The 57671-nt window shown below is 68.2% G+C and carries 47 protein-coding genes (2 of these 47 running past the window's edge); 20 read left to right on the top strand and 27 right to left on the bottom strand.

From position 1 onward, the window contains the following. The 6 genes from QM693_RS14545 to QM693_RS14520 all read right to left on the bottom strand — a co-directional run. On the bottom strand, positions 1-413 hold the start of the coding sequence (locus QM693_RS14545; protein WP_105413498.1) for an ABC transporter permease. 445 nt of this gene lie to the left of the window's left edge; the window shows 413 of its 858 coding nt (coding positions 1-413); it begins with the start codon at positions 411-413; its stop codon lies beyond the left edge, outside the window. A 6-nt stretch (positions 414-419) separates the two neighbouring features. Next, positions 420-1445, bottom strand: coding sequence for an ABC transporter permease (locus QM693_RS14540; RefSeq protein ID WP_283352685.1), 1026 nt, complete (start codon positions 1443-1445; stop codon positions 420-422). Then, positions 1442-2965 carry an ABC transporter substrate-binding protein gene (locus tag QM693_RS14535; RefSeq protein WP_283331202.1) on the bottom strand — a complete coding sequence of 508 codons (1524 nt, stop codon included), beginning with the start codon at positions 2963-2965 and terminating at the stop codon, positions 1442-1444. Before QM693_RS14535 ends, QM693_RS14540 begins: the two co-directional genes overlap by 4 nt. A 34-nt stretch (positions 2966-2999) precedes the next feature. Then, on the bottom strand, positions 3000-4391 hold the full coding sequence (locus tag QM693_RS14530) for an LLM class flavin-dependent oxidoreductase (RefSeq protein ID WP_283352684.1): 1392 nt from the start codon (positions 4389-4391) through the stop codon (positions 3000-3002). A gap of 150 nt (positions 4392-4541) precedes the next feature. Further along, positions 4542-5906, bottom strand: a complete 1365-nt coding sequence (locus QM693_RS14525; RefSeq protein ID WP_283352683.1) for an aminotransferase class I/II-fold pyridoxal phosphate-dependent enzyme — start codon at positions 5904-5906, stop codon at positions 4542-4544. Between the two features lie 53 nt (positions 5907-5959). After that, positions 5960-6658: an alpha/beta hydrolase gene (locus QM693_RS14520; protein WP_283352682.1), complete on the bottom strand. Its 699-nt coding sequence runs from the start codon at positions 6656-6658 to the stop codon at positions 5960-5962. 209 nt (positions 6659-6867) lie between these two features. On the opposite strand from QM693_RS14520, the gene QM693_RS14515 reads away from it, so the two are divergent. The 3 genes from QM693_RS14515 to QM693_RS14505 all read left to right on the top strand — a co-directional run bounded on the left by QM693_RS14515 (position 6868) and on the right by QM693_RS14505 (position 10797). Continuing rightward, positions 6868-8166, top strand: a complete 1299-nt coding sequence (locus tag QM693_RS14515; protein ID WP_283352681.1) for an O-acetylhomoserine aminocarboxypropyltransferase/cysteine synthase family protein — start codon at positions 6868-6870, stop codon at positions 8164-8166. Position 8167: 1 nt separating this feature from the next. Next, entirely contained in the window at positions 8168-9238 is a 1071-nt protein-coding gene (locus tag QM693_RS14510; protein WP_283352680.1) for an LLM class flavin-dependent oxidoreductase, read from the top strand. 176 nt (positions 9239-9414) lie between these two features. Further along, the gene (locus QM693_RS14505) at positions 9415-10797 is read left to right on the top strand and encodes a flavin monoamine oxidase family protein (RefSeq protein ID WP_283352679.1); all 1383 of its coding nucleotides are present in this window, start codon (positions 9415-9417) and stop codon (positions 10795-10797) included. On the opposite strand, the gene QM693_RS14500 is transcribed toward QM693_RS14505, so the two are convergent. Further along, the gene (locus QM693_RS14500) at positions 10791-11588 is read right to left on the bottom strand and encodes an SDR family NAD(P)-dependent oxidoreductase (RefSeq protein ID WP_283352678.1); all 798 of its coding nucleotides are present in this window, start codon (positions 11586-11588) and stop codon (positions 10791-10793) included. The two genes, QM693_RS14505 and QM693_RS14500, sit on opposite strands and share 7 nt — an antisense overlap. Positions 11589-11749: 161 nt before the next feature. Further along, the gene (locus QM693_RS14495) at positions 11750-13174 is read right to left on the bottom strand and encodes an aldehyde dehydrogenase family protein (RefSeq protein ID WP_283352677.1); all 1425 of its coding nucleotides are present in this window, start codon (positions 13172-13174) and stop codon (positions 11750-11752) included. 162 nt (positions 13175-13336) lie between these two features. On the opposite strand from QM693_RS14495, the gene QM693_RS14490 reads away from it, so the two are divergent. Beyond that, positions 13337-13915, top strand: coding sequence for a DUF4232 domain-containing protein (locus QM693_RS14490; protein WP_283352676.1), 579 nt, complete (start codon positions 13337-13339; stop codon positions 13913-13915). A 51-nt stretch (positions 13916-13966) separates the two neighbouring features. On the opposite strand, the gene QM693_RS14485 is transcribed toward QM693_RS14490, so the two are convergent. Continuing rightward, entirely contained in the window at positions 13967-14119 is a 153-nt protein-coding gene (locus QM693_RS14485) for a hypothetical protein (RefSeq protein WP_283352675.1), read from the bottom strand. 117 nt (positions 14120-14236) lie between these two features. Between QM693_RS14485 and QM693_RS14480 the strand changes: the two genes are divergently transcribed. Next, positions 14237-17509 carry an arabinosyltransferase domain-containing protein gene (locus tag QM693_RS14480; RefSeq protein WP_283352748.1) on the top strand — a complete coding sequence of 1091 codons (3273 nt, stop codon included), beginning with the start codon at positions 14237-14239 and terminating at the stop codon, positions 17507-17509. Between the two features lie 43 nt (positions 17510-17552). Here the strand turns inward: QM693_RS14480 and QM693_RS14475 are convergent, their stop codons facing one another. Together QM693_RS14475 and QM693_RS14470 are read right to left on the bottom strand one after the other, a co-directional pair. After that, positions 17553-18008: a tellurite resistance TerB family protein gene (locus QM693_RS14475; RefSeq protein WP_005254018.1), complete on the bottom strand. Its 456-nt coding sequence runs from the start codon at positions 18006-18008 to the stop codon at positions 17553-17555. A gap of 112 nt (positions 18009-18120) precedes the next feature. After that, positions 18121-18864, bottom strand: a complete 744-nt coding sequence (locus QM693_RS14470; RefSeq protein WP_283352674.1) for a DUF429 domain-containing protein — start codon at positions 18862-18864, stop codon at positions 18121-18123. Positions 18865-19009: 145 nt separating this feature from the next. On the opposite strand from QM693_RS14470, the gene QM693_RS14465 reads away from it, so the two are divergent. Beyond that, positions 19010-20422: a purine-cytosine permease family protein gene (locus QM693_RS14465; protein ID WP_283352673.1), complete on the top strand. Its 1413-nt coding sequence runs from the start codon at positions 19010-19012 to the stop codon at positions 20420-20422. Between the two features lie 167 nt (positions 20423-20589). Further along, positions 20590-20997, top strand: a complete 408-nt coding sequence (locus QM693_RS14460) for a VOC family protein (protein ID WP_283352672.1) — start codon at positions 20590-20592, stop codon at positions 20995-20997. Here QM693_RS14460 and QM693_RS14455 read toward each other — a convergent pair. Genes QM693_RS14455 through QM693_RS14435 form a run of 5 tightly spaced genes read right to left on the bottom strand, consistent with a single transcriptional unit; the run spans position 20994 to position 25300 of the window. Next, positions 20994-22148 carry a M20 family metallopeptidase gene (locus QM693_RS14455; RefSeq protein ID WP_283352671.1) on the bottom strand — a complete coding sequence of 385 codons (1155 nt, stop codon included), beginning with the start codon at positions 22146-22148 and terminating at the stop codon, positions 20994-20996. The two genes, QM693_RS14460 and QM693_RS14455, sit on opposite strands and share 4 nt — an antisense overlap. After that, positions 22145-22816 (bottom strand): DUF1028 domain-containing protein, encoded by a 672-nt coding sequence (locus tag QM693_RS14450; RefSeq protein WP_283352670.1) that lies wholly within the window; start codon positions 22814-22816, stop codon positions 22145-22147. The genes QM693_RS14455 and QM693_RS14450 overlap by 4 nt, the downstream gene beginning before the upstream one ends. Beyond that, the gene (locus QM693_RS14445) at positions 22813-23226 is read right to left on the bottom strand and encodes a RidA family protein (protein WP_283352669.1); all 414 of its coding nucleotides are present in this window, start codon (positions 23224-23226) and stop codon (positions 22813-22815) included. The genes QM693_RS14450 and QM693_RS14445 overlap by 4 nt, the downstream gene beginning before the upstream one ends. Continuing rightward, positions 23223-24683: a 4-hydroxyphenylacetate 3-hydroxylase family protein gene (locus tag QM693_RS14440; protein WP_283352668.1), complete on the bottom strand. Its 1461-nt coding sequence runs from the start codon at positions 24681-24683 to the stop codon at positions 23223-23225. The genes QM693_RS14445 and QM693_RS14440 overlap by 4 nt, the downstream gene beginning before the upstream one ends. Beyond that, positions 24680-25300 (bottom strand): flavin reductase family protein, encoded by a 621-nt coding sequence (locus QM693_RS14435; protein ID WP_280782072.1) that lies wholly within the window; start codon positions 25298-25300, stop codon positions 24680-24682. The genes QM693_RS14440 and QM693_RS14435 overlap by 4 nt, the downstream gene beginning before the upstream one ends. 193 nt (positions 25301-25493) lie before the next feature. Between QM693_RS14435 and QM693_RS14430 the strand changes: the two genes are divergently transcribed. After that, entirely contained in the window at positions 25494-26399 is a 906-nt protein-coding gene (locus QM693_RS14430; protein ID WP_283352667.1) for a dienelactone hydrolase family protein, read from the top strand. Here QM693_RS14430 and QM693_RS14425 read toward each other — a convergent pair. Continuing rightward, the gene (locus tag QM693_RS14425; protein WP_283352666.1) at positions 26357-27034 is read right to left on the bottom strand and encodes a hypothetical protein; all 678 of its coding nucleotides are present in this window, start codon (positions 27032-27034) and stop codon (positions 26357-26359) included. The two genes, QM693_RS14430 and QM693_RS14425, sit on opposite strands and share 43 nt — an antisense overlap. Before the next feature lie 119 nt (positions 27035-27153). On the opposite strand from QM693_RS14425, the gene QM693_RS14420 reads away from it, so the two are divergent. After that, positions 27154-28362, top strand: a complete 1209-nt coding sequence (locus tag QM693_RS14420; RefSeq protein WP_283331184.1) for an enhanced intracellular survival protein Eis — start codon at positions 27154-27156, stop codon at positions 28360-28362. Here the strand turns inward: QM693_RS14420 and QM693_RS14415 are convergent. Both QM693_RS14415 and QM693_RS14410 read right to left on the bottom strand, forming a co-directional pair. Beyond that, positions 28359-29285, bottom strand: coding sequence for a LysR family transcriptional regulator (locus QM693_RS14415; RefSeq protein ID WP_061044390.1), 927 nt, complete (start codon positions 29283-29285; stop codon positions 28359-28361). The genes QM693_RS14420 and QM693_RS14415 overlap by 4 nt on opposite strands. A gap of 86 nt (positions 29286-29371) precedes the next feature. After that, the gene (locus QM693_RS14410) at positions 29372-30913 is read right to left on the bottom strand and encodes an APC family permease (protein WP_061044389.1); all 1542 of its coding nucleotides are present in this window, start codon (positions 30911-30913) and stop codon (positions 29372-29374) included. A 230-nt stretch (positions 30914-31143) separates the two neighbouring features. Between QM693_RS14410 and QM693_RS14405 the strand changes: the two genes are divergently transcribed. The 10 genes from QM693_RS14405 to QM693_RS14360 all read left to right on the top strand — a co-directional run bounded on the left by QM693_RS14405 (position 31144) and on the right by QM693_RS14360 (position 47009). Further along, a complete protein-coding gene (locus tag QM693_RS14405; RefSeq protein WP_283352665.1) occupies positions 31144-33261 on the top strand; it encodes an oxidoreductase in 2118 nt (705 codons plus the stop codon). 8 nt (positions 33262-33269) lie between these two features. Beyond that, positions 33270-33635, top strand: a complete 366-nt coding sequence (locus QM693_RS14400) for a cupin domain-containing protein (RefSeq protein WP_283352664.1) — start codon at positions 33270-33272, stop codon at positions 33633-33635. A gap of 35 nt (positions 33636-33670) precedes the next feature. Then, positions 33671-35167, top strand: a complete 1497-nt coding sequence (locus QM693_RS14395) for an aldehyde dehydrogenase (RefSeq protein ID WP_283352663.1) — start codon at positions 33671-33673, stop codon at positions 35165-35167. A gap of 134 nt (positions 35168-35301) precedes the next feature. Beyond that, positions 35302-35865: a GNAT family N-acetyltransferase gene (locus QM693_RS14390; RefSeq protein WP_283331180.1), complete on the top strand. Its 564-nt coding sequence runs from the start codon at positions 35302-35304 to the stop codon at positions 35863-35865. 31 nt (positions 35866-35896) lie between these two features. Further along, positions 35897-36883: an isopenicillin N synthase family dioxygenase gene (locus QM693_RS14385; protein ID WP_283352662.1), complete on the top strand. Its 987-nt coding sequence runs from the start codon at positions 35897-35899 to the stop codon at positions 36881-36883. Positions 36884-37073: 190 nt separating this feature from the next. Continuing rightward, a complete protein-coding gene (locus QM693_RS14380; protein ID WP_280782081.1) occupies positions 37074-38453 on the top strand; it encodes a dicarboxylate/amino acid:cation symporter in 1380 nt (459 codons plus the stop codon). A 44-nt stretch (positions 38454-38497) separates the two neighbouring features. After that, positions 38498-38893 (top strand): nitroreductase/quinone reductase family protein, encoded by a 396-nt coding sequence (locus QM693_RS14375; protein ID WP_283352661.1) that lies wholly within the window; start codon positions 38498-38500, stop codon positions 38891-38893. Between the two features lie 376 nt (positions 38894-39269). Then, positions 39270-44762, top strand: coding sequence for a glutamate synthase-related protein (locus QM693_RS14370; protein WP_283352660.1), 5493 nt, complete (start codon positions 39270-39272; stop codon positions 44760-44762). Continuing rightward, the gene (locus tag QM693_RS14365) at positions 44759-46525 is read left to right on the top strand and encodes a sulfite reductase subunit alpha (RefSeq protein ID WP_283352659.1); all 1767 of its coding nucleotides are present in this window, start codon (positions 44759-44761) and stop codon (positions 46523-46525) included. Before QM693_RS14370 ends, QM693_RS14365 begins: the two co-directional genes overlap by 4 nt. A gap of 34 nt (positions 46526-46559) precedes the next feature. Then, positions 46560-47009 (top strand): flavodoxin domain-containing protein, encoded by a 450-nt coding sequence (locus QM693_RS14360; RefSeq protein ID WP_005252412.1) that lies wholly within the window; start codon positions 46560-46562, stop codon positions 47007-47009. A gap of 4 nt (positions 47010-47013) precedes the next feature. Here the strand turns inward: QM693_RS14360 and QM693_RS14355 are convergent, their stop codons facing one another. The 4 genes from QM693_RS14355 to QM693_RS14340 all read right to left on the bottom strand — a co-directional run bounded on the left by QM693_RS14355 (position 47014) and on the right by QM693_RS14340 (position 50596). Beyond that, entirely contained in the window at positions 47014-47877 is an 864-nt protein-coding gene (locus QM693_RS14355) for a PaaX family transcriptional regulator (protein ID WP_283352658.1), read from the bottom strand. Further along, positions 47861-49096 (bottom strand): kynureninase, encoded by a 1236-nt coding sequence (locus QM693_RS14350; RefSeq protein ID WP_283352657.1) that lies wholly within the window; start codon positions 49094-49096, stop codon positions 47861-47863. The genes QM693_RS14355 and QM693_RS14350 overlap by 17 nt, the downstream gene beginning before the upstream one ends. Beyond that, complete coding sequence (locus QM693_RS14345) at positions 49093-49947, bottom strand: tryptophan 2,3-dioxygenase (protein WP_280782087.1); 855 nt, start codon at positions 49945-49947, stop codon at positions 49093-49095. The genes QM693_RS14350 and QM693_RS14345 overlap by 4 nt, the downstream gene beginning before the upstream one ends. Before the next feature lie 133 nt (positions 49948-50080). Further along, the gene (locus QM693_RS14340) at positions 50081-50596 is read right to left on the bottom strand and encodes a hypothetical protein (RefSeq protein WP_283352656.1); all 516 of its coding nucleotides are present in this window, start codon (positions 50594-50596) and stop codon (positions 50081-50083) included. A gap of 305 nt (positions 50597-50901) precedes the next feature. Here QM693_RS14340 and QM693_RS14335 point away from each other — a divergent pair, with 305 nt between their 5' ends. Further along, complete coding sequence (locus QM693_RS14335) at positions 50902-51921, top strand: alpha/beta hydrolase family protein (protein WP_283352655.1); 1020 nt, start codon at positions 50902-50904, stop codon at positions 51919-51921. On the opposite strand, the gene QM693_RS14330 is transcribed toward QM693_RS14335, so the two are convergent. The 4 genes in view from QM693_RS14330 to QM693_RS14315 are tightly spaced (at most 57 nt apart) and all read right to left on the bottom strand, a layout consistent with a single transcriptional unit that may run on beyond the window. Further along, positions 51830-53452, bottom strand: coding sequence for a GMC family oxidoreductase (locus QM693_RS14330; RefSeq protein ID WP_283352654.1), 1623 nt, complete (start codon positions 53450-53452; stop codon positions 51830-51832). The genes QM693_RS14335 and QM693_RS14330 overlap by 92 nt on opposite strands. Next, a complete protein-coding gene (locus QM693_RS14325) occupies positions 53449-55017 on the bottom strand; it encodes an APC family permease (RefSeq protein ID WP_271212387.1) in 1569 nt (522 codons plus the stop codon). Before QM693_RS14325 ends, QM693_RS14330 begins: the two co-directional genes overlap by 4 nt. A gap of 57 nt (positions 55018-55074) precedes the next feature. Then, entirely contained in the window at positions 55075-56595 is a 1521-nt protein-coding gene (locus QM693_RS14320; RefSeq protein ID WP_283352653.1) for an aldehyde dehydrogenase family protein, read from the bottom strand. Further along, positions 56592-57671, bottom strand: partial view of a BCCT family transporter gene (locus tag QM693_RS14315; RefSeq protein ID WP_280782093.1) — the 3' portion only. Its footprint extends 573 nt past the window's final position; the window shows 1080 of its 1653 coding nt (coding positions 574-1653); the start codon falls outside the window, past its right edge; the stop codon is at positions 56592-56594. The genes QM693_RS14320 and QM693_RS14315 overlap by 4 nt, the downstream gene beginning before the upstream one ends.

Here is a 57671-nt window from a genome sequence, read left to right as displayed (position 1 = left end):
ATCGCCTGGGCGAGCCCGTTTCCGAGCAGCGCGGTCATCGCGACGGCGAACACGAGGAACGGCAGCGTGATGAGCGCATCCATCAACCGGAGGGTGAACCATTCCACGCCGCGCCCGAGGTACACCGACAGGAAGCCCGGGATCACGCCGAGGAGGAATCCGACGACGACGCATTGCAGTGCGGACAGCACCGACACGGTCGAACCCGCCAGCAGCCGGCTGAACACGTCCCGTCCGACGTTGTCCGTTCCGAGCCAGTGAGTTCCGCTCGGGCCCTGCAGGATTGCCGACGTGTCCTGCTCGAGCGGGTCGAACGGCGCGAGGGCGGGCCCGAAGACCGCGAGCACCACGATCAGCCCGAGAACGACCACCGCGGCGCGAGCGGAGTGATAGCGCAGGATTGCTGTGAGCATGGGATTTCAGTCTCTCCGCTTGGTTGCCGGCTGCAGCGCACTCTGCGCGATGTTGACGACGATGTTGCAGAACAGCACGAACACGATCGCCACGACAAGCGTTCCCTGGACGATGGGAACGTCTCCGCGCAGCGCGGAGTCGGCGGCGAGGCGACCGAAGCCGGGCATGGAGAACATGGTCTCCATCACGACGGCGCCGCCGATGAGCGTGGGGATCTTCATGCCCAGGATGGACAGCGCGGGCCCGCTGCCGTTACGCAGTGTGTGCACGAACAGGATCCGGGCCGGACTGATGCCCCGGACCACCGCGCCGGTGACGTAGTTCTGGTCCAGCTCCGCGACCAATCCGGTGCGGAGTTGTCGCGCGATGTCGGCGACGACGTCCATGCTCAACGCGATCGCGGGCATGATGATCAGCGACAGCCAGCGGCCGAAGTTCTCGTCCGGCGGGACGTACCCGGCCGACGGCAGCCAGTGCAACCCGACGCTGAGGACGAGGATCAGTCCGATCGAGATGACGAACGGCGGCAGCGTCGAGGCCACCGACGTGTAGGCGGTGATCAGCCGGTCGAGCAGGCTGCCCTTGTAGACGGCGGCGAGCACCCCGAGTCCGACGCCGAGGACGAGTCCGATGACCAGAGCCACACCGGCGATCGAGGCGCTGACGGCCAGCCGCTCGCCGATCAACTCGCTGACCGGGATCTTGCTGAACCACGAGACCCCGAGGTCACCGCTCAGCATGCTCGACATCCAGTCGACGTACTGCTGCCAGACCGGCTTGTCCAGCCCGAACTCGGCGTTGATGCGGGCGATCGTCTCCGGGGTCGCGGCGTCGCCGGCGATCCCGGCGGCCGGATTCAGCCCGCTGGCCGCCCCGAGCAGGAAGGTGATCAGGGTGGAGAACAGGAAGACCGGGACCACGATCAGCACGGTGCTCAGCACGACCCGCACCGCCGCGCCGAGCGCACCCGCCGGCATCGGGAGAGCGAATGTTCTCCCGGTGCCGGCGGTCTGGACGTCTGCGGTGGTCACGAGACCGTGACGCCTTCCCACCGCACCTGGGACGGCAGGATGTTCAGGTTCTTCAGGTCCGGGTTGGACACGATGATCCACGGATTGCTGAAGATGTAGTTCGTCGGCGACTGCTCGACCCCGACCTTGACGGCCTGCCACAGCCGCGGCTTGTACTCCGGGTCCTCGAGGGGCGTGCGGCGCACGGCGTCGAGCGCGGCAGTGAACTCCGGCGACGCGTGCGGGCCGCTGAGGTTCATGATGCCTTCCGGACCGTAGACGGCGAGCAGGTTCTGCACCGGTGATTCACGCCCGATGGTGCCGTCCGTCGCCAGCTGCGGGTTCTTCGCGATGTAGACCTCGCTCTGCCACGTCGACGATCCCGGCGGCACCACCTTGATCGTGGATTCGACGCCGATCTTCTTCAGCTGCGACTGCACCAGCTCTGCCCGGTTGGTGGCCGCCGACTGCGCGGTGATTTCGAGAGACAGCTGTCCGGGCCCAAAGCCCGCCTCGGTGAGCAGACGAGCTGCCTTGTCGGGGTCGTAGTTCCAGAGCTTCTCGATCTCGGGGTTGAAGGCGAGGTACCCGCTGGGGAACGGCTGGCTCGTCGTGCTGCCCAACCCGTTCGTGATGACGTCGACGAACGCCTGGCGGTCGAATGCGTAACGGAACGCCTCGACGACCTTCGGATTGTCGAACGGGGCCTTGTTGAGGTTGATGGAGACGTCGTTCGCGGCCAGCGACGGCTTCACGGTGACATCGAGACCGGCGGCCTCGGCTTCCTTGGACTGCAGGGCCGGTAGCGTCGCGAAGTCGATGGAACCGGACTGGACACCGGCGACGAGTGTGGCCGGGTCCGGGGCGACGCTGAGTTCGAAGTGGTCGATGTGGATGTTCTCGGCGTCCCAGTAGTTCGGGTTCTTCTCGAAGTACGCGTGGTCCTCGGCGACGAAGTCGGTGATTGTGAACGGACCGGCCCCGACCGGCCACACACTGAGCTTCTGCGGGTCGGCGGCCGCGGTCGGGCTGGCGATGGCCCCGGTACGCCCGGCGACCAGGTAGGGGATCTGGTAGTCGGCGTCGGCCAGGTGCAGCGTGACGTCGGTGGCGCTGTCGGCCGTGACCTCGGTGACGCCGGCGAGCTGATCGCGGAGGAAGGAATCGTCCTGGGTCTTGCCGCGATCGAAGAACGCCTTGACCGCCGGGGCGTCGAGGATGGTCCCGTCGGAGAAGGTGAGACCGTCACGCAGGGTGAAGGTCACGGCGGTGCCGTCGGCGTTGTACTTCCAGCTCTCGGCGAGTGACGGTTCGACGTTGCCCTCGGCGTCGAGCCGGGTCAGCGACGCGTACGCGAGGCTGATCGTGTTGATGTCGTTTCCGGTCCGGCTCGTCACCGGATCCCAGGAGGTGGGGAGGTTGAACGCCCACTTGACCTCGGCGCCGTCCGAGCTGCTGCCGCCGCCGCACGCGGTGGCAACGAGCCCGACGATCACTCCGAGTATTACGGCGCCGACGATCCGCCGGCTCTTCTTGCTCACTGGGTGCTCCTGACCATGCAAGGGGGGTGGTGATTCAGACGCTCGCGGACAGCGATGCGGTGGTGCCGGGCAGCGGGGCGGGGTCGACTCCCTCACGCCGCGCGCGGGTGTAGCGGTTCTCCGCGAAGGGCAGACCGAGGTTGCCGCGCAACGTGTTCTGCTCGTAGTCCTCCCGGACGACCCCGCGCTCGCGCAGGATCGGCAGCACCTCGTCGACGAAGCGCTGGAACTGTGCCGGGTGGCCGATGTGGATGTTGATGCCGTCGAGGGCGTGGCCGTCCAGCCAGCGTTGCAGTTCGTTCGCGACGGTCTCGGCGCTGCCCGTGAACGGCGACGTCTTCGGTGCGCTGAGCGCCTCGACGGTCTGCCGCAGTGTCAGCCCGCGGTCGGCGGCGAGGTCGGCGATCTTCTTCGCCTGCGTGTAGAAGCTGCGCTCGGCGTGCTGCAGTGCCTCGGCGGGGAACGGCGCGTCGAGGTCGTACTGCCGGAAGTCGTGCCAGCCGAACGGCCGGCCCAGTTCCCGGAGGGACTTTCCGAAGTCGTTGTCCGCCAGCTGGGTTGCACGTTCGATCTCGCGGGCGTCGGCGTCGGTGTCGCCCACGGTGACGCTGACTCCCGGCAGGATCACAATGTCCTCGGGAGCGCGCCCGTAGGCCGCGGCGCGGGTCTTGATGTCGGTGTAGAACGCCGCTCCCGCCTCGAAACTCGGCGCGTGCGTGAAGATCCCGTCGGCGATCCGCGCTCCGAGGTCGCGGCCCTGGTCGGAGTCGCCGGCCTGGAAGATCACCGGCTGCCCCTGCCGCGAGCGTTCGATGTTGAGCGGGCCCACCACCGAGAAGTGCTCGCCCCGGTGGTCGAGGGTGTGCAGCTTGTCCGGGTCGAGGAAGCGGCGGGCCTCCCGGTCGCGCGGAAACGCGTCGTCCTCGTAGGAGTCCCACAGCGCCTTGACGACCTCGACGTGTTCGAGGGCCCGGCCGTAGCGGGTGGCGTAGTCGTAATGCTCCTCGAGTCCGTAGTTTCCGGCGGTACCCGAGTCGCCACTGGTGACCACGTTCCAGCCGGCACGGCCGCGGCTGATCAGGTCGAGGGACGCGAACCGTCGCGCGAGGTTGAACGGCTGGTTGAACGATGTGGTCAGTGTGCCCACGAGCCCGATGTGTTCGGTGGCCACCGCGAGCGCCGACAGCAGCGTCAGCGGCTCGAGCCGGTTCAGGTAGTGCGGGGGCGAGTCGGGGGTGATGAATTGGCTGTCGACGATGAACACGAGATCGAACCGCGCCTGCTCGGCCAGCCGCGCGTACCGGATGTACCAGTCGATGTCGACGCTCGCGTCGGCGGGAATCTCCGGGTCCAGCCAGGTGTACGGGTGCCCGGGACCACCCGTGGGGGTGAGGACAGCTCCCAATTTCAGTTGCCGTCTCGTCATGTTCTCGCTCCTTCGTCGTTCGCCGTCAGGCACCTGCCTCGGCACGCCGCGTTGAAGTGTATGGAGCAAACAGACGCGTGCAGAGTATTAAATTCTCGATGTTTCAAAACATATTTCGTATGTCCCGCAGGGCTGTCGAACAAAGTCCGATCAGTCGAAGAACTCGCGCGACGACTCCGCGACGGCCACCGCGACGACGTCGGCGAGTTGCCCGATCAGGTCCGGGTCGTCAGGCAATTGGGTGGCCGACAGGCGTAGGAGTTGGCGTGCGGGCGCCTGCACGAACGAGCGGGAACCGGCCCCCACCGAGATGCCCTGCCGCGCCAACGCGACGAGGGCCGCGGTCTCGTCCGACACCGTCACCCACACGACCAGACTGTGCGGACCCGCGAAAGCCTCGATGCCACGGTCGATCAGCGCCCCCAGCAGCGACGTGCGTCTGGCGGCGTAGCGCTCGTGCGCCGCCGTGACCGCGTGCTCGGCGTCGGCGCTGCCGATCAGATGGGCGAGGGTGTTCTGCAGGATCCGGCTGTTCGAGCCGACTCCGTGGCTGCGCACCTTCATGGCCTTCTCGATCAGTTCGCGGGACCCGCCGAGAACGGAGGTCCGCACGTCGATCCCGTATGCCTTGCAGTAGCTGCGGATCCGGACGACACGCTGCGGCAGTACCGATCCCAGAGAGGGAGGCTGCTGCGGTTCGAGCGGTCCGATCGAGTCGTCCTCGACGACCCACACCGCCGGATGCCGCCGCAACACCTCGGCGAGTTCACTCGTGCGCCGCGCGCTGACCGCATGGTCGACGGCGAACGGCGCACCGGGCTGGAACACGAAAGCCACCGCGCCGGCGGTCAGGGCCGCGTCGAGAGCGTCCGGCCGGGGGCCGTCGCGGTCGGCGCCGACCCCGACCGCATCCAACCCCAGGTCGCGGAGGGTGTCGAGAACACCCGGGCCCAGGGGCTCGTCGACGGCCACCATCGAACCGGGTGGGGCCGCCGCCTCCACGGCCAGCAACAGCGCCTCGGTGCCACCGCCCGCCGTGGCCCAGGCCTCCGGTTCGAACGGCCAACCCGGCGCGACGGCATTCCGCAACCGCTCGGTCATCAATTCCCGGCCGAACACATTCAATGTCTCGGCGTCCAGACTGGACAACAAAGCGTCGGACAGGGACGGCTGCAGCGCCAGGTCCGGTGCATTCTGCGCCAGGTCGACGCCACGCCAGTCCGGTATGCCGCGCTCGGGCACGCTGTCGAGCGGCGGAAGAACGACGGTGCCGCCGCGGCGGCGGGTCTGCACGAATCCCTGTTCCTGCAGCCGGCCCCACGCGTTGACGATCGCACCGACACTGAGATCGGTCGATTTCGCGAGTGCGCGGACGGTCGGCAGTCGATCGCCGGGGCTGAGCTCACCCGACCTGATGAGGTCGGCGACGGCATCGGCCAGTTCCGCGGTGCGGCCGTCGATCTTGTCGAGCAACCACTCCGGAGCTATCGTCTCCGACTCCAGCACCGCTGACATCCACACCCCTTCGATCAACAACCACTACCGCCCCCGCGCCACGCGAGTCCGGGTCACTGCGCGAGTGCCCCGGCCGGTTCGCGGAGGATGATGTCGGGCGTCCCGGGCAGGCGGAGACGCTCGAGGAACTGCACGATCTCAGCGGCGACCGACCGGTGGGACACGTCGTTGAGGATGTCGTGCAGCCCCTCGTGAACGACGACGACCCGGGCGTCGGGCAACGCGGACGTGACGGCCAGGACGTCCGCTGCCGGGCTCAGTGCGTCGGCGCCTCCGTGCACGACGAGGACGGGAACCTGCACGTGGGTCAGCGAATCGACCGTGGCCACCGGCGTTTCCGCACCGAGCGTTCCCCGCTCGAGAGCGTCGGCCGACGACAGGACCCCCCGATGCACGGGACACGCGGAACGGATCTCGAGTTCGCCGTCCCACTCTCCGGTGAAGGCGTCGGCGCCCGCGACGAGAAGACCCGCGGCCACCACACCGGACACGGCCGGATGCGTCGCGGCCAGGTCGAGGGCGGTCAGGGCGCCGCTGTCCGACCCGACGAGGGTGACCGGAAGATCGGTCTCCGCATCGGCGATCACCCGAGCAGTCGCCGCGGGATCGTTCTCCACCACCGCGACACGGTAACCGTCGAAGGCGATCCGGCGGGCGAACCGGCGGTACACGTGAGCATGCTCACCGCGGCCGGCGACCACGATCACCGAGCCACGCACAGTCGCTTCGGGTTCCAGCCAGTCGATGTCCACTGATTACCTCATTCGGGGGGTTGTTCGCAGGATTGACTGCGTCACCCTGACCCACACGCGCGAGGTCGAACAAGACTAATGCTCGAGCAGAACAAAACGCGTGCCTTCTCGCCGCGCTTCGTGTTTTGTTCCGAACATATTCGTTTTGCTCTGCCATTCACCCGCTCTGCCATTCACCCAGAAGTATCGACGAAGGGACAGGCACACCGATGCCCGAGACCACAGGGTTCGCGACCCGGCAGGTCCGCACCGGCTATCAACCCGGAACGCCGCAGAACACCGCGATCCCCCCGATCTACCAATCGGTTGCCTACGATTTCGGCAGCTTCGAACAGGCACGGGACATCTTCTCCCTCCGCCGGAAGGGAAACCTGTACAGCCGCACCGGGAATCCCACGCAGGCCGTGTTCGAGCAGCGCCTCGCCGATCTCGACGACGGAGTCGCCGCCCTGGCCACGGGTTCCGGGCAGTCCGCTGTCGCGGTCGCCCTCCTCACGCTCGCCAAGTCCGGACAGCACATCGTCGCGGCGCGGCAGCTGTACGGGGGAACCGTCGATCTCCTCACCGACACCTTCGCGGACTTCGGGATCGAGGTCACGCTCGTCGATCAGGACGACCTCGACGCCTGGCGTGCGGCCGCGCGTCCGGAGACCCGGGCCTTCTTCGCCGAGACGATCGGCAACCCCGTCGCCTCCGTGCTCGACCTCCGGGCCGTGGCCGACATCGCGCACCAGGCGGGGGTCCCGCTGATCGTCGACAACACGATCGCCACCCCGTATCTGCTCCGCCCGAAGGACTTCGGAGCCGACATCACCGTGTACTCGGCCACCAAGTTCATCGGTGGGCACGGCAGTTCGCTGGGTGGTGTGATCGTGGACCTCGGCACGTTCGACTTCGGCGCGGAACCGCAGCGGTGGACCCAGTTCACCGAGCCCTATCCGCGCATCGGTGACCTCGTGCTGTGGGAGGAGTTCGGCCGCGAACGCAGCGCCTACCTGGTCTACGCGAAGACGAAGATCGTCCACGATCTCGGTCCCGCACTGTCCCCGTTCAATTCGTTCCAGCTGCTTCAGGGATTGGAGACGCTGGACCTGCGGCTGGAACGGCAAGTCGGTTCGGCGCTGGCGATCGCACAGTTCCTCGACGGTCATCCCGCGGTCGCGAAGGTCAACTACCCCGGACTGCCGGACAACCGGTGGCACGCTGCCGCCCAGCGGTATCTGCCGCGCGGCGCCGGCTCGGTCTTCTCGTTCGATCTCGCCGTCGACGACTCGAAGGTGGCGAAGTTCATCGACTCGCTGCAATTGTTCGCCATCGTCGCCAACATCGGCGACGCCCGTTCGCTGGTAGTACACCCCGCCACCACCACGCACAGCCATCTCGGCGACACACAACTCCGCGACGCCGGATTCGGCTACCGCACCGTCCGATTGTCGATCGGACTGGAAAACCTGGAAGACCTCGTCGACGATCTGCGTGCTTCGCTCGACGCCATCACGGAGGAATGACATGCACTTCGGCTACTGGACGCCCATCTACGGCGGCTTCCTGCGCAACCTCGGCGACGAAGGGATGCCCGCCACCTGGGACTACGTCAAGAAGCTCGCACAGCTCGCCGATCGTCTCGGATACCACACCACCCTCGTGCCCGAGCTCTATCTCAACGACCGCAAGGGCGTCGACGCGCCCAGCCTCGAGGCGTGGGCGCTGTCGTCGGCGATCCTCGCGGTCACCGAACAGCTCCGGGTGATGACGGCGGTGCGACCCGGATTCCACCTGCCGGCGGTCACCGCGAAGGAATCGGCGACCATCACCGACATCGCCGGAACAACCGAGGCCGGTGCGGCACGGTTCGCGCTCAACGTCGTGGCCGCGTGGTGGGAGGAGGAGGCCCGGCAGTACGGCGGCGCCTTCACCCGGCACGACGACCGGTACCGGCAGGCCACCGAATTCGTCGACGTTCTCCGTGGGCTCTGGGAGCACACCCCGTTCACCTACCAGGGCGAGCACTTCAGCGTGCGCGACTCGATCCTGTCGCCGAAGCCGGGCATCCATCCCCCGGTCTTCGCGGGCGGGGAGAGCGAGAGCGGCCGCGAATCGATCGCGACCTTCGCCGACTCGTACGTGCTGCACGGCGGCACCGTCGAGGAGGTGCGCACGAAGATCGCGGACATGAACGCACGGTCGCAGCGAATCCACCAGCGGGACATGGCTGAATTCGGCATGTCCACGTACATCATCGTGCGCGACACCGAAGCCGAGGCCCGCGCCGAACTCGAACGCATCACCACCATCGATCCGCACTCGCCCGGGTATGCGTCGTTCGAGGAGTTCGTGAAGAACTCCGAACTCGACGTCGAGCTGTCCAGGCGCGAGTACTCCGTCGGCACACGCGGACTGCGACCCGACCTCGTCGGCACACCGGAACAGGTCGCCGAGAAGATCCGCGCCTACCAGGACGCCGGTCTCACCCTGCTGCTCATCCAGTGCTCCCCCGCGCACGAGGAACTCGAGCGCATCGCCGAGCAGGTCTTCCCGCTCGTCCCCACCCGTGAGTACTTGTTAACCGCGGGCGGTTAACAAGTACTCACGGGTCGGGCCTTGACCGGACCACTCGCCGCGAGTAAGGATGAATATGTTCTGTGCGCGGCGATTTCATTCCCGGAGAGAGGAATTCACACCCCCAGGACCAATGGCGGCGCACCCGTTACATACGGCCGCACGAGGGCCGCGCGCGCAGCGCGAGGGGATGTGTCATGGCAGACATCGAGGTCGACTATTGCGTCGTAGGCGCCGGATTCGCCGGACTGACGGCGGCACTGCGCCTGAAGCAGGCCGGACAATCGGTCGCGCTCGTGGAGGCGCGTGACCGGATCGGCGGCCGAACGTTCACCGAGGTCCGCGAAGACGGTTCGTGGATCGATCGGGGCGGTGCGTGGATCGGGCCGGGACAGGACCGGATCTACGCCCTGATGGACGAATTCGGCGTCAAGAGTTACAAGCAGTACACCGACGGCGAGGCGATGATGGTCGTCGACGGCAAGCAGTACCGGTACAAGGGCACGATTCCCCTGACGATGAGTCCCTGGGCGACCGCGAATCTCGGGGCCGTGTTCGTCGAACTCGGCGAGATGTGCAAGACGATCCCGCTCGACGCGCCGTGGGAGGCGAAGAAGGCAGCGAAGTGGAACTCGATCAGCCTCGCCAAATGGCTCGGCGACAACACGCTGTCCACACCCGCCCACGACCTTCTCGAGACCGCCATCGCCGGCTGCTACACGTCCGCGGCGTCCGAGGTGTCGATGCTGTTCGTCCTGTACCAGATGGCATCCGGCGGCGGTCCGAGTTTCGTCCTCGGTGTGAAGGACGCCGCCGAGGACGCGCGGCCGGTCGGCGGAATGGGTGCCGTCTATCGTCCGATGGCAGCCGAGATCGGCGACGCGCTCCACCTGTCACAACCCGTCCGGGACATCGCGCAGGACGGCGACGGCGTGACCGTCCGCTCCGCGGATCTGGCCGTGCGGGCCCGGAGAGCGATCGTCGCGGTCCCCCTCGCGATCGCGAGCCAGATCGTCTACGAACCGCTGCTGCCGATGGATCGGTCCTTCCTGCACCAGCGAATGCCGAGCGGTGCGGTCATGAAGATCGCCGTCCTCTACGACGAACCCTTCTGGCGCGCCGCCGGACTGTCGGGGCAGTCGGCGGCACCCGACTCCCCCGCAACGGTCACCATCGACGCCAGTACCGACACGGGACGTCCCGGTGTTCTGTGCGTGATCGTCGAGGGACCGATCGCCCGCAAGCTGGGGACGCTGCCGGAAGCGGAGCGCAGAAAGGCGGTGCTCGGGGAGTTGACCGCGAGGTTCGGCGCCGAAGCGAAGTCCCCCGTCGACTACATCGAGCAGAACTGGAGCGTCGAGCGCTACTCCGGCGGCGGCATGCTCAGTCATGCGCCGACGGGAGTGCTCACCCAGTTCGGCCGCGCCCTCCGCAAGCCCTGCGGTCGCATTCACTGGGCAGGCACGGAGAGTTCGTCCGTGATGTGCGGATGGGTCGACGGGGCCATCCGGTCCGGGGAGCGCGCCGCCCGGGAAGTCACCGAACACGACGGCGTGCTGTCACCCGCCCGCGCTCAGTAGTAGACGGCGCCCGGAACACCACCGCCGACGGCCACCGCGTCGCCGGTGATCCCGACACTGCGCGGTGACGCCAGAAATGTGACGACGTCCGCGACCTCGCTCGCGTCGATCAGCCGGTGGATCGAGTTGGTGGCCAGCCGCGACTCCAACTCGGCGACCGGAACACCTTCGTCCTCGGACTGCTTGGCCAACCGGTCGACGAGTCGCTCCGTCCGTGTCAGTCCCGGATGCACCACCGTCACGTTGATTCCGTGCGGTCCGAGTTCGTCGGCGAGGTTCTTCGTCAGCGCCGACACACCGACGTTCCGCACGGTCTGCGCGATGGAATTGGCCTGGCGTGCACCGAGCCCGCTGATATTGATGATCCGTCCCCACCCCTGCTCCACGAGGTGCGGTGCCACCGCGCGGGCGGTCCGCAGATAGCCGAGCACCTTGATCTCGAGTTCAGCGCGCACCACGTCGTCGGTGGTGGACGCGAAGTCGCTCGGCTTGCCCGCACTCCACGGTGTGGCCGCGGCGTTCACGAGAATGTCGACGCCGCCGAGTTCGTCCACCGTCCGCTGCACGAGGGCGCGCACCGAACCGTCGTCGCCGGTGTCGGTGGGTACGCCGATCACCCGGCGCCCGGTCTCCTGCGACAGCGTCTTCGCCGCCAATTCCAGCGCCTCCACGCCCCTGGCCGCGAGCACCACGTCGACCCCCTCCGACGCGAGGCTGCGCGCGATCGCGAAACCGATTCCGCGGCTGCCGCCGGTGACGACGGCCCGCTTGCCGCCCAGACCGAGATCCATGTCGTTCTCCTCATCTTCACTGTCCACCCCTCGGTTCGAGGGTAGGACCGCGGCGGTCGGGAGTCACGGATTCGGTTCAGCGTGAGGCCAATTGCGCTCCGCACCCGTGCGCCTTTTTGGTAGCAGTGACTACCAAAAAGGCGCACGGGCGGCGAAGCCGCCTACCGCTGGATCGACTTGATCTCGAGGAACTCCTCGAAGCCGAGGACGCCGGCCTCGCGGCCGATGCCCGACTGCTTGTACCCGCCGAACGGGGCGTTGGTGTTGAACGCGCCGCCGTTCACCTCGACCTGGCCGGCGCGCAGCTGCCGCGCGACGCGGTCGGCCCGGTCCTGGTCACCGGACCACACGCCGGCGGCGAGGCCGTACTCCGTCGCGTTGGCGATCCGCACGGCGTCGTCCTCGTCCTGGTATCCGATGATCGACAGGACGGGGCCGAAGATCTCCTCCTTGGCGATGGTCATGTCCTCGGTGACACCGGAGAACACGGTGGGGCCGACGAAGTAGCCGGATTCCTGGCCGGTCTCCCGGCCGTCGAGTACGGCCTGTGCGCCTTCCGCGATGCCCTGTTCGATGTAGCCGCGCACCCGCTTCAGCTGGTTCGAGTTCACCAGCGGTCCCAGCACCGAGGTGGCGGCCGTCGGATCGCCGACCGAGTAGTTCTGCGCGACCTGCGCCGCGATGGCGGCGGCCTCGTCCACCTTGCCCGCCGGGACCAGCATCCGGGTCAGCGCCGAGCAGGTCTGACCGGAGTTGAGAAAACACTTGGCCACTCCGTCGGTGACAGCCTTCGTCAGGTCGGCGTCGTCGAGGATGACGTTGGCGGACTTGCCGCCGAGCTCGAGTGCCACCTTCTTCACCGTCTCGGCCGCGACCACCGCGACCCTCTTGCCCGCGCGGGTGGAGCCGGTGAACGAGACCATGTCCACCTCGGGATGGCCGGCGATCGCCTCGCCCACGACGGGCCCGAATCCGCTGACGAGGTTGAACACGCCTGCCGGCAGACCGATTTCGTCGAAGACGTCGGCGAGCGCGTACGTGGCGAGCGGCGCCACCTCGGTCGGCTTGAGCACCACGGTGCATCCCGCGGCCAGAGCACCGCCGACCTTGAGCACCACCTGGTGGAGCGGGAAGTTCCACGGGGTGATCGCCCCGACGACACCGATCGGCTCGCGCACGATCAGGGAGTTGCCCACCTCGTGGGCGTCGAAGTCGTAGGTGGCGGCCAGTTCGGCGAAGGCGGCGAGGTTCGCGAGCGGCATGCCGATCTGGATGGGCTTCGCGAATCCCAGCGGCATGCCCATGTCGCGGGACACCAGGGCAGTGAAGTCGTCGAGGCGCTCCTGGATCAGGGCGGCCGCCTTCCGGAGGTACTCGCCACGTTCCTTGCCGCTGAGCGCAGACCATGCGGGGAAGGCTGCTCGCGCGGCCTTCGCGGCGCGATCGACGTCGTCGGCGGTGCCCTCGGCGACCACCGCGATGACGTCTTCGGTGGCCGGATTCACCACGTCGATCCGGCCCGTCCCCTGCGAATCGACCCAGGATCCGTCGATGTAGATCTTGGTCCGGTCCAGAACTTCGCTCATCGGTCTGCCTCCAGTGAATGTGTCGCGGATCCCCTGCGCCCCGCAGCCTACGACCGGAATCGTCCGGCGAGGGGCGAATGCGATCTCCCCGAATCACATACCGGGATGCCACCGATCGCGGACCATCGACTACGGCAGCACATCAATAGGAGGAGCGATCAGATGCGCACGCAGTCACCGGCACGCGCCCTTCTCGGCGTACTCGGAATCGCCGCCGCGCTCACCGCCTCGGCCTGTGGCTCGACGGACGAGACGGGGACCGCCGAACCCTCGCGTGACATCACCGTCACGAGATCCGCACCGTCCGAGGCGACCGCACCGCACCCCGACCGCTGCCTGATCGGCGAACTACAGGTGACGCTCGGACAGGCGAGTGGGGCCGCCGGATCTCAGGAGATCCCGCTCGTCTTCACCAACACCGGCACCCGAAATTGCGTCCTCCACGGATACCCGGGGGTCTCGTACGTCGCGTCCGCGGACGGTCCGCAGGTGGGTGCCGCGGCCGATCGGGACGGCGGAACCGAGACTCCGGTGACGGTCGCTCCGGGCTCGCGGGCCACCGCAGCGGTGCGCGCCACGGTGGTGCAGAACTATCCGGCCGAGACCTGTGGCCCCACTCCGGTCGCGGGATTCCGGGTGTACCCACCCGACGACACCGGGTCGGTATTCCTCCCCTACCCCACCACCGGCTGTTCGCAGACCGGCGTGAAACAGCTGTCGGTGCAGCCCGTGATCGGGTGACCTGGTTCACCCGCCCCGGGTGAATCGGCTCACCCTGTTCCCGACCTACCGTCAGGCTACCGACTCGCGTAGAAGGAAGGCGGAGGCATGTTCGAGATCATCCGCGAAGTGCATTCCGAGGTTCAGCACCGCCGCGGTCCGCGGCACCACCACCATCTCCTCACCCGACCGCAACGCCGGTCGCGGATCCTGAAGCACTTCCACATGTGATCCGCCGGGGTGGCCGGTCCTCCGACCGGACCTGTTCTTGCCTTCGCTAACGATTGGCGCGGATGGGTACTATCCGACGTCGTGACTGACAGCAGGCTGGAATCGGCGAAAGTGTCCAGAGACGACTCGGACGAGTCGCCGATCGGGACCCCGCCCCAGTCATCTCCCCTCGGTCAGTCGGTCCGCTCCGCCCGCCTTCTCGCGATCATCGCCTCCGTCTTCGGAGTGCTGCTCACGTTGTCGCTCCCGTTCCTTCCGGTCGAGCAGGACAGCGCAACCCTCAGCTGGCCGCAGAACGGCAGCACCGGAAGCGTCGAGGCACCGCTCGTCACCTACGCGCCGCTGAGCCTCGACGTGCAGATCCCCTGTTCGGCGGTCGGCGAACTCGCCGACCGCGGCGGGATCCTGACCTCCACCGCCCCCGCAGGCGCCGCCGACGCCGGGAGGTACGGACTGGTCGCCAGGGTGAATCCTGCGACCCCGGACGGTCCCGCCGGCGTCGAGGTGCTGTTGCGGAACAAGGTGCTGCTGTCATCGCCGCTGGACCAGCTACCCGCAGACTGCGCGCTCGTGGTGTCGTCGGATTCCACGCGGACCACCGCGGGATTCGTCGCGGCGGGCCAGGACGCACCGACCGTCGTCGACGGCGACCTCCGCCCTCAGATGGTGGGCATCTTCAGCGACCTCGACGGTGCGGCGCCCGACGGACTGCAGGTGACCGCTGAGATCGACAGCCGCTTCTCGTCGACGCCGTCGACCCTCAAGTTCGTCGCCATGGTGGTAGGCGCGCTCGCGACGATTCTGGCGCTGGTGGCTCTGCACCGTCTCGACGACGTGGACGGACGCAGGGCACGACGATTCCTTCCCACCCGCTGGTGGTCGTTCGGGGCCGTCGACGCCGTCGTCATCGGCACGCTGGTGCTGTGGCATTTCATCGGCGCCTCCACCTCCGACGACGGCTATCAGTTCAACATGGCCCGCACGTCCGCGGCCGCGGGGTACATGGCCAACTACTTCCGCTGGTACGGCGTCCCGGAGGCGCCGTTCGGGTCTCCTTACTACGACGTCCTCGCGGTGCTGGCGAACATCACCCCGGCGAGCCCGTTCGTGCGTCTGCCCGCGCTGCTCGCCGGCATCGTCGCGTGGCTGGTGATCAGCCGTGAAGTCGCACCGCGACTAGGCGCCGCCGTCCGCGGCAACCGGCTCGCGCTGTGGACCGGCGGACTGGTGTTCCTCGCGTTCTGGCTCCCGTACAACAACGGTCTGCGGCCCGAGCCGATCGTCGCGGTGGGCGTCCTGCTCACGTGGTGCTCGGTGGAACGTGCCGTCGCGACCCGGCGACTGCTGCCTGCCGCGGTGGCGATTCTGGTCGGTGCGGCGACGCTGACCGCGGGCCCGTCCGGGTTGATCTGTTTCGGCGCCCTGGTCGCGGGCGCCCGGCCGATCCTGCAGATCGTGATCGCGCGGGCCAAGACGGTCGGATACATCGCCTTGCTGGCACCGCTCGTCGCGTCGGGGACCGTGATCCTGGTGGCGGTGTTCGCCGACCAGACCCTCGCCGCCGTCATGGAGATGCAGCACGTTCACGCGATCGGCCCCAACGTCCCCTGGTTCGACGAATACCTCCGCTACCAGTACCTGCTGAACATCTCCGTCGACGGCTCGCTGTCGCGCCGGTTCGGCGTGTTCGTGATGGTGCTGAGCCTGGCCGTGACGGTCCTCGTGATGCTCCGCAAGGGCGGCCGGATTCCCGGGACGGCGGCCGGACCGTCGCGGCGACTCATCGGCATCACGCTCGCCGCGATGGGGCTGATGATGTTCACGCCCACCAAGTGGACGCATCACTTCGGCATCTACGCCGGCCTCGCGGGGTCGCTCGCCGTCCTGGCGTCCGTGGCGGTGAGCACCGCCGTGGTGCGCTCGCCGCGCAACCGCGCGCTGTTCGCGGCCGCCGTGCTGTTCCTGCTCGCGATGTGCTTCACCAGCACCAACGGGTGGTGGTACGTGTCCAGCTACAGCGTCCCGTGGTGGGACAAGCCGGTGTCGATCGCCGGCCTCGGCGCAGGCACCATCCTGCTCGGCGCCACGCTGGTGATGCTGCTGATCGCGGCGTGGTGCTACTTCCGCGAGCCCTACACCCGGACCGAATCCGTGCGGCGACGCCGGTTGTGGGCGATCCCGCCGTTGACGGTGGCGGCCGCCGCGATGGTGCTGTTCGAGGTGCTGTCGATGGCGAAGGGTGCGGTCGCGCAATACCCCGCGTTCTCCCTCGCCCGTTCCAACGTCGATGCCGTCACCGGCGCACCGTGCGGTCTGGCCAACGACGTCCTGCTCGAAACCGATCCGAACGCGTCGCTGCTGCAGCCACTGTCCGGTGACGCCGCGACTGCCCTCGCGGGCACGGGCACCGTCGGCTTCACGCCGAACGGCGTCGCCGGCGACCTCAGTGCCGACGAGGAATCGTCGGATGCGGGCGTCGCCAACTCCGTCAAGACCGACAACACCGAGCAGACGGCGTCGAGCAACGCCGCGGGCACCGGCGGCGGCGCCGGCGCGGTGGGTGTCAACGGCAGCGCCGTGGCCCTGCCGTTCGGCCTCGACCCCGACCGCACGCCCGTCCTCGGCAGCGACGGCAGCGACGGCGACGGCTCACTGACCTCCGGCTGGTACCGGTTGCCGAATCCCGACTCGGACGCCGGGGCGGGTGACATCATCTCCATCGCCGCAGCGGGCCGCATCCACTCCGTCGACGCGGACGGCGTCGTCACCTACGGCCAGAACCTGGAGGTGGAGTACGGCACCACGCAACCGGACGGCGCGGTCGCGGTGTCGGGACGCGTGACGCCGATCGATATCGGCCCGGCACCGTCCTGGCGAAATCTGCGCGTTCCGCTCGATTCCCTGCCGGACAATACGGATGCCATCCGACTCGTGGCATCGGATTCGGACAGTGATCCGCAGCAGTGGCTTGCGGTGACGCCGCCGCGTGTTCCCCGGACGCAGACACTGAACGACGTGATCGGATCCGACTCGCCCGTGATGATCGACTGGGCTGTGGGACTGGCATTTCCGTGCCAGCGACCGTTCGACCACCGCACGGGTGTCGCGGAGGCGCCCGAATACCGGATCCTCCCCGACCGTCCCGGCGCGATCATGACGAGCCTGTGGCAGGACCGGTACGGCGGAGGCCCCCTGGGCTGGATAGAGATGACCCGGGCGAGCCGCACCATACCGTCGTATCTGAGAGACGACTGGGACCGTGACTGGGGCGGAGTGGAGCAATACTCCCCGCTCGACCCCGACGCGAAGACCGCGGAGATCGACACCACCCGGATTCAGCGTCCGGGCATGTGGAACCCGGCGCCGATCATCACGGCCTACTGAGCGTCGGTGACGCGCCCGTGAGCCGGGCGCGTCACCTGCCATCTCAGAGTTCGAATTCCGCCGGGGCGATGCCGACGGCGAAACAGGCGTCGCGCACCACGTTTCGCTCGTGCTGGTCGAAGTTGCCGTCGGCGCCACCGATGACGATGCCGATCTGGATGACGGCACGTGCCTGATCCTGCTTGGACTTCAGCTTCGCGATGGTGGCGGTGGCCTCGATCTTGCCGAACTCGAAATCGGACTGCAGCTTGCTGCAGTACCAGTCGAACTTCTGACTCAGCTCGTCCGACGGGAACACACTCAGCGCCTCGTTGCTGGTGATCAGCGCCGCGGTCTTCTGACGCTCGGACGGGTCGATGGTCCCGTCCGCCGCGGCGATGAGGGCGCACATGGCCATGCTGGCGTTGGCGAACTCCTTGTTCTGGAACTGTGCCGTCTTGGTCTTGAGCTGGCCGTTCATCTCGAACGCCTTTGCCTTCAGCTGATCCCAGAAAGCCATTGGACTCCTTCTTCGTGTGCCCACGCACGGTGCGTGTGGTGTCCAATTTGCCAGGTTTCGCCCGGGGGCGTCGCCGCGGTCGGTCTACCAGCGCAGTCGCAGGAATCCGCCGCTAGGGCTGCAGCGCCTGCAGGCCTCCCGTCGGCACGTGGATCCATCCCTCCCGCTCGGCGACGGCGCGGTCGTCGCCCTCGGGTAGTGCTGTGCAGCCGACGGCCGCGGCCCGTGCGATGACGGCGGCCAGCACGGCGTCGAGGGCGTCGTCCGATTCGCGGCAGATCGTCTGGAATGCACCGAGTTCCAACCAGTCCGCGGCCGCCAGGAGCGCGTCGACCAACTCCCCCAGCGTCACCCGGTTCTGAGCGCTCTTGTATCCCCGCGACACCAGCCCCCAGGTGCGCAGCGCGGCCGCCGGATACGCCTCGACCACGCGGCCGTCGACGCGTCCGACGTCGATGCCGAGGTCGCCGAGTTCCGCAAGTATTCCGGCGCAGCGCAACGCGACGTGCGCAATGAGATCCGCCGACACACTGAGCGGGGATATACCCGTCGCGGCCTGCACCACGAGGTCGGTGCGCCGCTTCGTCAACGGTCGACGCCCCTCGCGGTTGGCGAGACCGCTGGCCGCGGACAGTCGGCCGGCATGATGCTCGGACACCATGCGGACGAACGCGTCGGGCCAGCCGAACGGTGCATCGATACCGGTCCTGTCGCAGGCCAGCACGGCCTCGGTGACGGCGTCGTTCCCGGCTCCCAGCCGGACGGACTCGACGCGGGCCACACCGTCGGACCAGTCGATGACCGCCAGGGCCGTCTTCTTCGGTTCGGCCGCCAGGTCGACTCCCACGGTGCGCATCGGCCCAGGCTAGTCCCGACCTGCTGAATCAGAAGAAGTGATGCAACGCATCAGTTAGTTGTTCTGTACAGATTCACTGCCTCCGACCATTGTGGTCTCCACTACTCGACCTAGAAGTGGCGCACTTGCGCCGTTCGGAGGATTGATGCCCGACACCCACGTCGCCCCGATGCTGGAGAAGCACACCATCGGGTTCGTCCCGGAATCCGATCGCCACGGCAAGGTTCGCGATCTGTTCACGCTGTGGTTCGGCGGCAACCTCGCCCCGCTCCCGATCGTGACCGGCGCCCTCGGCCCCAGTCTGTTCGGACTCTCGCTGTGGTGGAGCCTCGTCGCGTTCGTCGTCGGACATCTCGCCGGCGGCGCCCTGATGGCGTTGCATTCGGCGCAGGGACCCCAGATGGGGATCCCCCAGATGATCCAGAGCCACGGCCAGTTCGGCACGTTCGGGGCGCTCATCATCGTGGTGATCGCCGCCGTCATGTATCTCGGCTTCTTCTCGTCGAACATCGTCCTGGCCGGCCAGTCGATGCACGGGATCGTGAACGGCATACCCGTGGACGTGGGGATCGTGGCCGGGGCTCTCGGCTCCGCCGTCATCTGCATCATCGGCTACCGGTTGATCCACATCCTCAACCGCATCGGAACCTGGGTCCTCGGGATCGGAATCCTGGTGGGCTTCTTCGCGATCCTGACTGGCGACCTGCCGTCGGACTTCCTCACACGGGGCGACTTCAACTTCGCCGGCTGGCTCGCCACCGTGTCGCTCGGCGCACTCTGGCAGATCGCGTTCGCACCCTATGTGTCCGACTACTCGCGGTACCTCCCCAAGGACGTCGGCGTGCCGTCGACGTTCTGGGCGACCTACCTCGGCTGCACCCTCGGCTCGTTCCTCGCCTTCGCGTTCGGCGCGGTCGTCACGCTCGCCGCACCGATCGGCATGGGCACCATGGACGGCGTCAAGGCGACGACGGGAAGCCTCGGCAGCATCATGCTGGTGCTGTTCCTGCTCAGCGTCATCAGCCACAACGCGCTGAACCTGTACGGCGCCGTACTCGCCATCATCACGTCCGTCCAGACGTTCCGCGCCCGCTGGATTCCGACCGCCCACGCCCGCATCATCCTCTCGACGATCATCCTCGTCGCGGCGTCCGTCGTCGCCATCGCGCTGTCGGCCGACTTCGTCTCGCACTTCGTCGATCTGGTGGTCGTCCTCCTGGTGGTCCTGGTGCCGTGGACAGCGATCAACCTCATCGACTTCTACATCATCCACAAGGGCGTCTACGACCTCGAGTCGATCTTCCGCTTCGACGGCGGCGTCTACGGCCGGTTCAACTGGACGGCAATCACCGCCTACCTGCTCGGCATCGTCGTCCAGATTCCGTTCATGGCCACATCCCTCTACACGGGCCCGGTGTCCGCGTTCCTCGGCGGCGCCGACCTGTCCTGGGTGGCCGGACTCGTGGTGACCGGACCCCTCTACCTGCTCCTCGCGCGGCGCGGCTCGACCGGAGCGAAGAGCACGTCCGCCGCGACGCGTGAGCCTGCGCGCCTGTAGTCCTCGAACACCGCACCGCCCGAGCCCGTTACAGGCTCGGGCGGTGTGCGTGGTGACCGCCCCCCTGTCCGCTCGGGCAGGGTTTCGCGTTTGTCCACCACCCGGCAGCGCCGACTCGCTAGGGTCGAAAGAAGAGACCGATTCACCGGAGAAGGAAGTTGTCGCAGATGTCCAGTTTCCCGGGCCTCACCCACGTCGCGATCACCGTGTCCGACCTACCGGCCAGCACCGCCTGGTACACCGCACTGTTCGGATCAGCCCCCGTGCTCGACGAGGACGAGGAATCAGGAACCTTCCACCACACGGTGTTCGCGCTCGACGGCGGCGGGCTCTTCGGCCTCCACACGCACCCCGACAGCGGCGCTCCCGCACGTTTCGACGAACGGCAGGTCGGACTCGACCACATCGCGTTCCAGTGTTCCCCCGACGCGCTGCCCCGGTGGGTGGAGCGGCTCGACGCCCTCGGCATCGTGCACGGGGGCATCAAGACGGCGCACTACGGATCGGGCATCTCGTTCCGCGACCCCGACAACATCGCGCTCGAATTCTTTGCACCACCCGTGAGTACTTCTTAACGTCGGGCGGTTAACAAGTACTCACGGGCGGCGGAGCCGCAGGCGTCGAGCAGGGTCAGAGCGAGGGCCAGCGCACCGTCGACGGCCGCCCGGTCTGCAGCGGGCGCGGCGCTGGCCGCGGCGAACTCGGCCTGATGGTTGACGGCAGGCGCGGAGTCGATTCCGATGTAGGGGTGGATCGCGGGAATCACCTGCGAGACGTTGCCCATGTCGGTGGAGGCCCGGTTCATCAGCGAGTCCGCGCCGGTGCGGAACACGCGGCCCAGCCCCTCCGCGTGCCGGACGTACGACGCGAGCAGCGCTTCGTCGGTGCGGAACTCCGAGTACGGTTCGCTTTCCGGGGCGATAGTCAGTTCACAGCCGGTTGCGATGGCGCCGGCCTCGAAGCAGCGGGCCACCCGGGGTTCGATGCGGGCCAGTTCCTCCAGCGTCTCCGCGCGCACGTACCAGCGACCTTCGGTGCGCTGGGGAATGGCGTTGGGCGCCTCTCCCCCGCGGGTCATCATCCCGTGCACCCGCGTGCTCGACGGAAGCTGTTGCCGGAGAAGCCCGATGGCGACCTGCGCCACCGTGAACGCGTCGGCCGCGTTGACACCCCGCTCCGGGTACGCGGCGGCGTGTGCCGCCTTGCCGTCGTACCGGATGTGGCTGTGGGACACCGCGTACGGTTCGGCCCGGGCGACGTCGACCGGGCCGGGGTGGGCCATGACGGCGGCGTGGACGCCCTCGAACGCTCCGCGTTTGAGCATGTCGATCTTGCCGCCCCCGCCTTCCTCGGCGGGGGTGCCGAGCACCGACAGGGTGATGCCGAGGTCGTCGACGAGCGGGGCGAGAGCCAGCGCCGTCCCCACCGAGATGGCGGAGATGACGTTGTGCCCGCACGCGTGCCCGAGCCCGGGGAGCGCGTCGTATTCCGCGCAGACCGCGAGGTGCAGCGGTCCGGAACCGACGTGCGCGCGGAACGCGGTGGGCAGGCCGACGTACTGCTGCTCGACCGTGAAACCGGCGTCCGACAGCACCCCGGCCACCCGGACGCACGAACGTTCCTCCTCCCACGCGACCTCGGGGTGGGCGTGGAGGTCGTGCGACAGAGCCAGGATCCGGTCTTCCGCCTTCCTGGCTCCGTCACGAACCGCGGCGTCGGCGCTCACAGGTCCCCCGGCACGCCGTAGGACGGGGCGGCCGTCGGGTCGACACCACGCGCCCGGTAGTCCCGCTTCTGCGGTTCCCACACCGTCCACAGCCGGCGCAGTTCGCCGACCGGGTCGTCGTGCCAGTCGACGCGCAGATCGGTGACGGGCCAGGGCACGTCCTCGACCACCTGGATTCCCGCCGAGTGCACGGACCCCGCCTCCCCGCCGGCGGTGACGGCCGCGGTGAGTCCGTCGAGCAGTCTGCCCTCGAACGTCGGGGCCGTGCTCGACACGTAGCCGAACAGCAGCGACCGGATGACGCCTTCGTCGCGGAGCATGTTGCCGGCGACGGCGGCGCCGCTGCCCTGCGCGCTGCTGTGGATGCCCAGCGTCTGCGCGCCCGAGTGCACGGCGGTGCCGCCATCCGCATCGACGACGACGACCTGGCGGTACTCCGGGAACTTCTCGTGCGCAAGTGCGCTTTTCAGTGCGGTCTCCGCATTCGCACCCGAGGCGAGCGCGTCGAGGCCGAGCGGTCCCAGCTGCGGATTGGTCACGTTCTGGGAGGCGACGACACCGACCCCGGACCGCACGTGCAGGCAGCGTGCGGCCACGGCGGGGCTGGAGGAGCAGACGACCATCCCGAACGCGCCCCCGGAATCACGGGCGACGAGTGAGAACGTCATGAGCCGATCACTGCCGTCGCGTCGATCTCGACGAGCCATTCGGGCCGGGCGAGGGCATCGACGACGATGCCGGTGGACACGGGGTGCACACCTTTCAGCCAGCGTCCGACCACCCGGTAGACGGTCTCGCGGTACCGGACGTCCACCAGGTAGATGGTGACCTTGACGACGTCCTCGAGCCGGCTGCCCGATTCCTTCAGCAGCATCGCGATGTTCGCCATCGCCTTCTCGGCCTGGGCCTCGACGTCGCCGATTCCCACCGACTCCCGGGTGTCGAGGTCCTGACCGATCTGCCCGCGGAGATACACGACTCCGCCGGCGACGACCGCTTGCGCGAGGTCGTTGTCGAGGTTCTGTTCCGGGTACGTGTCGCGGGTGTTGAACGGGCGGATGCGGGTGTGGGTGGTCATGCCGCACCCCCGTCGACGTTGTCCGACAGCCCCGCTGCGGCCTTGACCAGCCCGAGCGGCCCGTCGAAGTCGAAGTTGCGGTAGACGGCGGCGAGCTGCGCGAACGGTGGTGACTGGGCGAAGAGCTGAAACGTCAGGCGATGTCCCGCGTAGTCGCTGTTGAGCAGGTCGCGGGCGAACGCGAGAAGCTTGCGACGGTCGTCGGCCACCCAGTTGTCGTTGATGGAGTAGAACTTCTCCAGCCACGGCGCGACGTCGGGGTCGGCGAACGTGGCGGCGTCCGGGGTGATGCAGATCTGGCCGCCGCACAGCTCGCGGGCGATGTGCATCATCGCGGGCAGCTGGCTGAGCGCCATCACCCGGCCGGTGTACAGCAGTGACTGGTTGGGCATGAGCAGGCCACCCGGGCTGGGCTCGGCGAGTGAGATGGCCGCGGTGAGGTGGGCGTTGATCGTCTCCCGGTAGCAGGCGAGCTGAGCGAGCTTCTCCTGCACCGCCTGCTGCTTCTCGAGCCCGCTCTGCTTGACGTTCCACAATGCGGATCCGATCATCAGATCGGCGAGGTGCAGCGTGCGTTGCACGAACGGGAACGCGCTGTAGCGATGCAGGGTGGAGCGGATGAACGTGGCCGCCCGGGTGTGCCGGTAGAACAGGACGTCTTCCCAGGGGATCTCGACGTTGTCGAACACGACGAGGGACTCCACCTCGTCGACCCGGTTGGCGAGCGGGTAGTCGGCGGACGGCCCGCGGCCGGCGAACCCGTTGCGGGAGATGTACTTCAGCCCCGGCGCGCCCATGTCGAGCACGAATCCGACGGCGTAGTCGGACAGTTCATTGTTTCCCCAGTTGGCAATGGTGGGTTTGGTGAACGCCTGGTTGGAGTAGGCGGCGGCGGTCTCGTACTTCGCGCCGCGCACGACGATGCCGTTGTCGGTCTCCTTCACGACGTGCAGGAGCATGTCGGGGTCCTGATCCTGCGGCGCCTTGGACCGGTCGCCCTTGGGGTCGGTGTTCGCCGACACGTGGAACGGGTCCTCCCGGACCGACCGGTCCAGGTGGCGGCGGATGTTCTCCGAGAAGCGCGGGTCGACCTCGTTGAGGACGTCCTGACCGTCGAACAGCGACCACATCTCGCCGATGGTCTCGTCACCGACGCGGGTGACCACGCCCCGGGTGTCCTCGAGGACCAGGTCGACGGCGGCGCGCTTGTCGAGCCAGTCCTGCTGCGTGCGGGGGAGCTTGTTGGCGATGGCGTTGCGTTCGCCGGATTCGGGGTCGACGTAGGTCATCGCGTCCTGCGTGGCCTCGTCGTGCGCGAGGTCGTAGATGCGTGCCCGCACGTCGACGATCGGCTTGAACATGGGGTGGTCGGCCACGTCCTTGACGCGTTCCCCGTCGACCCAGACCTCGCGGCCGTCCCTGATGGACTCCCTGTATTCGTCTCCGGTGCGGATCATTTCGTGCTCCTGGTCCTCGGCGCGGGGTGTGCGTCCGGGTAGTCGGGGAAGGTAGAAGGTTCGAATGCTGCAGGCTTGCTGTAGGTGTGGGAGGCGTACACGAGCGGTTCACCGGGGTGTGCCTCCACCGCGGCGACGCGTCCGATGTAGACGCGGTGGGTACCGGCCTCGATGACGTCGTGGACGGTGCAGTCGAACGACGCGATCGCGTCGTGGACGCGGGGTGAGCCGGATTCGGCCACGGTCCAGTGCCCGCAGGTGAAGTCCCACCGCTGCTTGCCCGGCCAGGGCCGGCCGGCGAAGGTGTCGGCGACGTGATCGTGCTGGGTGGCAAGCACATTGACGCAGAAGACACCGTTCTCGGAAATCGCGTCGTTGACCGGGCTTCGTCCGTGCAGGCAGACCAGCACCAGCGCCGGGTCGGCCGAGACGGAGCACATCGCACTCACGGTCTGGGCGGCGCGACCGCCGGGACCGTCGGTCGCGACGACGGTGACTCCGGTCGCGACAGCGCTCATGGCCATGACGAAGTTCGCGGTCGAGTTGTCCGGCATCGGTGAGGCCACCGATGTTCGGGCCGTCGTTTCGACGGCTGGGTGACGGTCAGCGATCGGCATGACGGGCTCCTTTCTGTGTGCGGTGAGCGAGGAGTTCGTGCCGTTGCACCAATCTTGAGGTCCCCGGTGAAATCTGTACAACACAGATAAGTGGCGCACTGCATAAGGAAAAGTGATGAACTGGGAACCGATGTCGATCACGGGTTCGACCAGGGATAATTCCCTACATCAGCCGATGCGGACGGGGACGATCATGACGCCACTGCAACGCTATATCGCCGAAGAGATCGCGATCGATCATGCCGACGGGCTGCTGTCCCGCCGCGAGGCGTTGCGCAGACTCGGACTCATCGGCCTCGGCGTGGCGGCGGCGTCCTCGTTGCTCGCCGCCTGTTCCACCGACAGCGACGAGTCGCCGACGTCGGCGCCGGTGACACCCGGCGGGGCGACGCCCCCGCCGCCGGGAGCGGCCGAGGCCGTCGAGACCGAAGCGGTGACGTTCCCCGGTCCGGACGGCCGCGTCCTGCAGGGCGCGTGGGCCGACGCCGCCACACCTCGCGGAGCGGTCCTCGTCATACACGAGAACAAGGGCCTGACCGACCACATCCGTTCGGTGGCAGGCCGATTCGCGGGTGCCGGCTACTCCGCGCTCGCCCTCGACCTGCTCTCGGAAGAGGGCGGGACCGCGACGTTCACCGATCAGGCGCAGGCCACCGCCGCGCTGGCCACCGTGCCGCCGGCACGCTTCGTCGCCGACATGAAGGCCGGGATCGACGAACTCGGGCGTCGGGTGCCGGACGAGAAGATGGCGGCGGTCGGGTTCTGCTTCGGCGGCGGGATGGTGTGGCAACTCCTCGCGTCCGGCGAGCCGCGGCTGGCGGCGGCAGTCCCCTTCTACGGTCCCCTGCCCGAGGGCGCCGACTTCTCCGGGTCGAAGGCCGCGGTCCTCGCCATCTACGCGGAACTGGACGCCCGAGTGAACGCGTCCCGCGACGCCGCGGCCGCCGCACTCGCGAAGGCGGCGCTACCGCACGAGATCGTCACGGTTCCGGGTGCCGATCACGCGTTCTTCAACGACACCGGGCCCCGCTACAACGCGACCGCGGCAGCCGAGGCCTACGAACGTGTCCTCGCCTGGTTCGGCGAATACCTGGGGTGAGGCGGGCGCATCAGCAGTGCGGCCACGAGGAAGCAAACCGCGCCCACGAACGTGCCCAGATCGGCGACCGCCGCGTTCTTCAGCGCGTCGGTGCCGGGCACGATGTACGCGCCGACCGCGGACACACCGAACGCCACCGACCCGATCATGTTCAGCCAGGTGCTGCGCCAGTTGCGGGCATGCGGATCCCACAGCTTGTCGGTTTCGGTGGTGGCCACCACCGCCAGACCGCTGGCGACGAGGAACGCCGTCGACCCGAAGAGGTCGGGACTCCACCCCCACACCCGGTCCTGTTCGACGGTGAGGCTCTGGATCAGCACGACCCCGGTACTCACGTTGAACAGCAGGGTGCCGACGAACTGGATCAGCGCCGCCCACCAGTCGTAGCGTTCGACCGTCGCGGATTCCTCCCCGGGCACCGGCCTGCCGCTGAGCCGCAACTGGATGAATCCGGCGGTCGTGAAGAACAGCGATCCGACGAAGTAGGTGATGTTGTCGATCTCGGGGCCGACCGCCTGCCCGTACACCCGCGTGGCCGCCATCCCGAACAGGAAGGAGCCGATGACGAATCCCCAGGACTCCCGGCGCAGCCGGAGCGTTCGGCGAGGTCCGGACGAGGTGTGGTCACTCGACACCGTGACGTCACCCCCTCACCGGTCGGCAGGGTCTCAGACTCTCCGAAGACACGTACCGGGTCAAGGTCGGAGGCCGAAATTCGGCTGCGCGTCCACGTGGGGTGTGCCAGTGTCGGGGAATGACGACGACCACCGCCGGCATCACGATCAGAACGGCGACCGAACAGGACTGGCCGAAGATCACCCTGCTCAACGAGATCTGCTTCGTGACACCGCAGAACGAGGAGTTCACCGCCCACTGGAGGCAACTCGTCAGCGGCGCGCCGCCGATCATCGCGGTCGACGAGGACGCGGTGGTCGGCGCCACCATGGACATCCCCATGACCGTCACCGTTCCCGGTGGCGAGGGCGTTCCCGCGGCGGGCGTCACCGCGGTGACGGTCGCGCCCACCCATCGACGCCGCGGTCTCCTTCGCGCGCTCTACGCCGAACATCACGACCGCATCCGGACGTCGGGGGTCCCGCTGTCGCTCCTCACGGCCAGTGAGGGCGGGATCTACGGACGCTTCGGGTACGGGCCCGCAACCATCGAGACCACGTCGAGCATCGACCGCCGATTCGCCGTGCCGCATCCGAAGGCACCGGATCCGGGTGGTGTGCGGATGGTCCATCCGGCGGAGGCCCGGGCCGCGTTCACCGACGTCTACGACCGCTGGCAACGGGTGACCCCGGGGGCGCAGGTCCGGCCCGAAATCGTGTGGAATCGGATCTTCGCCGACCGTGAGAGCGAGCGCGGCGGCGGCACAAGCCTGTTCGGGCTCGTGCACGACGACGGTTACGTGCTCTACCGTCGCGTGTCCGGCGACAACGGAACCGTCGCCCGGGTGGAGGAGATCCGCACGGTCACGCGGGACGCGCACGCCGCGGTGTGGCGGGCACTGCTCGGCCTGGACCTCGTGCGGCGCATCGAAGCGCACCTCACCCCCGAGGACCCACTGCCGTATCTGCTGACCGACGGCCGGCTGGTGCGCACCACCTCGCGCCACGACGAGCTGTGGGTCCGGATCATGGACGTGCCCGCCGCGCTCGAGGCCCGCAGGTACCGAACAGACTTCGACGTCGTGATCCAGGTCGACGACGGATTTTTGGACGCCGGCGGGCGGTTCGCGCTGACCGTGCGGGACGGCACCGCGATGTGCACCCCGACCGACTCCACCCCGCAGGTGGTGCTCGACCTGGACGTGCTGGGCAGCCTGTATCTCGGCGCCCACCGGGCACGCACCTTCGCGGCCGCGAACCGGCTGCAGGCCGCGGACCCCGGCGTCCTCGACCGTGTCGATCACGCCTTCGGCGCCGACCGCGACGCCCAGATGGGGTGGCCGTTCTAGCGGGCCGAACCCGCCTGTTTCGCGAACACGGCCCGCGCCCGTTCGGCGACGGCCCGGGCCCGCGCCGTGCTCCGCACACCCTTCAGCCGGGCGAGTACCACGGGGAGGCCGGGAACGTCGTCGGCGATGGGCAGCGTCGCGACCCGTCCGCCGTCGTAGGTCCGGCCCTCGGCGGGCCGCTGGTTGAGGATCGAGAAGCCGTGGCCGCGGGCGACGAGTCCGCGCACCGTTTCGTAGCTCGCCGAGCGGTACCGGACCACCGGCGTGACCCCCGCCGCCGACAGCATCGCCAGGAAGTAGTCGCGGCTGCTCGGCAGGTCCAGCAACACCATGGGTTCGCCCTCGAGGTCGGCGAGGGTGATCGCGTCGTGTCCCGCCAGCCGGTGGTCCGGCGGAAGGATGACGTGCGGCCTGGCGACCCCGAGCGTTTCCGTCTCCATGTCGTCGCCCAGCGCGAGGTCGTAGGTCAGGGCCAGTTCTGCGGTGCCGTTGCGCAGCGCCGCCCGCACCGCCTCCGCCTGCGTCTCGACGACCTCGACCTCCAGGTCGGGGTGCTGATCGCGCAGGTCCGAGATCAGTGTCGGGAGGATGAACGGGGTGAGGGTGACGAAGCAGGCCAGGCGCACCGTTCCCCGCACGTTGTCCTCGTGACCGCGGGCCGCGTCGAGAACCTCACCGAGGTGGGCGAGGACGCTGCGGGTGTCGCGGAGCATCTCCTCCCCCGCCGCGGTGAGGACCAGTCCGCGGGACCGTTGCCGGATGAAGAGCTGGGTGCCGATCTGATGCTCGAGTTGGGAGATCGCCGAGGAGACCGCCGACTGCGCGACCATCAGTTCGTCGGCGGCCTTCGTCATGCTGGAGAAGTTCGCGGCCTCGACGAAATACCTCAGTTGGGTGAACGTCACGTCGGGTCGTCGTTGCATGCGCTCTCCTCGGGATCTGAGGCCACCAGGATTGCAGGTCTCCGACCGGGGAGCCACCCACGACACACGCGGCGGACGCGACACCGTCAGCGGATGTCGGCGTTCACGAGGTCGGGATCCGGCTGCGATCCGGGGCCGTCTTCCCGGGTGGGGCGCGGGCCACTCGCGGACCGCACGGATGTGCCGCGCACGTATCCGACGGCGCCGAGTAGCGCGAGCACGGCCAGCGTCCCGAGGGTGAACAGTTCGAACGTCCCCTGGCTCACTCCCCAGATCTCCTCGAAGTCGTAGTCCAGGCCGAACACCGATTCCAGGGTGCCCGGGAAGACCGCCACCCAGGAGCCGAGCAGCACCCACGCGAAGCACAGGATGCCGAGGACGCGGAAGCCCGCGTTTCCGGTGGGAACCCGGAAAGGCCGCACGACGTCCGGGAAACGCGTGCGCAGGCGGACCGCCGACGGGATGACGATCAGGTAGCTGAGCAGGAACGTCGAGATCGAGATGGTGAGCACGACCGCGAAGATGGAGCCGCCGGATCCGGTGATCTGCATGGCCGCGACCATGAAGACGGTGGCGACGACTCCGGACAGGAAGTTGACGCGCACCGGCGTTCCGAGACGCGGATGGAAGCGGCCGAAGAACCCGCCGAAGAACGCACCGTCGGCCGCGGCCATCGCCTGCATGCGGTCGCTGATGATCATCCACGCCGCACCCTGGGTCATCAGGATCACCGCGAAGATCACCCCGGTCACGGTCAGCATGGCGGGTGCGGCGGGACCGTAGACGCTGTACACGGTCGCGACCGCCTCGAGGAGTCCGCCGACGCCGGTGATGTCGTCCGCGGGTACGACGAGCAGGATGGCGAAGATCGGCAGCAGGTAGGACGCGGCGGCGATGGCGCAGGCGCGGGCGATCGAGATCGGGACGTCGCGGGCGGGGTTCTTCATCTCCCCGGCCGCGCTGTTGCCGGATTCGAAACCGAGGTAGGAGAACAGCAGCAGCGGCGTCACACCGAGGAGCCCGGTCAGAGTGGGGCTGAAGTCGCCCGCGGAGATGCCGGCGAAGCCATTCTTCGCGGCGTAGATGCCGGTGGTGACGAGGAAGAACAGCAGGAAGACGATCTTGAGGAACGCACCGACCGTCGGAATCCACTTGCCGCGAGCCAGACTCACGACGGCGGCGAGCACCGTCAGCCAGATGAAGACGAGCTTGAACAGGTAGTCCGTCACCGATCCTTCCTCGAACGCGGTGACGTAGTGGTTCCAGGTCTCCGCGGCGATGAACGCCATGGACCCGCCGACCCACACGGGCTGAGTCACCCACGTCAGCAGCGATGCGAGGGCGGCGAGGGGCCGGCCGAACGCTCTCCGGACCCACACGTAGACCCCGCCCTCGCCGGTGAACGTGCTGCCGATCTCGGCGAAGATGAGGCCGTACGGCAGCAGGAAGAACACCGCGAGAACCAGTGCCCACGTGAACGTCTCCGCGCCGAAGGTGGAGACCTGACCGAGAACCTCGACCGACACCACCGCCGCGACGATGAGGAAGACGATGTCGAAACGGCCGAGTGACTTCTGGAGATGTTGTGTCTGTTCGTCCGCTAGGGCGGTGGGGGTGTTGTCGCTCATCGATCGTGCCTCTCACGTTGCAGTGATGCCGGTCACTACTCTCGTCCGGACCCGGCAAATCTGTACAGCACAAAGATCCGGGGTACTGCATCAGTTCTCCAGATGCGGATGCCGCTGGGTTGGCATCTGAATAACTGATGCAGTGGCACGGAAAGATCCTGTTGACTGTTGTGGTCGCGCGGACCGACGATTCTGGCACTGCACGAACCGAACAGCGTGAGGAACCCACCGTGCGTGATCCGCGATACGACATCCTTTTCGAACCGGTCAAGATCGGACCGGTCACCGCCCGCAACAGATTCTTCCAAGTCCCGCACTGCAACGGCATGGGCTACCGGGATCCCTCCGGGGAGGCGTACATGCGGCGCGTCAAGGCCGAGGGCGGCTGGGCCGTCGTCTGCACCGAGCAGGTCGAGATCCACCCCACCTCGGACATCGGCCCGTTCATCGAACTGCGCCTGTGGGACGACCAGGACCTGCCCGCCCTGACCCGGATCTCCGAGAAGATTCACGAGGGCGGCTCCCTCGCCGGCATCGAACTCGCCCACAACGGCCTGAACAGCCCCAACCTGATCAGCCGCGAGACCCCGCTCGGCCCGCAGAATCTGCCCGTCGTCTCCTGGAACTACGACCCCGTCCAGGCCAGGGCGATGACCAAGTCGGACATCGCCGACCTCCGGCACTGGCACAAGGAGGCGGTGCGCCGGTCGCTGAAGGCCGAATACGACATCGTGTACGTGTACGCCGGGCACGCGATCGGCGGCCTGCACCACTTCCTGTCCCGCCGCTACAACAACCGGACGGACGAGTACGGCGGCAGCCTGACCAACCGGGTTCGCCTGCTCCGCGAGATCCTCGAGGATTCACGCGAGGTCGCCGACGGGAAGGCCGCCGTAGCGTGCCGCATCTCGGTCGACGAACTCCTCGGCGACGAGGGGATCACCCGCAGCGAGATCGAGGACGTGATCGGCCTGCTCGGCGAGACCCCCGATCTGTGGGACTTCGTGCTGGGCAGCTGGGAGGACGACTCCGTCACGTCGCGGTTCGGTCCCGAGGCGGAGCAGGAACCATACGTACGCGGTCTGAAGCAGCTCACCACGAAACCCGTCGTCGGCGTCGGCCGCTTCACCTCGCCCGACACGATGCTGCATCAGGTCAAGAGCGGAATCCTCGACTTCATCGGGGCGGCCCGCCCCTCGATCGCCGACCCGTACCTTCCCCGCAAGATCGAGGAGGGGAACCTCGAGGACATCCGGGAGTGCATCGGCTGCAACATCTGCGTGTCCGGCGACTTCACCATGTCGCCGATCCGCTGCACCCAGAACCCGACGATGGGCGAGGAGTTCCGGCGCGGCTGGCACCCGGAGCGAATCAAGGTCCGCTCGACCGATTCGAGCGTCCTCGTCGTCGGCGCCGGCCCCGCCGGACTCGAGGCGGCCCGCGCGCTCGGGCAACGCGGCTACCACGTCAGCCTCGCCGAGGCGAGCAGGCAACTCGGCGGCCGCGTGACCCGCGAGTCCAGGCTTCCCGGACTGTCCGCGTGGATCCGCGTGGTCGACTACCGCGAACAGCAACTCCGCAAGCTCCCCGACGTGGACGTGTTCATGGAGAGCGAGATGACCGCCGACGACGTCATCGAGAACGACTTCCACCACGTGGTCGTCGCGACGGGCTCGCACTGGCGCCGCGACGGCGTCGGCCGGTGGCACACCCACGCCGTCCCCGTCGACGAGCACGCCGACGTCCTGACCCCCGACGACGTAATGGCGGGGCTCCGCCCCCGGGGCAACAAGGTCGTGCTCTTCGACGACGACCACTACTACCTCGGTGCGGTCGTCGCCGAACTCCTCGCCAAGGAGCGATTCGACGTCACCCTGATCACGCCGGCCGCGCACGTGTCGCAGTGGACGACGAACACCATGGAAGTGGTCCGAATCCGCAAGCGAATCATCAAGGCCGGTGTGCACGTTCAGGTGAACCGCGCCGTCACCGCGGTCACCCCCCAGGGCGTCCGCACCGTGTGCGCGTTCACCGGCGACGAGCAGTTCGTCGACGCGGACGGCGTCGTCCTCGTCACCGCCCGACTCCCACACGACGGGTTGTTCCACGAACTGCACTCCCGCGAATCCGAATGGGCCGACGCCGACCTGCGCAGTGTCCGCGGCATCGGCGACGCCTGGGCGCCGTCCACCATCGCGGCGGCGGTCTGGTCCGGGCACCGGTACGCCGAGGAACTCGACGAACCACCCGCCCCGGGTCCGGTCGCCTTCCGACGCGAAGTCACCGGACTGTCCATCGAACCCGTCGAGAAATTCTCCGTCCCCCCGCTCGCCAACGCACAGAACTGAGGAACACCATGACCGCAGTGCACCCGATCCCGACCGACGCCCGGAACATCGCGGCGATGACGCCCAGCGCCTACGTCACCGCGGACACGCTCCGGGCGGGCGATCCGAAGGAACACGAAATGGTTCACCTGAGCAGCGGTGACGAGAAGTTCACCGTCGGCTCGTGGCGCGCCGAGCCGTATCGCGAGTACATCGAGTCCTACCCGGGCGACGAATACACCCGGGTGCTGGAGGGTTCGGTGACGCTGACAGCGGACGACGGCGTCTCGCACACCTTCGGACCCGGCGACGCGTTCACCCTGACCAGGGGGTGGCGCGGCGAGTACCGCGTCGACGAGCCCCTGCTCAAACAGTTCGCCATCTATGTTCCCTGATCGCACACCACCACTTTCGAGCCCGAGGGATGACGATGCCTGATCCGACCACACTCGACGACTGGACCCGGCTCGCCGCGACAATCACGCCGCGCCGGGAGCTTTTCATCGACGGCGCGTTCCGTCCCGCCAAGTCGGACGAGACGTACGACTCGATCAACCCGGCCACCGGTGAGCTGCTGGCACGGGTGGCGGCCGCGGACGCCCCGGACGTCGACGCCGCGGTGCGGTCTGCGCGCGAGGCGTTCGACTCGGGCGTCTGGTCGCGGAGCCCGGCGTCCCACCGCAAGCGGGTCCTGCTCCGGCTCGCCGAGCTGATCCTCGAACACCGGCACGAGCTCGCCCTGCTCGACTCCCTCGACATGGGCAAGCTCGTCGTGGAGGCGCTGACCGTCGACGTCCCCTCGGCCGCCGAGCTTTTCAGGTTCTACGCCGAGGCCCTCGACAAGATCGGCGGGGAGATCGCGCCCACCGATCCCGGGAGTCTCGCGCTCGTCTCCCGCGAACCCCTCGGGGTCGTCGGGGCGGTGGTCCCATGGAACTTCCCACTCGACCTCGCGGTGTGGAAGCTGGCGCCGGCCCTCGCAGCGGGCAACAGCGTCGTCCTCAAACCCGCCGAGCAGGCTCCGCTGTCGGTGCTGCGGCTGGCCGAGCTCGCCGCCGAGGCGGGCCTGCCCGACGGCGTCCTGGGCGTCGTCCCCGGGTTCGGCGCCACCGCCGGGGCGGCGCTGGGCCTGCATCCCGACGTCGACGTTCTCGCCTTCACCGGCTCGACCGCGACCGGGAAGCGGTTCCTCCGGTATGCGGCGGACTCGAATCTGAAGCAGGTCTGGCTCGAATGCGGAGGCAAGAGTCCCAACCTGGTGTTCGCGGACGCCGATCTCGACGACGCGGTGGAGAAGGCGGTCTTCGGCGCGTTCTACAACCAGGGCGCGGTGTGCTCGGCCAACTCCCGGTTGCTGGTCGAGGAGTCGGTGGCCGAACAGGTGACCGCGGCCCTCGTCCGCCGGGCGTCGTCGATCCGCCCCGGCAATCCGCTCGATCCCGCCTCCACGCTGGGTGCGATCGTCGACGAGAACCACGCTCGCACCGTCGCGGGGTTCATCGACCGGGCCCGGTCCGAGGGCCGGGTGTTGCTGGGCGGCAACAGGACCACCGTCGACGGCCGCGGGTCCTTCGTCGAGCCGACGATCTTCGCGGACGTCGCACCCACCGCCGAGGTGGTGACCCGGGAGGTGTTCGGACCCGTCCTCACCGTCCAGACGTTCACCGGCGAGGCCGACGCCGTCCGGATGGGTAACGACAGCATCTACGGCCTGGCCGCCTCGGTGTGGACCGAGAACGTGAACCGGGCGCACCGCGTCTCCGCGGCACTGCGGGCGGGGACCGTCTCCGTCAACACCGTCGACGCCATCAGCGCGCAGACCCCGTTCGGCGGGTTCAAACAGTCCGGGTTCGGCCGCGACCTCTCCCTGCACGCGATGGACAAGTACACCGGACTGAAGACGACGTGGATCCGGCTGCGGCAGTGAGCGTCACGACACCGGGTTGAGCTCCCGACCTCGCCGGGCGAATGTACCCGTCGGCGCTGCCGAGGCGCCCGAAGGTACATTCGCCCCGAAACGTGGCACCCCACATGGGCACGTCGAGCCGCTAAGCTGGCGCCATGTTTGCCCTCGTCCCTTCGGAACCCGATCCTCGATTACGTTGTGTCACAGCATTTCATGGCCACACCTCCACGATTCCGCCGATCACCGTCCGCCGGCTCGATGCGGGCGACTGGGGGTCGGTGCTCCGGATCTATTCGGAGGGCATCGCCGGCGGGCTGGCCACTTTCGACACCGAGACCCCGACACGGTCGGAACTGGACGCGCGCTGGCTGGGCGGGCACCGCTGGGTGGCGGAGGTGGACGGGACGGTCGCCGGATGGGCGGCCCTGTCCCCCGTGTCCTCGCGGCGCTGCTTCCGCGGGGTGGCCGAGAACTCCGTGTACACGGACAGGGAGTTCCGCGGCGCGGGCGTCGGGACCGCGCTGATGCGGCGGCTCATCGACGAGGCGGACTTCTCGGGCATCTGGACGCTCCAGGCCTCGGTGCTGGCCGTGAACACCGGGTCCATCGCGCTGCACCACGCGGTCGGCTACCGGACGGTCGGGGTACGGCGTCGGCTCGCGCAGATCGACGGCGTCTGGCACGACAGCGTGCTGCTCGAGCGCCGCCGGGAGACCTGACACCACGACGAAGCGGGCATACCGTGGAGGGATGCTCCCCGTCATCGACCTCGCCGAACTGGACACTCCGGCCGGGCGGGAACGGCTGCGGGAGATCACCCACCACGTGGGGTTCTTCTACCTCGACGGGCACGGCGTCGACCGCGAACTGCTCGACCGCGTGTTCACCGTCGCGAGGGAGTTCTTCGCCCTGCCCGAGGCCTCCAAGCAGTCGATCGCCATGCTGAACAGCCCCCATTTCCGTGGCTACAACCGGGTGGGCGGCGAACTGACCAACGGCGAGACCGACTGGCGGGAACAGATCGACATCGGCCCCGAGCGGCAGCCGATCCCCGGTGCCGCCCGCTACCTGCGACTGCAGGGTCCCAATCAATGGCCCGCGGATCTCCCCGACCTCGAGAAGACGATCGAGGCCCTCGACGCCGCACTCGCCGACGTCGGGATGCGACTGCTGCGGCACTGGGCCGCGTCACTCGACGCCGATCCGGCGATCTTCGACGACGCATTCGCGCACGCCCCCGCCACGCTGATCAAGGTCGTCCGCTATCCGGAACGGCCGAGCGCCGACCACACCGGAGAGCAGGGCGTCGGCGCCCACAAGGATTCCGGCGTGCTGACGATGCTGCTCCTCGAACCCGGGTCGTCGGGACTCCAGGTGGAAACCGAGACCGGCGACTGGATCGACGCGCCCGCCCGCGCCGGCTCGTTCGTGGTGAACATCGGCGAACTGCTCGAGGTCGCGACCGGCGGGTACCTGAGGGCCACCCGGCACCGCGTGCTCACCCCGGCCGGTGCGCCCGAGCGACTGTCCGTGCCGTACTTCCTCAATCCTGCCCTCGACGCCACCGTCCCGACCATCGGGCTGCCGCCGCACCTGGCCGAACGTGCCCGCGGCATCGAACTCGATCCGGCGAATCCGCTCTATCGCACGTACGGCGAGAACGCGTGGAAGAGCCGCACCCGCGCGCACCCCGACGTCTACGCCCGCTGGTATCCGGGCGAGGCCGAACCGGAGTAAACGCGCGCCGCCACCGGGAGTATTGTTCCCGCAGTGTTGTTCCTGACCTCTCGGCGCTACGTCGACCTCCGCCTGCAGGCGAGCGCAATCTGTCCGCGCTCGCGCTGACGCACCTCTCCACTCAGGACTCTCTCTCGCCGTATCCGCCCCACCGGGCGACGTTCCACGGCCCCATGCGAAAGGCACACCCATGCCCAGTCCCGCGCTGTCCACGCGCGCCGAGACCACCTCTCGACGCCGTCTACCCCAGTGGGCCACATCCTTCGGCCCCCAGATCGTCACCGGGCTCGTCGTCGGCGTCATCCTCGGACTCGTCGCCCGCGCCATGCCCGTCGCCGCCGACGGCAACGAGAACTGGCTCGTCGGAACCGTCCACACCATCGGCTCCAGTTACGTGAAACTCCTTACCGTCGCGGTGATCCCGCTGGTGTTCACGGCCATCGTCAGTTCGATCGCCAACCTGCGCGAGGTGGCGAACGCCGCGCGCCTCGCGGTCCAGACACTGCTGTGGTTCGCGATCACCGCGTTCATCGCCGTCGTCATCGGGATCGTCATCGGACTCGTCACCCAGCCCGGATCCCACACGACCGTCACCGGCGCCGGCAAGGAACCGGCCACCACCGGCTCGTGGTGGGCGTTCGTCACGGGCCTCGTGCCCAGCAACTTCCTCGGCCTGAACGCGAAGACCACCCTCACCGAGGGCGCCGCCAGCACGTCGCTGAGTTTCAACGTGCTGCAGTTGCTCGTCGTCGCGGCCGCGATCGGCATCGCCGCACTGAAGGTCGGGGCCAAGGCCGAACCGTTCCTGCAGTTCAACGCGTCACTGCTCGCGATCGTGCAGAAGGTGCTGTGGTGGATCATCCGCCTCGCACCGATCGGGACCGCCGCGCTGATCGCGAACGCCGTCGCCACCTACGGCTGGGACGCCATCGGCTCGCTCGGCTGGTTCACCGCCGCCGTCTACATCGGCCTGGCCATCGTGTTCCTCGTCGTCTACCCCGTCCTGATCCGCGCGCACGGACTGTCGGTGCGCGCCTTCTACTCCGGCGTCTGGCCTGCCACGCAGCTCGGCTTCGTCTCCCGTTCGTCGATCGGCACCCTGCCCCTCACCGAGCGGGTCACCGAACGCAATCTCGGTGTCCCCCGCGAGTACGCGTCGTTCGCGGTGCCGCTCGGGTCGACCACCAAGATGGACGGCTGCGCTGCCATCTATCCCGCGATCGCCGCGATCTTCGTCGCCGAGTTCTACGGTGTGCCTTTGTCGTTCACCGACTACCTGCTGATCATCGTGGTCTCCGTGATCGGATCCGCGGCCACCGCGGGCACCACCGGCGCCACCGTCATGCTGACGCTCACGTTGTCGACGCTGGGACTGCCCCTCGCCGGTGTGGGCCTGCTGCTCGCCGTCGAACCGATCGTCGACATGGGCCGCACCGCGGTCAACGTCACCGGGCAGGCTCTCGTCCCGACGATCGTCGCGAAGCGGGAAGGCATCCTCGACGAAGCCCGCTACAACGCCGAACGGACCGGCGACCCGTTCGAGGACGACGAACCGGTCGCCGCGAAGTAGCGAAATAGTCGACGAGGGCCTTCCGCACGTGGAAGGCTCTCGTCATGGCCGACCTCGACGCGATCAAACGACGGATCGTCATGCAATTCCAGCGGCACGTCGCCAACCCGCTCTCCAGGCGACTGTCGAGCCAGACGCTCCTCGAGACCACCGGCCGCGTCAGCGGGCAGCCCCGCGTCACGCCCATCGGCGGCCGGCGCACGGGCACCGAGTTCTGGCTGGTGTCCGAGTTCGGTGAACGGTCGAACTACATCCGCAACATCCGCGCGAACAATGCCGTTCGGCTGCGGATCCACGGCAGGTGGCATACGGGTACCGCGACGCTGCTCCCCGACGACGACGCCCGCGCCCGGTTGGCGCAGCTTCCCCGGATGAACAGCGTCGCGGTCCGGGCCGTCGGCACCGACCTCCTGACCGTCCGCATCGACCTCACCGACTGAGGTCAGCCCACAAACGCCCACGGAATAGTTACCCGCACCCGCAATAGCGTCCGCATCTGACCAATGTCCGTGCATCTCCGAGCGGGGCCCAGCGTCCTGGCCAGGTGTGATGTTCGCAACTCGTCGTTCGGCTGCACGCTCGGCGCGGATTTGGTACCGCTCGTCGGCTGCGGATCGAGCTACTTGCTCTCGAGACTTAGCCTCGGCTAATCTGCGATTTCGCGCGGACCTGCGATAGCTCCGCATCTCAGACAACGACGTCTGCCTCACCGGCGTATCGGTTCGGGGCCGGTTCTCTGCCGTGATCCTCTCGCCGACGCCACCCGTGCGCCCAGCACGGCCCCATATTCGGCGAGTATCGCGAGGAGACAGTCGGTTGAACACGAGTGCCACCGAGTCCGGCCTGTACGACAGGACGCTCGACAAGAGCAGCTGCGGCGTGGGCTTCATCACCCGCAAGGACGGCATTCAGACCCATGACGTCCTCACCCGGGGCCATCAGGCCCTGTGTGCTGTTCCTCACCGCGGTGGCATGTCGGCGGAGGGTGTCGGCGACGGCGCCGGTGTCTGCGTCGACTTGTCGGTGCCGTTCTTCCGCACGCTGACCGGTCAGGACGACCTCGAGGCCGGCCGATTCGGTGTCGGCAACTTCTTCCTCCCCACCGACGTGGCGTTCCACGGCGACGCGGAGGCCGTCATCGAGCGGGCTCTCGCCGATCAGGGTTTGCGGGTGCTGCTCGAGCGTGACGTGCCCGTCGACGCGACCGTGCTCCGGCCCGCCGCGATCCGGCACCAACTGCCGATCCGGCAGTGGGTGTTCACCGCGCCCGACGCGTGCGCCGACGAGACCGAGTTCGACCGTCGCATCCACGACGCCCTGCTCGCGATCGAGGCCGTCGCGTACACCCAGCCTGATCTGGCCGGGCTGTACCCGCTGTCGCTGAGCGCCCGCACCCAGGTGCTCAAGGGCCGCCTCAACTCGAACGAGGTGATGCCCTACTTCCAGGACCTCGTCGACCCGGCGCACGCCATCCACACCCTGTACTTCCACACCCGGTTCTCGACGAACACCGACCCGCACCCGACGATGGCGCAGCCGTTCCGTCTGATGGCGCACAACGGCGAGCTCAACACGGACAAGAAGAACCGCCTGTCCGAGACGGCGCTCGCTCGTGCCCGGAACCGGGAGATCGTCCGCCCGCACGGCCAGTCCGACAGTTGCCGCCTGGACCAGACGCTGCAGAGCCGGGTGGTGGAGGACGGTCTCGACCTGGTGACCGCGGTGGTGTCGATGATGCCGCCCGCGTGGGAGAACGACTCCACCCTGTCGTCCGAGGTCCGGGCGATGCTCGAGTACTTCTCGCTGTACGAGGAGAAGAACGACGGCCCGGCGGCGCTGATCTTCGGTGACGGCACCGTCGTCGGCGCCCGGCTCGACCGGCTCGGACTGCGTCCGCTGCGCTCGGTGGAGACGGACGAGTACCTGTGCGTCACGTCCGAGGCCGGACAGATCGACTTCGACCCCGAGACGGTCCTGCACCGCGGACGCATCGAGGCCGGCGGAATGCTGTACTTCGACCACCGTGAGGGCCGCTCGTACTCCACCGACGAGGCACTCGAGCTGCTCGCCTCCCGGAACGACTACCCGACGCTCGTCGCGGAGGCTCGCCGGACCATCGAGGCGCTGCCCGAGGTCGAGGCCGAGCCGGGACCGCTGCGGTACAACGGCGACCTCGAGCGCACCCAGCGCTACGTCGCGTACTCGCACAACCAGGAAAGCTTCAAGTTCATGATGGACCCGATGCTCGCGTCGGGTCAGGAGAAGATCTCCGCGATGGGCTACGGCAACGCCATCAACGCGCTCTCCGATCAGGAAGGCGGGGTGGCCAAGTACTTCTCGCAGCGTTTCGCTCAGGTCACGAACCCTTCGCTCGACAGCATCCGCGAGGCCGACGGCATGACGCTGCGCGTCGCGCTGGGCGCCAAGCCGAACAGCGGGGCGCGGTCGGCGCCGCAGATCGTGGTGCCGTCGCCGATCCTCACCCACATGGACATGCTGCGGATCCGCAAGCAGTCCGAGACGCCGGTGCAGCGTTTCCCGATGCTGTACACCCCCGACCACGGTGACTCCGCCGCCAACGCGGCCGCACTCGAGGCCGCGGTCGACGGGCTGTGCGACGAGGTGGAGTCGTTCGCGCGCGAGCAGGGCGGCATCGCGATCGTCACCGACCGCCACGTGGCCACCGACCGCGCCGCGCTGCCGATGATCGTGGCGATCTCCGCTGTCAACCAGCGGCTGATCGAGGAGGGCCTGCGCCTGCGGGTGTCCGTCGTCGCGGAGAGCGGTCAGATCTCGTCGTCGCACCACGTGGCCGCCGCCCTCGGTTTCGGCGCCGCCGCGATCTACCCGCTCGCCGTCCGTCTGCGCGCCGAGGAGAAGTTCGCCGACGAGGCGGATGTGGCGTTCAAGCGGTTCGCGAAGGCCGCCGAGAAGTCGCTGATGAAGACGATGGGCCGGGTCGGCCTGTGCACCGCCGAAAGCTACATCGGCGGCGAGTTCTTCGAACCCAACTACCTCGACACCGACGACCGGGTGCTGCGCCGCTACTTCGCGAACGTGAAGACGCCGGTGGGTGGTGTCGGGTTCGCCGTCATCGCGCAGGCCGTCGCCGACTGGCACCAGCGCGCCCTGACGGTCACCGGGGAGAAGGACGTCCCGCTGCTCGGTCTGTTCAAGGAGCGCGCGGAAGGCGCCGGTCACTCGTACGGCACGGCGGCCGTGCGTGGCTTCGTCGACCTCACCGAGGAGCCCATCTCGTTCGACACGGCGGGCACGCAGGACCACACGGAATCGCTGCGACTGCTGCCGTTGAACCGGCTCGAGGACGCGTTCGGTCTCGACGACGACGCCTACCGCAACGCCGGCTTCCAGAAGCTGACACCCGAGGCGATCGACCGCTTCGAGATCACCCCCGGCTACCGCGCGTTCGCGCGGACGATGGCCGAGGAGCGCACCCGTCGTCCCGCAGCGCTGCGCGACGTGCTGGATCTGCCTGCGGACGTCACGTTCCTCACCACGGCAGCCGAGTTCCGCAAGCAGATGGGCCGCTTCTCCCGCAAGGGCAACAACAGCTTCGCGGTGCGCGGACTCGAATCCGAGGCCCTCGGCGAGGACCGGTTCCGGTTGCGGCTCACCGGCCCCCACGCGGGCGAGGCCCGTGTGCTGGCGGCGCTCGGCGAGTCGCTGGCGATGCGGTTCGGCGACGACCTCCTCGAGCACAGCGTGGACGGCGATGCCCTGCTCGTGCGCACGTCCGGTGAGGCGCTGCGATGTCTGTCGCTGCTGCGCACCGCTCCGGCGAGCCTGCCGATCGAGCAGGTGCAGAAGGCCAGCGAGATCACCCCGTTCCTCACGTCCGGCGCCATGAGCCACGGTGCGTTGAACTCCAACGCGCACGAGGCCGTCGCGCACGGCACCAACATGGTCGGCGGCATGTCGAACAGCGGTGAGGGCGGCGAGCACATCTCGCGCTACGGCACCATCCGCGGTTCCCGGATCAAGCAGTTCGCGTCCGGCCGCTTCGGTGTGTGGGCCGGGTATTTGGCCGACCCGATGCTCGAGGAACTCGAGATCAAGATCGCGCAGGGCGCCAAGCCGGGCGAGGGCGGGCAGCTGCCCGCACCCAAGGTGACCGTCGAGATCGCGGCCGCGCGTGGCGGCACCCCCGGTGTCGAACTCGTCTCTCCCCCACCGCATCACGACACGTACTCCATCGAGGACCTCGCGCAGCTGATCCACGACTGCAAGGCGGCGCGGGTCCGCGTCATCGTCAAGCTCGTGTCCTCGGAGGGCATCGGCACCATCGCGGTGGGTGTCGCGAAGGCCGGCGCCGACGTCATCAATGTCGCGGGCAACACCGGCGGCACCGGTGCCGCGGCGGTGACCAGCCTCAAGTACGCCGGACGTTCGGCGGAGATCGGTGTCGCCGAGGTTCATCAGGCGTTGTGCGCCAACGGGTTGCGGCAGAAGGTGCTGCTCCGTTGCTCCGGGGCGCACCAGACGGCGAGCGACGTGGTGAAGTCGGCGCTGCTCGGCGCCGACAGCTTCGAGTTCGGCACCACCGCGCTGATGATGCTCAAGTGCGTCATGGCCAAGAACTGCAACATCAAGTGCCCGGCCGGTCTGACCACCAATCCCGAACTGTTCGACGGTGATCCGCGGGCGATGGCGCAGTACCTGCTGAACATCGCGCACGAGACCCGCGAGGTGCTGGCCGAGCTGGGGATGTCCTCGCTGCGCGAGGCCCGGGGCCGCTCCGATCTGCTGCAGCTCCTCGACCACCCGTCGAGCGTCGGCCAGCTCGACCTGCGCGCGATGCTCGCCGTGGTCGAGGAAGTGACCATCGGCGATCCGGTGTACCTGGAGAAGGACTACACCCTCGACGACGGCTGGCTCGTGCAGCTGCGCGCCGCACTGGTCGAGCAGGGCGAGGCCACGGTCGAGCTCGGCGACGGGGTACACCTGAGCAACCGCAACAAGAGTGTCGGCGCCCAGCTGGCGGTCGACATCGAGCGGATGCTGAACCACGAGCTCACCGATGTCGAACTGCCCGCGGTGCTCCGCGACGAGCGCGGCCGCGGCTACCTGCGCGACGGCAGCGTCCGGATCGCCACGTCCGGATCCGCGGGCCTGTCGTACGGTGCGTTCTGCAACGACGGCATGACCCTCGTCCACACCGGAACCGCCAACGACGGCGTCGGCAAGGGCGCCAACGGCGGCAGCATCGTCGTGCGCTCGCCCGGTGGCGGCTCCGACCTGCACGGCGGCAACGTGCTGATCGGCAACTTCGCACTGTTCGGCGCTACCGGTGGACGCACGTTCGTCGAAGGTCAGGCGGGCGACCGGTTCGCCGTCCGCAATTCGGGTGCCACCGCGGTGGTCGAGGGTGTCGGCGACTTCGCCTGCGAGTACATGACCAACGGCGCCGTCCTCAACCTCGGCGGCTTCGGCAAGGGCGTCGGCAACGGGATGAGCGGTGGCTTCGTCTACCAGTACGACCCCGAGGGCAAGCTGCCCGGCAAGGCCAGCGCGGACTCGATCCTGCTCGGCTCCATCACCGGCGACGACGAGCACGCGGCGCTGCACCGTCAGGCCGTGCACGTGCTGCTCGGGTGGCACCTCGAGGCCACCGGTTCCGCCAAGGCGGCCTGGTTGCTCGCGAACTGGGAGACCGAACAGCACCACTTCGTGTACGGCATGCCGCGCGCACTGCTGCAGTACCAGGACAGCGACGAGATCCTGAAGGCCAAGCCCCGCAAGGAGCTCGCCGACGAACTCGCCGCCGCACTGGTCGCGCACCAGGTGCGCAAGTTCAAGCTGGACTACCGGGACGGTCACGCGGTGCTGGACGGCGCCGTGCCCGGCTACGGCGAGGCCGACACCGAAGCCATGTTCGCACTGCTGAACAACTACACGGTGCTGAACGCGGCGCAGGAGATGGCGCTGTCCAAGCTGCCGGGTGCCGCGGATCCGTCCGATCCGGCGGTCGACAAGGCCGTCCGCAACCTGCTGCTCACCGAGGACTTCTTCCTCATGCAGCGGTTGCAGCGCTACGCGCGGGAAGCGTTGAAGGACTACAGCGACGAGGACCTGGCCGTGATGGTGGCGGCCAAGCGTCTCGCCGACTACAAGGATGCGCTGCGCCGCCGCAACGTGCGGTCCATCGACGCCCCCGGCACGTACGGCTGGATCCTGCACCAGGACGCCAAGAACGTCGACAAGATCGGCCGGCTGCCCGGTTTCGAGGAGCTGTTCGCGCAGCACGCTCTCCCCGATCTGATCCCCACGAGAGACGTGGTCCCCTCATGAAGATGCCCTACATCCCCCAGGACGCCCCGTTCAGCGAGGACCAGCGCGTGTGGCTCACCGGCTTCCTCGCCGGCATGAGTTCGCGCCTCGTCGTCGGCTCCGACGCGCCTGCTGCGGCGGGCGGTGGGCAGTTGCCCGCCATGCACGTGCTGTACGGCAGCCAGACCGGGAACGCCGAGGGTGTCGCGGAAGACGCTGCGGCCGCGGCCCGTTCGCAGGGCTTCGCGCCGGTGGTGAGCGCGCTCGACGATGTCGACACGGACGCCCTCGCCGCCATGCACCGCGTCCTCGTCGTCACCTCCACCTACGGTGAGGGTGAGATGCCGGACAACGCCGAGCTGTTCTGGCAGGCGCTGGCGGCGGAGACCGCGCCGCGACTGGAGAACACCGACTTCGCCGTCCTCGCGCTCGGCGACACCGGCTACGACGGGTACTGCCAGGCCGGCAAGATGATCGACACCCGGCTCGAGCAGCTCGGTGCCCGCCGCGTCACTCCGCGCGTCGACTGCGACGTCGACTACGAGGACACCGCCGCCGCGTGGGTCGCCGACACCCTCCCCCTGTTCGCGGCCGTCGAGGGCATTCGCGGCGAGTCCCCCGTCGCCGATGTCGCCGAGCCCGAGACGAAGCCGGCCCGGAAGCGGTCGCAGTGGAACCGCAAGAACCCCTACGCGTCCACGCTCTCCGTGAACCGGCGGCTGTCGAGCGACACGTCCGCGAAGGAGATCCGGCACTACGAGTTCGCGCTCGCCGACAGCGGTCTCGAGTACGAGGCCGGTGACGCGCTCGGTGTGATGCCGATCAACGATCCCGCGCTCGTCGACGCCCTGGTGTCCCGGCTGGGCATCCCGGCGGATGCCGCTGTCACCGGCAAGGAGCGACCGTTCAGCGATCTCCTGCTGCACGGGTACGAGATCTCCACGCCGAGCCACGAATTCATCGACGAGATCGAGAAGCGGGCGGGCGACGAAGAACTGAGCCACGTGCTGCGGCACGGCGACAAGGAAGCCCTCGACGCCTGGTTGTGGGGCAAGGACGTGCTCGACCTGCTGCTCCTCGAACCGTCGGTGACCCTGACCGCGGACGAGTTCGTCGGGCTGCTGAAGCCGTTGCAGCACAGGGCGTATTCCATCTCGTCCAGCCCACTCGCCAACCCCGGCAGCGTGCACCTGACCGTCGCCAGCGTCCGCCACAGCTCGGCCGGACGCGACCGCGGCGGCGTGTGCTCCACGTTCCTCGCCGATCGGATCGCCGAGGGCGGCAGCGGCGGGATCTTCGTGTCGAAGAACAAGTCGTTCCGCGTCCCCGCGAACGACGACGCACCGATGATCATGGTCGGCCCCGGCACCGGCATCGCGCCGTTCCGCGCGTTTCTGCAGGAACGGCAGGCGCGGGGCGCGTCGGGACGCAACTGGCTGTTCTTCGGCGACCAGCACCGAGCGTCGGACTACATCTACGAGGACGAAATCGGCGCGATGAGCGACAGTGGTCTCCTCACCCGACTCGACCTCGCCTTCTCCCGCGACCAGGCGGAGAAGATCTATGTGCAGAACCGGATGGTCGAGAACGGCGCGGAGTTGTTCGCCTGGCTCGAGGACGGCGGCCACTTCTACGTCTGTGGCGACGCCACCCGGATGGCGAAGGACGTCGACCGGGCCCTGCACGAGGTCATCGCCACCCATGGCACCCTTTCCACCGAGCAGGCCGCCGACTACGTGACCAAGCTCAAGAAGGAAAAGCGCTACCTGCGCGACGTGTACTGACCACGTCGGCAGCAACTCACGAGGAGCAAGAACAATGGCAGTGGTGATTCTGTACGGCAGCGAGGGCGGAACCTCCGAACTGGTGGCCGACAACATCGCCGACGTGCTCGGCGACTACGGCGACACGTCCCTGTACGACATGATGGAGTTCGACGCGGGCGACCTCGACCCCGAGAATTTCCACGTCATCGTGTGCTCCACCTACGGTGAGGGCGAGCTGCCCACCGGCGCGGAACCCTTCTTCGAGGGTCTCGAGGAGGACGAACCCGACCTCACCGGTGTGCAGTTCGCGCTGTTCGGCCTCGGCGACAAGGTGTACGAGGAGACCTACAACCGCGGCGGCGAGATCATCGCGGAGAAGCTCGTATCCCTCGGCGCGGTCCAGGTCGGCGAACACGGCAGGCACGACGGGTCCAGCTCGATCCGCCCGAAGGATCAGGCCGAGGAGTGGGCCAAGAACATCGGCGAGGAATTCCTCGGATAGCACCTCACACGGGTAGTCGCGACTGCACGCTCCGCATCCAGTCGCGGCTCCCGTCGAGGTAGCGGTCCCGCGCCGACGCGAACAGGCGGACGCTGTCGGCGCCGGGCCAGTCCGCGGGCAGCATCCCGGTAGGCAGGCCCGGGTCGATGTACGGGATGATGCGCCATTCGTCGAGCAGCGGAACGAACCGGACGAACGCCTCGCGCGGCGACACCTCCCCTGCGGCAGACAGCGCGACCCGGTGGCGGTCCAGGAAATCGCGGTGCCGCCCGGCGATGCCGCCCAGATCCCACCACCGCGTCGCCGCGTCCCCCATCGAATCGGGGACGAACACCGCCGTGGACACGAACGTGGTCACGTACTCGGACAGGCCCAGCGCGGCGACGATGTCCTGGACCTCGCGGGCGAGGTACTCGGGGGCGATCCACAGGCCGGGCGACACGGTTCCGCAGCCGATCCAGCCGAGTCGCCTGCGCAACTGGTGCCGCACCGCCCGTTGCGATTCGGGGATGGTGAACGAGATCAGCCGCCAGGGGTCGGTGTCCGCCATCTGACGGAAGCCGAAGATCCGCGGATCGCCGCGCCTGAACATCGCCTCGGCCTGCTCGGTCACCTCGTACCCGCTCCGCCCGTCGCGGGTCAGCGGCCGCAGCACCCCCTTCTTCTTCAGGCGGGCCACCGCGATGCGCGTCGATTCGGACGGGATACCGACGGCCTGCATCAATTCCACGAAGTCGGCGATCGCCACCCACCCGCCGAGGTCGCGCACGTACGCGCCGAGGACCGTTCGGATCAGCGACGTCGCGCTGCCGGGCCGCGAATCGAAGTCGTCGAGGATCGCGCTCGCCGGTTCAGTCGGTGAGTTCATCACGGATCGCGAGTATCCCGGCGCACACCTCACAGAAGCTGGTACTCAACGGGCTCAGGCCGAGCCGAAGCCCCTGCGGGGCCCGGAAGTCGGGGATGACGCCCTTCGTCCACAGTCGCTCGACGACGGTCTGGAACCGCGGGTGGTCGATGATGACGTGACCACCCCGTTCGGCGGAATCCTCCGGCGACCCGATCTCCGCGCCCAGCGGAACCAGAAATTCGCGCACGAGGTCGAGTGCGTACTCGGTGAGCGCGATCGACTTGGCGCGCACGGCGTCCATGCCGACCTCGTCGAGGAGTGCGAGGGTGTCCTGCAGTGCGATCATGCCGAGGACCGACGGCGTTCCGCTGATCACCCGCCGGATGCCGGGTGCCGGGCGGTAGCCCTGCTCCATCGCGAACGGGTTGTCGCGGCCCATCCAGCCCCAGATCGGCTGCACGAAGTCCTGCTGATGGTCGGCACGAACGTAGGCGAACGCCGGTGAGCCCGGTCCGCCGTTCAGATACTTGTACGTGCACCCGACCGCCAGATCGACACCCCACGTGTCGAGTTCGAGGGGAACCGAGCCGACGGAGTGACACAGGTCGAGCAGCAGGAGCGCACCGGCGTCGTGTGTCACGCGAGCGGCGCCGGCGGCGTCGACCAGGTACCCGGAGCGGTAGGCGACGTGGCTGAGCACGACGAGCGCGGTGCGTTCGGAGACCACGGACTTCAGGTCGTCGACGGTGACGCCGCCCCGGGTATCGGACTCGATCCACCGGAGCGTGAGCCCGAGTTCTCCCGCGACGGCCTCGAGCACGTACCGGTCCGTCGGAAAGTTGTCGCGGTCCACGACGATCTCGGGGCGGTCCGGCCGCAACGCGAGCGCACCTCGCGCGAGTTTGTACAGCAGGACCGTCGTCGAGTCGCCGATGGTGGTCTGCCCGGCGGCCGCGCCGAGCGCCACCCTCGCGAGAGTGTCACCGATCGTGATCGGCAGGTCGTACCACTCCTCGTCCCACCCGCGGATGAGCCGGCCACCCCACGACTGGGTGACGAAGACGCCTATCCGCTCGGCGCTCGCCTTGGTGGGTCGGCCGAGCGAGTTGCCGTCGAGGTAGGCGGGCACCGAGGGGTCGTCGGCGCCGATGAACAGGTCTCGGTACGGGCGCAGCGGGTCCACGGCGTCGAGTTCGGCGGCGCGGGCGGCCGGCACATCGGTCGAGGTGGTCATCATCGTCCGATCTCGGTGCGCACGGCCAGCAGTTCCGGGAAGAACGTCAGGTCCAGCGCCTTCTGCAGGAATCCCACTCCGCTGGACCCTCCCGTTCCGGATTTCATGCCGATGGTCCGCAGCACCGTGCGCATGTGACGGAAGCGCCACAGCTGAAAGTTCTCCTCGAGGTCGACGAACTCCTCGAAGGCCTCGTAGACGGCCCAGTGTTCGTCGTGGTTCTCGTAGACGAACTTGATCAGGGGCAGCAAATCCTCGTTCAGCGTGTAGGCGGCGGTCACGTCGCGGTCCAGCGCGGAGGCCGGCACGTCGTACCCGAGCCGCGCCAGACACTGCCAGAACGCGTCGTACAGGCTCGGCTCGGCGAGGAGCCGTTCGAGCAGATCGTGGGCGGCGGGATCGGCGTCGAACACCGCAAGCATTCCGGCGTTCTTGTTGCCGAGCACGAACTCGACGGCGCGGTACTGGTAGGACTGGAACCCGGACGAATTGCCGAGGAACCGGCGGAACTCCGAGTACTCGGTGGGGGTCAGCGTGGCCAGCACCGACCACTGTTCGGTCAGCGTCTTCTGGATGTGCTTGACGCGGGCCACGCACTTGAGCGCCCGGCCGATCTCGTCCTCGTCGAAAGCGGCTCGAGCCGCGAGTGTTTCGTGCAGGACGAGCTTCAGCCAGAGTTCGGTGGTCTGGTGCTGGATGATGAACAGCAGTTCGTCGTGATGCTCCGGCCGGCTCACCGGTTTCTGCGCGCTCAGCAGGGTGTCGAGGTCGAGGTACGAGGCGTAGCTCATCCGCTCGCTGAAGTCGGTGACGATGTCTTTCTCGATGGCTCTGGTGTTGGCCTGCACGCCCATGACCGTCCTCACTGCTGGTGTTCGAGTTCCGGGCTCCGCCCTCCATATTACATAATCGTGGCGACCGCTACAGTTGTCGAATACGCGCTTCGTAGCTCGGCTATTGACCAGACGTCACGGACCCCACCGACGCTTACCGTTCCGCGTCAGCAGGAGCTGTGATCGTGGTGGTGGTCGTCGGCGTGGGTCTCGTCGTCCGCGTCGGTAGCTCTGGTGGCGGCAGCATCCAGGTGGTGGTCGGTTCCGACGAGCGTGTCACCGGGAGCACCTCGAAAGTCGTCTGCACCACCATGGACGGGGTCGGCAGACACCGCAGACCGGCCACCTGGAAACCGCGACTGCCGCGGTTCGGCACCGCCGCGCGGAAGTCGGCGACGCTGCCGACCTGACGGGTCTCGCCCAGGACACGATCGCCGAACTCCACCGCCCACGGCCCGCCACAGGCCGGAAGGCTCGTCGCGTGATACTGGATGCGGTCGCCCGGCTGCCCGCGCGGCGGAGTGAGGACGAGGACCGGCCCGGCGGGATCGAGCATGCGCGTCGCGTCCCTGTCGGGTTCGCTCGACGCACCGCCGCCGGTGTGGAATGCGAGCAGGACAGCAACCGACCCGACGAATACCGTCGTCGCCAACCAGGGTGTCTGCCGCACCGGTCTCACCTCGCACCCTCAATTATGCGGCTTCGCCGTCCGTGCGCACCGACTCAGCGCGCATCCGAGAGAAGACCACGCACAGAGCCACCTCACCCAGGACACGAACACCCGTGGCCAGATGTCGTCACGGGTACGTACGGTGACCCGGTGAGCGAACCAGCGCGCAGAGTCGACATCGTCTTCGCCCCCGGCGTGGTGGCGCACCGTGGAACCGCGGAGGAACTCGTGGGCCGGGCGCTGGATGCGCGCGGCCTGACCGGTGGGTTGATGTTCGCCGCGGACACCGCCGGGTTGAGCGGGCCGTGCGGTCGGCGGCGGGGCGAGGCGAGTTCATCGCCGTGCCCGGTGCCGGGGCCTCCTTCACCGCCCCGGCCGGCGGGGCGATCCGCGTCGATTTCGGGGAGTGCGAGGCCGACCGCTCGCCGGGCACCCGGGTCCACATCCGGGGGCGCGGACTCGACGGACTCCGCTACGCCGTCGACAGTTGGTATCACCACCGCTTCCATCCCGGACGGACCGTCCGCTACGGCGACCACCCCGATCAGCGAGTGGAACTGCGGATCCCGGGCGGCGACGGCCCCTTCCCCGTCGCCGTGCTGATCCACGGCGGATTCTGGCGTCCGCGTTGGGAGTCCGACTTGATGGATGCGTTGGCTGTCTACCTGACGGCCCGCGGGTACGTCACCTGGAATGTCGAGTACCGGCGGGGCACGGAGAACCGATGGGCAGCAATGGCGTCCGATGTCGCCGACGCCGTGCAGGCCGTCGCGACGGTGCCGGAGGCGGACCCGGAGCGGGTCGTGATTCTCGGCCACTCGGCCGGTGCTCAGCTTGCGCTCCGCGCCGCCGCCGACGCCGCGACCGAGGACGCAGCGGTTCGTCCGGCACTGGCCGTCAGCCTCGCCGGGGTGCTGAATCTGCGACTCGCCGGCGAACGCCACCTCGGCGAGGGCGCGGTGGCGGACGCCGTCGGCGGCGACCGGGCCGGCGACCGTGCGACGTACGAACGGTCGTCGCCGATCGAGCGACTGCCGCTGGGCACCGCTCAGCTGGTGGTGTGCGCCGTCGACGACGAGCCGGACATGCTGGAGATGAGCAGGGAATACCACGACGCCGCCGCGGCGACCCCCGACGACGTCGTCCGGATCGAGGGGCCCGGCGATCACTTCACCGTCATCGATCCGGAGAGCGAGATCTGGCGAAGGACCGCCGAGGCGATCGACGCCCGGATCAGACCTCGGACAATGTCGACTCCGCCGCCCGCAGCCCGGACCCGGCCCGGCCGCGGAGCAGATCCGCGCACCTCTCGGCCATCGTCATGACCGTGATGTTCGGGTTGACGTGCGGCAGTTTCGGCATCGCCGACGCGTCGACCACCCGCAGTCCTCGAACCCCCTTGACGCGCAGTTCCGGGTCGAGCACCGCCATCGGATCGTCGACGGCGCCCATGCGGGCCGTGCCCGCGGGGTGATACACCGTGTTGTGGGTCTTGTGGATGTAGTCGAGGATTTCGGCGTCCGTCACCGCGTCGGGTCCCGGCGCCAGTTCGCGGGCAATCCACCCGCGTAGCGCCTTCTGCTCGGCGATCTCGCGGGCCAGCTTCACCCCGGACAGCATCACCCGGTCGTCATGGCCCTCGCTGTCGGTGAAGTATCGGGGGTCGACCTTCGCGCGGTCGCGGAAGTCCCGCGACCGCAGCCGGACCGTTCCGCGGGAGCGGCCCTGAGTGACGTTGGGTGTCAGGCAGAATCCGTTGTCGGTGGTCGGGTAACCCCACCGCAGGGTGTTCATGTCGAACGGGACGCTGCCGTAGTGCATCATCAGGTCGGGATGGTTCAGGCCCTCCCGGGTGGTCGCGAACAGGCCGATCTCCCACCACTGCGTCGATTCGGTGACCATCGGCTGGGACGCCTCCCAGAACACGAGGCCCTCGACGTGATCGTCGAGGTTCGATCCGACACCGGGCGAGTCGACGCGCACGGGGATCCCGAACTCCGCGAGATGCTCCGCCGGGCCGATACCCGACAGCATCAGGAGTTTCGGGGTGTCGATGGCCCCGGCCGTCACCACCACCTCCCGTCGCGCCGACACCGTGTCGTAGCCGGTGAGGTCGGGACGCTGGTACCGGACGCCCGTCGCCGTCTGCTGTTCGTCGAACAGGATCTCGCTCACCCAGCAGCCGGTCCGGACCTCCAGGTTGGGCCGGGTCCCGAGGATCGGGTGCAGGTAGGCGTGCGACGACGACATCCGGGTGCCGTCCTTGGACGCGTTGATCTGGAACCATCCGGCACCGTTGAGCACCGTTCCGCCGCGGTTGAATGCGACGGTCGGCAGACCGACCGCGGCGGCGGCGTCGAGAACCGCTCGGCCGCAGGGGTCGTTCGGCGGGACGTCCCGCAGCCGCACGGGCCCGCTGCGGCCGTGCCCGTCGCCGGGGGCGTCGTTGCTCTCGAGCCGGCTGACGTACGGGAGGATGTCGCGCGCACCCCAACCCGACGCCCCCATCGCCTCCCAGTCGTCGAGTGCCTCGGCCGGCGGCCAGAATGCGATACACGAGTTGTGGGACGAGCAGCCACCGAGGACCTTGGCCCGGGCGTGCCGCATGAAGCTGTTGCCCTTCTCCTGTGGCTCGACGGGGTAGTCCCAGTCGTACCCGGAGTCGAGCAGATGCATCCATTGGGACAGCTCGAGGATCGCCCGGTCCCCGACGTCGGACGGGCCCGCCTCGAGCAGGCACACCGTTACCGACGGGTCTTCGCTCAGACGTGCTGCGAGTGCGCAGCCCGCGCTGCCACCGCCCGCGATCACGTAGTCGAATTCCCCTGCAGCGCCGTTCGATTCGCCGTCGGTCATCGGGCGAGCTCCTTGTCGTTCGGTTCGGATTCCGGCGCGGTCGTTACCACCGCCGCGCAGTGTGACGTCAACGTTCCGATGTGGTGCCGGCCGGTGGTGAGGTACCACAGCAGGCCGAACCCGAGGATGATGCCGATGTAGACGAAGGCGCCCCAGGTGTTGTACCAAGGTTCCCCGTACACGGCCTCGCGTGGCCACGCGAGGTTGAGGGCCATCCCGATTCCCCAGACGAGTGCGACGATGTTGACGGGCAGTCCCCATCTGCCCATCGTGAAGTAGCCGCCCTCCTTCAGGTCCCGCGGCGGCCACTCACCCCGCAGCCGTTTCTTCAGCATCGGTCCGGTGACCATCAGGTAGGCCAGGTAGATCATGATGATCGCGATCGACGTGAGCACGGTGAAGATGTGCGGCTGACCGATGTTGACCGCCAGGATCAGCGCGGCCACCACCCCGATGGTCACCGCAGGCACGACGGGTGTCCGCGTCCGCGGGTGGACCCGGGCGAGCCGCTCACCGAACGGGAGTGCGTTGTCGCGGGCCATGGCGAAGGTCAGCCGGATCGCGGCGGTGTGCACCGCCAGCGAGCAGACCGTCACCGCGATCACGATGCACACCAGGAAAATCGTGCCCAGCGGACCCCACATCACCTGCTCCACGATGTACTGCAGGCTGCCGTCGGACGCGCCGATCTTCGGATCGTCGAGGTCGGGTGCCGCCATCACGGCGAACACGAGGATCGCGCCGCCGATCACGAACGACGCGAGGATCGCACGGAAGATCGCCTTGGGGGCGGTGCGGCGGGGTTCGACCGTCTCCTCGCCCAGCGAACTCGCGGTGTCGAAGCCGTACATCACGTAACCCGACGCGAGCGTCGCCACCAGGAACGCACCGAGGTATCCGCCGCTTTCGCCTGCGCCGTACCCGTGGGTGGAGAAGAACACCTGCGGGCCGCGGGTCATGTTGGCGGCGAGGATGATCGCGATCAGCACCGCCGCGATGATCTCGATGAACACCCCTGCGCTGTTGATCATCGCCATGAGACGGACACCGAGCGCGTTGACGACGGTGGTGAAGCCGATCATCACCGTCCCGAGAATGACGGCGTTGGTGGCGAAGTCGTGTTCTCCGGTGCCGTCACCGACGATCTGGAAGCCGCTCCACAGCCGCGGCAGGTTGAGCTGCAGCGCCAGCACAACGGCCGACAGGGTGACGATCGACGCGGTGAGCATCAGCCAGCCCGCGGACCACCCCACTACTCTGCTGCCGAGCGTCTTCGCCCAGTTGTACACGGAGCCGGCGATCGGATACTTGGCGGCCAACTCCATGAAGCAGAGCGCCACGGCGAGCTGGCCGACGAACACCAGCGGCCACGACCACAGGTAGGCGGGGCCTGCGGTGCCGAATCCGAAGTAGAACAACTGGAAAGTGCCGGTCAGGATGGAGATGTAGCTGACGCCCGCGGCGAAGCTCGCGAACTTGCCGATACTGCGGTCGAGGGACTCCTTGTAGCCGAACTCCTCGAGTCCACTGTCGTGATCGCCGGTCGTATTGTCGGTACTGGTCATTCGATCACTTCCTGAGAAGGTGAGTAGGCCTGCTCGCGCGCCCCTGCCGGGAGCACGTCAGGTCGCGGTGAACCAACCCGCGAGAGGCGAGGTCGTGTTGTTCCAGATGTGTTTGACTTCCTGGTATTCGGAGAGCCCGGCCGGTCCGAGTTCGCGCCCGTTGCCGGACTTCTTGAATCCGCCCCATTCCGCCGCCGCGGTGTAGTAGCCGAAGTCGTTGAGCCACACGGTCCCGTGGCGCAGGCGGCGCACCACCCGTTCGCCGCGGGCAGCGTCCGACGTCCGGACTCCGGCGGCGAGGCCGTACTCGGTGTCGTTGCCGAGCCGGACCGCGTCCTCCTCGGTGGTGAACCTCTCGACCGTGAGAATGGGCCCGAACGTTTCCTCCTGCACGATGCGCATGGACCGGTCGCAGTGGTCGAAGATGGTGGGCAGGTAGTAGCTACCGCCGTCGAGCGCGGGATCGGCGGGCCGGGAGCCACCCGTCCGGAGCACCGCCCCTTCGGAGATACCCAGTGCCACATAGGCTTCGATCTTGTCGCGCTGTGCCGTCGACACGAGCGGTCCGGTCTCGGTGCCGGGATCGAGCCCCGGGCCGACGCGGATGGCCTCGGCGCGCGAGACGAGGGCGGCGACGAAGTCGTCGGCGATCGACTCCTCCACGATCAGCCGCGTCCCCGCCGAGCACACCTGCCCCGAATGCAGGAAGACGCCGGTGAGCACCTGGTCGACCGACGACTCCCACTCGGCGTCCGCGAACACGATGTGCGGGTTCTTCCCGCCGAGTTCCACGGCGACCTTCGTGACGTGCTTCGCGGCCGTCTCCAGGATGGTGGTGCCGGTCGCGAGTCCACCGGTGAACGAGATGAAGTCGACGTCACCGGTGTCGGTCAGCGCGGGTCCGAGGTCGGCGCCGCTCCCCTGCACCAGGTTGACGACACCGGCGGGCACACCTGCCTCCTCGATCAGCCGGGCGAACGCGATCGTGCTCAGTGGCGTGACTTCACTGGGCTTGAGCACCATCGTGCAGCCGGCGGCCAGCGCGGGTGCCACCTTCCAGGAGATCTGGAGCAGCGGGTAGTTCCACGGCGCGATGAGGACGCACACCCCGATCGGTTCGCGGACGACCCGGGAGACGACAGCGGGGTCACCCACGTCGACCACCCGGTCGCTGGAGACGAGGGCCAGCCGGGCGTAGTACCGGAATACCGACACGACGTCGTCGATGTCGATTCGGCTTTCCACCAACGTCTTACCGGTGTCCAGCGTCTCGATACGCGCCAATTCCTCCTTGTCGCGCTCGAGCAGATCCGCGATACGCGACAGGAGCGACGACCGCGCGGCGACCGCCGTCTGAGGCCAGTCCCCGGCGTCGAAGGCCGCCCGGGCAGCGTGCACGGCTCGCCCGGCGTCTTCGGGCGACGCCTCGTCGACCGTGGCGATCACGTTCCCGGTCGCCGGGTCGATGCAGTCGCGGGTGCGGCCCGACGTCGCCGCGACCCACTCCCCCGCGATGAAATTCACCTTCCCGAACAACCTCTGGACGCCCTGATCCGCGGATAGTGCCGTCATCTTCATACTGTGTCCGAAACCCTCTCGTGTGCATACTTTTTCGATGAACCGACGATGAGCGGATCACGGGAGAGGTCCCGGTACAGCGAGAAGCACAATCCGATCATCACCAGGAGGAACGGCGCGGCCGCGATGATCGTCATCGTCTGCAGACCCTGCAGGGCGTCCGAGCCGCCGGTCCAGAGGATGAGTGCCGCGGTGCCCCCGGTGAGGGTTCCCCAGAAGATGACGACCCACGTGCTCGGTTCTCGTGCACCCCGCTGCGACAGGGTGCCCATCACCAGGGACGCGGCGTCCGCGCCGGATACGAAGAAGATCGCGACCAGCACCATGACCAGCACGGTGGCGAACCCCGTCAACGGCAGATGGTCGAGCATCCCGAACAACTGGCCTTCGGTCGACGAACGCGCCGCCAGGTCGACTCCGTCCTGCTGCTGTCCGATGCCTGCGCCGCCGAACACCGCGAACCACACGAGGCTGACCGAGGTGGGAATGACGATCACGCCGATCACGAACTGCCGGATGGTGCGGCCGCGGCTGATCCGGGCGAGGAACATTCCGACGAACGGAGTCCACGACACCCACCACGCCCAGTAGAAGATCGTCCACGACGACAGCCAGGACGCCGTGTCGTCGCCGGAACTCGCGGCCGTCCGTCCCGACATGGTGGCAAGTTGCGCCGCGTAGTCCGCGATCGCGGTGGGGAGCAGATTGAGGATGAGGACGGTGGGACCGAGCACGAACACGAACAGCGCGAGAATCACCGCAAGCACCATGTTGATGTTGGACAGCCAGTGGATGCCCCGCGCGACTCCCGACACCGCCGAACCGACGAACGCGAACGTCAAGAGCCCGACGAGGGCAACGAGCGCGAACGTGCCGACGTGGCCCATCCAGCCGATGATCTCGAGACCGGAACCGATCTGCAGTGCGCCGAGTCCGAGCGACGCGGCTGTGCCGAACATCGTCGCGATGATCGCGAGGATGTCGATGACCTTCCCCACGGCGCCCTCCGAGCGGCGACCGAGGAGAGGGAAGAACGCGGCACTGATGAGCTGCTTGCGGCCACGCCGGTAGGAGCC

The organism is Rhodococcus sp. IEGM 1305 (genome assembly GCF_030058635.1).
In the GTDB taxonomy this organism is placed as follows: Bacteria; Actinomycetota; Actinomycetes; order Mycobacteriales; family Mycobacteriaceae; genus Rhodococcus_F; species Rhodococcus_F opacus_D.
Note: the sequence above shows the minus strand (reverse complement) of the source record. Positions and strands in the feature narration are given on the sequence as shown.

Bases quoted from the DNA above. Each gene is read 5' to 3' on its own strand.
- QM693_RS14450 (WP_283352670.1), bottom strand. From the start codon at position 22,816: ATGACGTTCTCACTCGTCGCCCGTGATTCCGGGGGCGCGTTCGGGATG.
- QM693_RS14445 (WP_283352669.1), bottom strand. From the start codon at position 23,226: ATGACCACCCACACCCGCATCCGCCCGTTCAACACCCGCGACACGTAC.
- QM693_RS14345 (WP_280782087.1), bottom strand. From the start codon at position 49,947: ATGGGCGTGCAGGCCAACACCAGAGCCATCGAGAAAGACATCGTCACC.
- QM693_RS14330 (WP_283352654.1), bottom strand. From the start codon at position 53,452: ATGACCGACGGCGAATCGAACGGCGCTGCAGGGGAATTCGACTACGTG.
- QM693_RS14320 (WP_283352653.1), bottom strand. From the start codon at position 56,595: ATGAAGATGACGGCACTATCCGCGGATCAGGGCGTCCAGAGGTTGTTC.
- QM693_RS14380 (WP_280782081.1), top strand. From the start codon at position 37,074: ATGCCCAGTCCCGCGCTGTCCACGCGCGCCGAGACCACCTCTCGACGC.
- QM693_RS14475 (WP_005254018.1), bottom strand. From the start codon at position 18,008: ATGGCTTTCTGGGATCAGCTGAAGGCAAAGGCGTTCGAGATGAACGGC.
- QM693_RS14430 (WP_283352667.1), top strand. From the start codon at position 25,494: ATGACGCCACTGCAACGCTATATCGCCGAAGAGATCGCGATCGATCAT.
- QM693_RS14515 (WP_283352681.1), top strand. From the start codon at position 6,868: ATGCCCGAGACCACAGGGTTCGCGACCCGGCAGGTCCGCACCGGCTAT.
- QM693_RS14505 (WP_283352679.1), top strand. From the start codon at position 9,415: ATGGCAGACATCGAGGTCGACTATTGCGTCGTAGGCGCCGGATTCGCC.
- QM693_RS14410 (WP_061044389.1), bottom strand. From the start codon at position 30,913: ATGAGCGACAACACCCCCACCGCCCTAGCGGACGAACAGACACAACAT.
- QM693_RS14365 (WP_283352659.1), top strand. From the start codon at position 44,759: ATGAAGATGCCCTACATCCCCCAGGACGCCCCGTTCAGCGAGGACCAG.
- QM693_RS14360 (WP_005252412.1), top strand. From the start codon at position 46,560: ATGGCAGTGGTGATTCTGTACGGCAGCGAGGGCGGAACCTCCGAACTG.
- QM693_RS14440 (WP_283352668.1), bottom strand. From the start codon at position 24,683: ATGATCCGCACCGGAGACGAATACAGGGAGTCCATCAGGGACGGCCGC.
- QM693_RS14530 (WP_283352684.1), bottom strand. From the start codon at position 4,391: ATGACGAGACGGCAACTGAAATTGGGAGCTGTCCTCACCCCCACGGGT.
- QM693_RS14510 (WP_283352680.1), top strand. From the start codon at position 8,168: ATGCACTTCGGCTACTGGACGCCCATCTACGGCGGCTTCCTGCGCAAC.
- QM693_RS14465 (WP_283352673.1), top strand. From the start codon at position 19,010: ATGCCCGACACCCACGTCGCCCCGATGCTGGAGAAGCACACCATCGGG.
- QM693_RS14325 (WP_271212387.1), bottom strand. From the start codon at position 55,017: ATGACCAGTACCGACAATACGACCGGCGATCACGACAGTGGACTCGAG.
- QM693_RS14395 (WP_283352663.1), top strand. From the start codon at position 33,671: ATGCCTGATCCGACCACACTCGACGACTGGACCCGGCTCGCCGCGACA.
- QM693_RS14385 (WP_283352662.1), top strand. From the start codon at position 35,897: ATGCTCCCCGTCATCGACCTCGCCGAACTGGACACTCCGGCCGGGCGG.
- QM693_RS14375 (WP_283352661.1), top strand. From the start codon at position 38,498: ATGGCCGACCTCGACGCGATCAAACGACGGATCGTCATGCAATTCCAG.
- QM693_RS14350 (WP_283352657.1), bottom strand. From the start codon at position 49,096: ATGATGACCACCTCGACCGATGTGCCGGCCGCCCGCGCCGCCGAACTC.
- QM693_RS14490 (WP_283352676.1), top strand. From the start codon at position 13,337: ATGCGCACGCAGTCACCGGCACGCGCCCTTCTCGGCGTACTCGGAATC.
- QM693_RS14525 (WP_283352683.1), bottom strand. From the start codon at position 5,906: ATGTCAGCGGTGCTGGAGTCGGAGACGATAGCTCCGGAGTGGTTGCTC.
- QM693_RS14500 (WP_283352678.1), bottom strand. From the start codon at position 11,588: ATGGATCTCGGTCTGGGCGGCAAGCGGGCCGTCGTCACCGGCGGCAGC.
- QM693_RS14435 (WP_280782072.1), bottom strand. From the start codon at position 25,300: ATGCCGATCGCTGACCGTCACCCAGCCGTCGAAACGACGGCCCGAACA.
- QM693_RS14470 (WP_283352674.1), bottom strand. From the start codon at position 18,864: ATGCGCACCGTGGGAGTCGACCTGGCGGCCGAACCGAAGAAGACGGCC.
- QM693_RS14420 (WP_283331184.1), top strand. From the start codon at position 27,154: ATGACGACGACCACCGCCGGCATCACGATCAGAACGGCGACCGAACAG.
- QM693_RS14495 (WP_283352677.1), bottom strand. From the start codon at position 13,174: ATGAGCGAAGTTCTGGACCGGACCAAGATCTACATCGACGGATCCTGG.
- QM693_RS14400 (WP_283352664.1), top strand. From the start codon at position 33,270: ATGACCGCAGTGCACCCGATCCCGACCGACGCCCGGAACATCGCGGCG.
- QM693_RS14355 (WP_283352658.1), bottom strand. From the start codon at position 47,877: ATGAACTCACCGACTGAACCGGCGAGCGCGATCCTCGACGACTTCGAT.
- QM693_RS14415 (WP_061044390.1), bottom strand. From the start codon at position 29,285: ATGCAACGACGACCCGACGTGACGTTCACCCAACTGAGGTATTTCGTC.
- QM693_RS14390 (WP_283331180.1), top strand. From the start codon at position 35,302: ATGTTTGCCCTCGTCCCTTCGGAACCCGATCCTCGATTACGTTGTGTC.
- QM693_RS14460 (WP_283352672.1), top strand. From the start codon at position 20,590: ATGTCCAGTTTCCCGGGCCTCACCCACGTCGCGATCACCGTGTCCGAC.